54 protein-coding genes, 2 tRNA genes, 1 other RNA gene and 1 pseudogene (2 of these 58 running past the window's edge) are annotated in these 56,581 nt (G+C 65.2%); 41 read left to right on the forward strand and 17 right to left on the reverse strand.

The window, feature by feature from the left end; translation table 11 throughout:
* The 6 genes and pseudogenes from AB0L63_RS10715 to AB0L63_RS10740 form a co-directional block, all read left to right on the forward strand.
* Positions 1–646, forward strand: the 3' portion of a protein-coding gene (locus AB0L63_RS10715) for a KasA/KasB family beta-ketoacyl-ACP synthase (RefSeq protein ID WP_364497686.1). Its footprint begins 605 nt before the window's first position; 646 of the gene's 1,251 nt are visible here — the last part of the coding sequence; the start codon falls outside the window, past its left edge; the stop codon is at positions 644–646.
* 109 nt (positions 647–755) lie between these two features.
* A complete protein-coding gene (gene fadD32, locus AB0L63_RS10720; RefSeq protein ID WP_364498215.1) occupies positions 756–2,672 on the forward strand; it encodes a long-chain-fatty-acid--AMP ligase FadD32 in 1,917 nt (638 codons plus the stop codon).
* Positions 2,673–2,955: 283 nt separating this feature from the next.
* Positions 2,956–4,776, forward strand: coding sequence for an ABC transporter ATP-binding protein (locus AB0L63_RS10725; RefSeq protein ID WP_364497689.1), 1,821 nt, complete (start codon positions 2,956–2,958; stop codon positions 4,774–4,776).
* The gene (locus AB0L63_RS10730; RefSeq protein WP_364497691.1) at positions 4,773–6,167 is read left to right on the forward strand and encodes an ABC transporter ATP-binding protein; all 1,395 of its coding nucleotides are present in this window, start codon (positions 4,773–4,775) and stop codon (positions 6,165–6,167) included. The genes AB0L63_RS10725 and AB0L63_RS10730 overlap by 4 nt, the downstream gene beginning before the upstream one ends.
* A gap of 137 nt (positions 6,168–6,304) precedes the next feature.
* Positions 6,305–6,991, forward strand: a pseudogene (locus AB0L63_RS10735) (ATP-binding cassette domain-containing protein); the annotation flags it as partial.
* A gap of 35 nt (positions 6,992–7,026) precedes the next feature.
* Positions 7,027–7,632: a putative glycolipid-binding domain-containing protein gene (locus tag AB0L63_RS10740; RefSeq protein ID WP_364497694.1), complete on the forward strand. Its 606-nt coding sequence runs from the start codon at positions 7,027–7,029 to the stop codon at positions 7,630–7,632.
* 155 nt (positions 7,633–7,787) lie between these two features.
* Here the strand turns inward: AB0L63_RS10740 and AB0L63_RS10745 are convergent, their stop codons facing one another.
* Positions 7,788–8,738 (reverse strand): prephenate dehydrogenase, encoded by a 951-nt coding sequence (locus AB0L63_RS10745; RefSeq protein WP_364497696.1) that lies wholly within the window; start codon positions 8,736–8,738, stop codon positions 7,788–7,790.
* 58 nt (positions 8,739–8,796) lie between these two features.
* Here AB0L63_RS10745 and AB0L63_RS10750 point away from each other — a divergent pair, with 58 nt between their 5' ends.
* The 3 genes from AB0L63_RS10750 to AB0L63_RS10760 all read left to right on the forward strand — a co-directional run bounded on the left by AB0L63_RS10750 (position 8,797) and on the right by AB0L63_RS10760 (position 10,014).
* Positions 8,797–9,336 (forward strand): tRNA adenosine deaminase-associated protein, encoded by a 540-nt coding sequence (locus AB0L63_RS10750; protein ID WP_364497699.1) that lies wholly within the window; start codon positions 8,797–8,799, stop codon positions 9,334–9,336.
* A 28-nt stretch (positions 9,337–9,364) separates the two neighbouring features.
* Complete coding sequence (locus AB0L63_RS10755) at positions 9,365–9,799, forward strand: nucleoside deaminase (protein ID WP_364498218.1); 435 nt, start codon at positions 9,365–9,367, stop codon at positions 9,797–9,799.
* A gap of 124 nt (positions 9,800–9,923) precedes the next feature.
* Positions 9,924–10,014, forward strand: a tRNA-Ser gene (locus tag AB0L63_RS10760).
* 111 nt (positions 10,015–10,125) lie between these two features.
* Here AB0L63_RS10760 and AB0L63_RS10765 read toward each other — a convergent pair.
* Positions 10,126–10,686 (reverse strand): XRE family transcriptional regulator, encoded by a 561-nt coding sequence (locus tag AB0L63_RS10765; protein WP_364497702.1) that lies wholly within the window; start codon positions 10,684–10,686, stop codon positions 10,126–10,128.
* A gap of 408 nt (positions 10,687–11,094) precedes the next feature.
* Between AB0L63_RS10765 and AB0L63_RS10770 the strand changes: the two genes are divergently transcribed.
* A complete protein-coding gene (locus AB0L63_RS10770; RefSeq protein WP_364497704.1) occupies positions 11,095–11,454 on the forward strand; it encodes a hypothetical protein in 360 nt (119 codons plus the stop codon).
* 4 nt (positions 11,455–11,458) lie between these two features.
* Here AB0L63_RS10770 and AB0L63_RS10775 read toward each other — a convergent pair whose 3' ends face one another.
* Positions 11,459–11,707: an NUDIX hydrolase gene (locus AB0L63_RS10775; protein WP_364497707.1), complete on the reverse strand. Its 249-nt coding sequence runs from the start codon at positions 11,705–11,707 to the stop codon at positions 11,459–11,461.
* Positions 11,708–11,893: 186 nt separating this feature from the next.
* Between AB0L63_RS10775 and AB0L63_RS10780 the strand changes: the two genes are divergently transcribed.
* A complete protein-coding gene (locus tag AB0L63_RS10780; protein ID WP_364497710.1) occupies positions 11,894–12,115 on the forward strand; it encodes a hypothetical protein in 222 nt (73 codons plus the stop codon).
* On the forward strand, positions 12,082–12,561 hold the full coding sequence (locus AB0L63_RS10785) for a hypothetical protein (RefSeq protein WP_364497712.1): 480 nt from the start codon (positions 12,082–12,084) through the stop codon (positions 12,559–12,561). Before AB0L63_RS10780 ends, AB0L63_RS10785 begins: the two co-directional genes overlap by 34 nt.
* Before the next feature lie 215 nt (positions 12,562–12,776).
* Here the strand turns inward: AB0L63_RS10785 and AB0L63_RS10790 are convergent, their stop codons facing one another.
* A complete protein-coding gene (locus AB0L63_RS10790) occupies positions 12,777–13,979 on the reverse strand; it encodes a helix-turn-helix transcriptional regulator (protein ID WP_364497715.1) in 1,203 nt (400 codons plus the stop codon).
* 221 nt (positions 13,980–14,200) lie between these two features.
* On the opposite strand from AB0L63_RS10790, the gene AB0L63_RS10795 reads away from it, so the two are divergent.
* The 5 genes from AB0L63_RS10795 (at position 14,201) to AB0L63_RS10815 (ending at position 16,436) form a co-directional block, all read left to right on the forward strand.
* Complete coding sequence (locus tag AB0L63_RS10795; protein ID WP_364497704.1) at positions 14,201–14,560, forward strand: hypothetical protein; 360 nt, start codon at positions 14,201–14,203, stop codon at positions 14,558–14,560.
* Complete coding sequence (locus tag AB0L63_RS10800; RefSeq protein ID WP_364497718.1) at positions 14,557–14,826, forward strand: hypothetical protein; 270 nt, start codon at positions 14,557–14,559, stop codon at positions 14,824–14,826. Before AB0L63_RS10795 ends, AB0L63_RS10800 begins: the two co-directional genes overlap by 4 nt.
* A 17-nt stretch (positions 14,827–14,843) precedes the next feature.
* Entirely contained in the window at positions 14,844–15,221 is a 378-nt protein-coding gene (locus tag AB0L63_RS10805) for a hypothetical protein (RefSeq protein ID WP_364497721.1), read from the forward strand.
* A 335-nt stretch (positions 15,222–15,556) separates the two neighbouring features.
* Positions 15,557–15,910 (forward strand): DUF1330 domain-containing protein, encoded by a 354-nt coding sequence (locus AB0L63_RS10810; protein WP_364497724.1) that lies wholly within the window; start codon positions 15,557–15,559, stop codon positions 15,908–15,910.
* Positions 15,911–16,064: 154 nt separating this feature from the next.
* Positions 16,065–16,436: a nuclear transport factor 2 family protein gene (locus AB0L63_RS10815; protein WP_364497727.1), complete on the forward strand. Its 372-nt coding sequence runs from the start codon at positions 16,065–16,067 to the stop codon at positions 16,434–16,436.
* A gap of 331 nt (positions 16,437–16,767) precedes the next feature.
* Here AB0L63_RS10815 and AB0L63_RS10820 read toward each other — a convergent pair whose 3' ends face one another.
* Positions 16,768–16,914 carry a hypothetical protein gene (locus AB0L63_RS10820; protein ID WP_364497730.1) on the reverse strand — a complete coding sequence of 49 codons (147 nt, stop codon included), beginning with the start codon at positions 16,912–16,914 and terminating at the stop codon, positions 16,768–16,770.
* Positions 16,915–17,128: 214 nt separating this feature from the next.
* On the opposite strand from AB0L63_RS10820, the gene AB0L63_RS10825 reads away from it, so the two are divergent.
* Positions 17,129–17,374 (forward strand): hypothetical protein, encoded by a 246-nt coding sequence (locus AB0L63_RS10825; RefSeq protein WP_364498221.1) that lies wholly within the window; start codon positions 17,129–17,131, stop codon positions 17,372–17,374.
* 262 nt (positions 17,375–17,636) lie between these two features.
* On the opposite strand, the gene AB0L63_RS10830 is transcribed toward AB0L63_RS10825, so the two are convergent.
* Positions 17,637–19,934 (reverse strand): MMPL family transporter, encoded by a 2,298-nt coding sequence (locus tag AB0L63_RS10830; protein WP_364497733.1) that lies wholly within the window; start codon positions 19,932–19,934, stop codon positions 17,637–17,639.
* Positions 19,935–20,179: 245 nt separating this feature from the next.
* On the opposite strand from AB0L63_RS10830, the gene AB0L63_RS10835 reads away from it, so the two are divergent.
* The 5 genes from AB0L63_RS10835 (at position 20,180) to tgt (ending at position 26,429) form a co-directional block, all read left to right on the forward strand.
* On the forward strand, positions 20,180–20,773 hold the full coding sequence (locus tag AB0L63_RS10835; protein WP_364497736.1) for a TetR/AcrR family transcriptional regulator: 594 nt from the start codon (positions 20,180–20,182) through the stop codon (positions 20,771–20,773).
* Positions 20,774–20,811: 38 nt separating this feature from the next.
* Complete coding sequence (locus AB0L63_RS10840) at positions 20,812–21,306, forward strand: Rrf2 family transcriptional regulator (protein ID WP_364497739.1); 495 nt, start codon at positions 20,812–20,814, stop codon at positions 21,304–21,306.
* 104 nt (positions 21,307–21,410) lie between these two features.
* A complete protein-coding gene (locus AB0L63_RS10845) occupies positions 21,411–23,222 on the forward strand; it encodes an ABC transporter ATP-binding protein (protein WP_364497741.1) in 1,812 nt (603 codons plus the stop codon).
* Positions 23,219–25,132, forward strand: coding sequence for an ABC transporter ATP-binding protein (locus AB0L63_RS10850; protein WP_364497743.1), 1,914 nt, complete (start codon positions 23,219–23,221; stop codon positions 25,130–25,132). The genes AB0L63_RS10845 and AB0L63_RS10850 overlap by 4 nt, the downstream gene beginning before the upstream one ends.
* A 61-nt stretch (positions 25,133–25,193) precedes the next feature.
* Positions 25,194–26,429: a tRNA guanosine(34) transglycosylase Tgt gene (gene tgt / locus AB0L63_RS10855; RefSeq protein WP_364497745.1), complete on the forward strand. Its 1,236-nt coding sequence runs from the start codon at positions 25,194–25,196 to the stop codon at positions 26,427–26,429.
* Positions 26,430–26,830: 401 nt separating this feature from the next.
* Here tgt and AB0L63_RS10860 read toward each other — a convergent pair whose 3' ends face one another.
* Positions 26,831–27,613, reverse strand: a complete 783-nt coding sequence (locus AB0L63_RS10860; protein ID WP_364497748.1) for a queuosine precursor transporter — start codon at positions 27,611–27,613, stop codon at positions 26,831–26,833.
* 29 nt (positions 27,614–27,642) lie between these two features.
* Between AB0L63_RS10860 and AB0L63_RS10865 the strand changes: the two genes are divergently transcribed.
* Positions 27,643–28,149, forward strand: a complete 507-nt coding sequence (locus AB0L63_RS10865; protein ID WP_364497750.1) for a DUF4190 domain-containing protein — start codon at positions 27,643–27,645, stop codon at positions 28,147–28,149.
* 71 nt (positions 28,150–28,220) lie between these two features.
* On the opposite strand, the gene AB0L63_RS10870 is transcribed toward AB0L63_RS10865, so the two are convergent.
* Genes AB0L63_RS10870 through AB0L63_RS10880 form a run of 3 tightly spaced genes read right to left on the reverse strand, consistent with a single transcriptional unit; the run spans position 28,221 to position 30,517 of the window.
* Positions 28,221–29,009, reverse strand: a complete 789-nt coding sequence (locus tag AB0L63_RS10870) for an RDD family protein (RefSeq protein WP_364497752.1) — start codon at positions 29,007–29,009, stop codon at positions 28,221–28,223.
* 45 nt (positions 29,010–29,054) lie between these two features.
* Positions 29,055–29,978, reverse strand: a complete 924-nt coding sequence (gene gluQRS / locus AB0L63_RS10875; RefSeq protein WP_364497754.1) for a tRNA glutamyl-Q(34) synthetase GluQRS — start codon at positions 29,976–29,978, stop codon at positions 29,055–29,057.
* Positions 29,979–30,007: 29 nt separating this feature from the next.
* Positions 30,008–30,517, reverse strand: a complete 510-nt coding sequence (locus tag AB0L63_RS10880) for a DUF309 domain-containing protein (protein WP_364497757.1) — start codon at positions 30,515–30,517, stop codon at positions 30,008–30,010.
* Between the two features lie 443 nt (positions 30,518–30,960).
* Here AB0L63_RS10880 and AB0L63_RS10885 point away from each other — a divergent pair, with 443 nt between their 5' ends.
* The gene (locus AB0L63_RS10885) at positions 30,961–31,146 is read left to right on the forward strand and encodes a DUF397 domain-containing protein (RefSeq protein ID WP_364498224.1); all 186 of its coding nucleotides are present in this window, start codon (positions 30,961–30,963) and stop codon (positions 31,144–31,146) included.
* An 82-nt stretch (positions 31,147–31,228) separates the two neighbouring features.
* Here the strand turns inward: AB0L63_RS10885 and AB0L63_RS10890 are convergent, their stop codons facing one another.
* On the reverse strand, positions 31,229–32,854 hold the full coding sequence (locus AB0L63_RS10890) for a cytochrome bc complex cytochrome b subunit (RefSeq protein ID WP_364497760.1): 1,626 nt from the start codon (positions 32,852–32,854) through the stop codon (positions 31,229–31,231).
* Positions 32,855–33,020: 166 nt separating this feature from the next.
* Between AB0L63_RS10890 and AB0L63_RS10895 the strand changes: the two genes are divergently transcribed.
* Positions 33,021–34,745 (forward strand): WS/DGAT domain-containing protein, encoded by a 1,725-nt coding sequence (locus AB0L63_RS10895; protein ID WP_364497763.1) that lies wholly within the window; start codon positions 33,021–33,023, stop codon positions 34,743–34,745.
* Between the two features lie 122 nt (positions 34,746–34,867).
* Here AB0L63_RS10895 and AB0L63_RS10900 read toward each other — a convergent pair whose 3' ends face one another.
* A complete protein-coding gene (locus AB0L63_RS10900; protein WP_364497765.1) occupies positions 34,868–35,530 on the reverse strand; it encodes an NAD(P)H oxidoreductase in 663 nt (220 codons plus the stop codon).
* 113 nt (positions 35,531–35,643) lie between these two features.
* On the opposite strand from AB0L63_RS10900, the gene AB0L63_RS10905 reads away from it, so the two are divergent.
* Positions 35,644–36,597 (forward strand): AraC family transcriptional regulator, encoded by a 954-nt coding sequence (locus AB0L63_RS10905; RefSeq protein WP_364497768.1) that lies wholly within the window; start codon positions 35,644–35,646, stop codon positions 36,595–36,597.
* 364 nt (positions 36,598–36,961) lie between these two features.
* Here the strand turns inward: AB0L63_RS10905 and AB0L63_RS10910 are convergent, their stop codons facing one another.
* Positions 36,962–37,657: a helix-turn-helix domain-containing protein gene (locus AB0L63_RS10910; protein WP_364497771.1), complete on the reverse strand. Its 696-nt coding sequence runs from the start codon at positions 37,655–37,657 to the stop codon at positions 36,962–36,964.
* Between the two features lie 223 nt (positions 37,658–37,880).
* Between AB0L63_RS10910 and AB0L63_RS10915 the strand changes: the two genes are divergently transcribed.
* Both AB0L63_RS10915 and AB0L63_RS10920 read left to right on the forward strand, forming a co-directional pair.
* Positions 37,881–39,065 (forward strand): cytochrome P450, encoded by a 1,185-nt coding sequence (locus AB0L63_RS10915; RefSeq protein WP_364497774.1) that lies wholly within the window; start codon positions 37,881–37,883, stop codon positions 39,063–39,065.
* Between the two features lie 9 nt (positions 39,066–39,074).
* Positions 39,075–39,269, forward strand: a complete 195-nt coding sequence (locus AB0L63_RS10920) for a ferredoxin (RefSeq protein WP_364497776.1) — start codon at positions 39,075–39,077, stop codon at positions 39,267–39,269.
* Between the two features lie 80 nt (positions 39,270–39,349).
* Here AB0L63_RS10920 and AB0L63_RS10925 read toward each other — a convergent pair.
* Positions 39,350–39,434, reverse strand: a tRNA-Ser gene (locus AB0L63_RS10925).
* A gap of 139 nt (positions 39,435–39,573) precedes the next feature.
* On the opposite strand from AB0L63_RS10925, the gene ffs reads away from it, so the two are divergent.
* An RNA gene (gene ffs, locus AB0L63_RS10930) (signal recognition particle sRNA small type) lies at positions 39,574–39,668 on the forward strand.
* Positions 39,669–39,775: 107 nt separating this feature from the next.
* The gene (locus AB0L63_RS10935; protein ID WP_364497779.1) at positions 39,776–41,065 is read left to right on the forward strand and encodes an aminotransferase class I/II-fold pyridoxal phosphate-dependent enzyme; all 1,290 of its coding nucleotides are present in this window, start codon (positions 39,776–39,778) and stop codon (positions 41,063–41,065) included.
* Positions 41,066–41,125: 60 nt separating this feature from the next.
* Here the strand turns inward: AB0L63_RS10935 and AB0L63_RS10940 are convergent, their stop codons facing one another.
* Positions 41,126–41,932 carry a methyltransferase domain-containing protein gene (locus AB0L63_RS10940; RefSeq protein ID WP_364498227.1) on the reverse strand — a complete coding sequence of 269 codons (807 nt, stop codon included), beginning with the start codon at positions 41,930–41,932 and terminating at the stop codon, positions 41,126–41,128.
* Between the two features lie 239 nt (positions 41,933–42,171).
* Between AB0L63_RS10940 and AB0L63_RS10945 the strand changes: the two genes are divergently transcribed.
* From AB0L63_RS10945 to AB0L63_RS10975, 7 genes are all read left to right on the forward strand, one after another.
* Entirely contained in the window at positions 42,172–42,747 is a 576-nt protein-coding gene (locus AB0L63_RS10945) for an HhH-GPD-type base excision DNA repair protein (RefSeq protein WP_364497781.1), read from the forward strand.
* 112 nt (positions 42,748–42,859) lie between these two features.
* A complete protein-coding gene (locus AB0L63_RS10950) occupies positions 42,860–43,570 on the forward strand; it encodes a hypothetical protein (protein ID WP_364497783.1) in 711 nt (236 codons plus the stop codon).
* 122 nt (positions 43,571–43,692) lie between these two features.
* Positions 43,693–44,082, forward strand: a complete 390-nt coding sequence (locus AB0L63_RS10955; RefSeq protein ID WP_364498229.1) for a replication initiator — start codon at positions 43,693–43,695, stop codon at positions 44,080–44,082.
* A 182-nt stretch (positions 44,083–44,264) separates the two neighbouring features.
* Positions 44,265–44,654 carry a hypothetical protein gene (locus tag AB0L63_RS10960; RefSeq protein WP_364497786.1) on the forward strand — a complete coding sequence of 130 codons (390 nt, stop codon included), beginning with the start codon at positions 44,265–44,267 and terminating at the stop codon, positions 44,652–44,654.
* A gap of 563 nt (positions 44,655–45,217) precedes the next feature.
* The gene (locus AB0L63_RS10965; protein WP_364497788.1) at positions 45,218–46,510 is read left to right on the forward strand and encodes an ROK family protein; all 1,293 of its coding nucleotides are present in this window, start codon (positions 45,218–45,220) and stop codon (positions 46,508–46,510) included.
* A 245-nt stretch (positions 46,511–46,755) separates the two neighbouring features.
* Positions 46,756–47,247, forward strand: a complete 492-nt coding sequence (locus AB0L63_RS10970) for a helix-turn-helix domain-containing protein (RefSeq protein WP_364497790.1) — start codon at positions 46,756–46,758, stop codon at positions 47,245–47,247.
* 21 nt (positions 47,248–47,268) lie between these two features.
* Positions 47,269–47,622, forward strand: coding sequence for a hypothetical protein (locus tag AB0L63_RS10975; protein ID WP_364497793.1), 354 nt, complete (start codon positions 47,269–47,271; stop codon positions 47,620–47,622).
* 251 nt (positions 47,623–47,873) lie between these two features.
* On the opposite strand, the gene AB0L63_RS10980 is transcribed toward AB0L63_RS10975, so the two are convergent.
* On the reverse strand, positions 47,874–49,484 hold the full coding sequence (locus AB0L63_RS10980; RefSeq protein WP_364497795.1) for a DUF2207 domain-containing protein: 1,611 nt from the start codon (positions 49,482–49,484) through the stop codon (positions 47,874–47,876).
* Between the two features lie 68 nt (positions 49,485–49,552).
* Here AB0L63_RS10980 and AB0L63_RS10985 point away from each other — a divergent pair, with 68 nt between their 5' ends.
* The gene (locus AB0L63_RS10985) at positions 49,553–50,713 is read left to right on the forward strand and encodes a neutral zinc metallopeptidase (RefSeq protein ID WP_364497798.1); all 1,161 of its coding nucleotides are present in this window, start codon (positions 49,553–49,555) and stop codon (positions 50,711–50,713) included.
* 233 nt (positions 50,714–50,946) lie between these two features.
* Here AB0L63_RS10985 and AB0L63_RS10990 read toward each other — a convergent pair whose 3' ends face one another.
* Positions 50,947–51,771, reverse strand: a complete 825-nt coding sequence (locus AB0L63_RS10990) for a hypothetical protein (RefSeq protein ID WP_364497801.1) — start codon at positions 51,769–51,771, stop codon at positions 50,947–50,949.
* Between the two features lie 465 nt (positions 51,772–52,236).
* Between AB0L63_RS10990 and AB0L63_RS10995 the strand changes: the two genes are divergently transcribed.
* The gene (locus AB0L63_RS10995; RefSeq protein WP_364497804.1) at positions 52,237–55,368 is read left to right on the forward strand and encodes a DNA polymerase III subunit gamma and tau; all 3,132 of its coding nucleotides are present in this window, start codon (positions 52,237–52,239) and stop codon (positions 55,366–55,368) included.
* 255 nt (positions 55,369–55,623) lie between these two features.
* A protein-coding gene (locus AB0L63_RS11000; protein WP_364497807.1) for an acetyl-CoA C-acetyltransferase crosses the window boundary here: on the forward strand, positions 55,624–56,581 show its 5' portion. 257 nt of this gene lie beyond the right edge of the window; only the first 958 of its 1,215 coding nucleotides appear in the window; it begins with the start codon at positions 55,624–55,626; its stop codon lies beyond the right edge, outside the window.

Genomic DNA, 56,581 nt, shown 5'->3' on the forward strand with positions numbered 1-56,581 from the left:
CCAGGCGGTGCCGATCGCGGCGTTCACCATGATGCGCGCCATGAGTACTCGCAATGAGGACCCGAGGGCCGCCTCGCGCCCGTTCGACAAGGATCGTGACGGATTCGTCTTCGGTGAGGCCGGCGCGATGATGATCATCGAAACCGAGGAGCACGCCAAGGCGCGCGGTGCGACGATTCACGCGCGGCTGATGGGTGCCGGAATCACCTCCGACGCCTTCCATTTGGTCGCGCCGGATCTCGACGGCAAGGGCGCAGCGCGGGCGATGACCAGGGCCATCCAGAAGGCGGGGATCACCAAAAGCGATGTCGGCCACGTCAATGCGCACGCGACCGCGACCCCGGTCGGCGATACCGCCGAGGCACTGGCCATCAATGCCGCCGTGGGTGATCATGTTTCGGTCTATGCGCCGAAATCCGCACTGGGCCACTCGATCGGTGCGGTCGGCGCCCTCGAATCGGTGCTGACGGTGCTCTCGGTGCGCGACAGCATCGTTCCGCCGACGCTGAATCTGGACAATCAGGATCCGGAAATCGAGCTCGACGTGGTCAAGGGCCACGCCCGACCCGGACGAATCGACTATGCCGTGAACAACTCCTTCGGTTTCGGTGGACATAACGTCGCGATCGCCTTCGGGCGGTACTGAGCACGTCGCGAAGGCGCACCTGCTAGCCTTCCCGACGCTTCGTTATCGACCTGTGTTCGGTGTAACCGCATGGCCCGAGTGCCTGCGTTGGCAAAAGGATAAGGCGATGATCGACGAGACCTTCGACGACTATTTGGACGATCAGGGCAATATCAAAATCCGTGACGATAAGACCCTGATCGACTTCGTCGACAAGCACAGCGCGGAGAATGGCGACGACCTCGCCTACCGCTACATCGACTACTCGCGCGAGCGCGACGGCGTGTACATCGAATTGACCTGGCACGAATTCGGCGTGCGGCTGCGTGCCGTCGCGGCCCGGCTGCAGCAGGTGACCCGGCAGGGTGAGCGGGTGGCGGTGTTGGCCCCGCAGGGGCTGGACTACGTCGTCTCGATCTTCGCGGCGGTCTACGCGGGCAATATCGCGGTCCCGCTGTTCGATCCGGACGAGCAGGGCCACACCGATCGCCTGCACGCGGTGCTCAATGACTGCACGCCATCGGCGATTCTGACCGTCGGTTCGGCCGCGGCGGGGGTGCGGAACTTTTTCCGGCACCTCCCGGCGGCGCAGCGTCCGCGCATTATTGCCGTGGATGCGATTCCGGACAGCGTCGGCTCGACCTGGGTGCGACCGGACATCAATATCGACAGCGTCGCCTATCTGCAGTACACCTCGGGTTCCACGAGGATCCCGGCCGGTGTCGCGATTACCCACCGCGCGGTCGGCACCAACCTGTTGCAGATGATCGATGCCATTGGGATGCAAGAGAATTCGCGCGGCGTCACCTGGCTGCCGCTGTTCCACGACATGGGTCTGCTGTGCGTGATCCTGCCGACCGTCGGCGGCGGATTCATCACGATCATGTCGCCGAATGCGTTCGTGCGGCGGCCATATCGCTGGATCAAGGAATTGGCCGCTGCCTCGGATGGCGCCGGAACCTTCGCGGCCGCACCGAATTTCGCGTACGAGCATGCGGCGGACCGGGGTAAGCCGAAAGCCGGTGAGGAACTGGATCTTTCGAATGTGATCGGGTTGATCAACGGCAGCGAGCCGGTTTCGGTATCGTCGATGCAGAAATTCAACGAGGCGTTCGCGCCCTACGGTCTGTCCAGGACCGCGCTGAAGCCCTGCTATGGCATGGCGGAGGCGACGCTGTTCGTCTCCGCGACCAGGGCCGAGGACGAGGCGAAAGTCGTCTATGTCGATCGCAATGAGCTCAATGCGGGTCGGATGGTGGAAGTGCCGAAGGGCACGGAGAATTCGATCGCGCAGGTTTCCTGTGGTTATGTGGCGCTATCGCAGTGGGCGGTGATCGTTGATCCGGAAACCGGCATCGAACGCGGTGACGGCGAGGTCGGCGAAATCTGGCTACACGGCGACAATATGGGTATCGGCTATTGGGGCCGGCCGGATGAAACCGTCGCGACCTTCCACAACACAGTGACGCGGCGCGTGCCGGAGGGCAGTCACGCACAGGGCACCGATCCGGACGCGAAGTGGATGCGCACCGGTGATTTCGGCGTCTACCTGGACGGGGAGTTGTATATCACCGGCCGGGTAAAGGATCTGGTGATCGTCGACGGGCGCAACCACTATCCGCAGGATCTGGAATTCTCGGCGCAGGAATCCAGCACCGCGCTGCGGCCCGGATTCATCGCGGCATTCTCGGTGCCCGCGAATCAATTGCCCCAATCGGTATTCGAACAGGGCAGCCGTTCCGGACTCACCTTCGATGCCGATGACACCTCGGAGCAATTGGTCATCGTGGCCGAGCGTGGCACCGGTGCGGCGAAGCTGGATCCGGAGCCGATCACCGATATCGTGCGCGCCGCGATCGCACAGCGCCACGGTGTCGTGGTGCGCGATCTGCTGCTGGTTCCGGCGGGTTCGATTCCGCGCACGTCCAGCGGCAAGATCGCTCGACGCGCCTGCCGCGCCGCGTATTCGGAGGGCACCCTGCGCGGCGGCTATCAGCAGCAAGACTTTCCGGACGCGCCAGTGGAGCAGGCACATTCGACCGTCTGAGCTGGGGTTATCGTCGGTACAATGCACGCAGCGGCCATCGGCGCCCGGGATCTGGGCGCCGATGTCGTGTGTGGTCGGTGAGTCTGCGTCTTGGGCGCGGCTCGGGGGTGTTGCCGGGGGTTCTTGACCTCGAGGTTGCTCGAGGTTGTTGGCTGTGGACGTGGCGAAAAATCGGTTGGCCGATCCCGGGACCGATGCCACGCTGAAATGTCGGACCCCAATGCGAACATCACTGGGAACCGTTCGCGACACAGCCGAGCTACGCCGATCACGAGGGGGAGCTTTGTCACTCACGCTCGATACGCCGTCGGCCGACACGGAGGTCGAGAGACCGGAGCGGCCCGCCGCAGCGGCGCCGGTCCGCCTGCATTCGCTGCGTCGGTTCTGGCCGTATCTGCGGCCGCATCGGGCCGCGCTGCTCGGCGCGACAATGTTCGCGGTGCTCGCCACCCTGACGGCGATCATGAATCCGCTGGTCATCGCGCGGATTATCGACGGCCCGATCCAACGGCGCGATTTCGGCGGCGTCGTACTCCCGGTGCTGCTGGTGTTGTCGCTCGGTCTGCTGGAGGCATTGGGCGTATGGGGTCGGCGATGGCTGATCTCGAAGCCCGCGGCGCAGTTCGAGATCGGTATGCGCGCCAAGATCTTCCGCAAGTTGCAGACGCTCTCGATCGGGCGTCATGATGCCTGGGAATCCGGCCAGTTGCTCTCGCGCGCGGTCGACGATATGGGCACCATGAAACGGTTCGTCGCCTTCGCCGGGCCGCTCCTGATCATCCATTTCATCGTGATCCCGATCGGTTTGGTGGTGCTGTTCGCGCTGAGCTGGCAGATCGGGCTGACCTTCGCGGTCATCGCCATCCCACTGTCCTACGTCTGCCTGCGGTTCGAGCGGCGCTACGGCGTGGCGTCACGGCGCTCGCAGGATCAGGCCGGCGACCTGGCCACCACCGCCGAGGAGTCCGCGCAGGGTATCCGGGTGCTCAAGGCCTTCGGTCGCGGCGCGTTCTTCGGCGGGCGGTTCACCGCGCAGTCGCGGGAATTGCAGCAGACCGAACTGCTCAAGGTGCGGCTGGATGCCACGCTTTGGTCGGCAATGGTGTGCCTGCCGAAGCTGGCCATCGCCTTCGCGCTCGGCTACGGCGGTTACGCGGTCGCGCATGACACGATGACGCTCGGCACCTTGGTCGCATGCATCACGCTGGCGACCTTCTTGCAGTGGCCGATCATCTGGACCGGCTTCCTGCTCGCCGAGTGGAACGATGCGCGCACGGCGGCGGACCGGTTCTGGGAGATCATCGACACCCCGGTCGAAATCACCGATCCCGCGGATCCAGTGGCATTGCCGGAGCGGATCGTCGGTGAACTGGCCATGCACGGAGTGCGTTTCGCCTTTCCGGACGCGAAGGGTGAAGTACTGCGGGATATTTCGCTGAAGGTGCGACCAGGTGAGACGGTTGCGCTGGTCGGCGCGACCGGTAGCGGAAAGACGGCGCTGCTCAACCTGATTCCGCGGCTCTACGACGTGACCGACGGTGCCATCACCATCGACGGCATCGATATCGCATCGATGCGGGTGTCCGATCTGCGTTCGCTGGTCTCGGTGGCTTTCGAGGAGCCGGTGCTGTTCTCGGCGAGTGTGCGGGAAAACGTCGCGCTCGGCGATCCGGAGGCCACCGACGACGATGTGCGGCGCGCGTTGGATGTCGCTCAGGCCACCGATTTCGTGCACGAGCTGCCGTGGGGACTGGATACCCGAATCGGCGAGCAGGGGCTGAGCCTGTCCGGCGGTCAGCGCCAGCGGCTGGCCCTGGCCCGCGCGGTGCTCGCGCGCGAAAGTGCGGGGGAGCGGACTCGGATCATGGTGCTCGACGATCCGCTGTCCGCACTCGATGTGCAAACCGAGGAGCGCGTACAGGAGCGGCTGCGCACGGTGCTGACCGGAGCCACCACATTGCTGGTGGCGCACCGACCTTCGACCGCGGCCCTGGCCGACCGAGTGGTGCTGCTCGCCGAGGGGCGGATCGTCGCCGAGGGTGCCCACGATCAACTACTCGAAACCAGCAGTCGCTACCGCGAACTGATGGGGGGTGAATCATGACCATGACCGAAACCACCTTCCCCGCCGACGATTCGGCCGACCGCGACGAGGTTGCCGATTGGCGCGGCATCGCCAATGAGGACAAAGCGGTCACCGAGACCGGAAATCTGGTGCTCGCCGGTCGATCTCGGCGCTTGCTGCTGAGCCTCGTTCGGCCGTATCGCAAACTCGCGGTCTTCGCCATGCTGCTGATCGTGCTCGACAATGCCGCGATGGTGTCGGCGCCGCTGTTCGTCGCGCACGGACTCGACGTCGGCATCGTCGAGGGCATCGCGGGGAACTGGGCACCCTTGGCGCGCACCGTCGCCGGTTATCTGGGCGCCGTCGGCGTCGGCGTTTGCACCACCTTGGTCTTTCTGCGGATTTCCGGAAAGCTCAGCCAGAGTGTGCTTTTCGATCTGCGGGTTCGGCTGTTCGCGCATATGCAGCGGCTCAGCGTGGCATTCCATGAGCAGTACACCTCCGGCAAGGTAGTCGCGCGGCTGACCGGTGATATCGAGACGTTGCAGCAGTTGCTGGAGAGCGCGCTTAATCAGGCGCTGAGCGCGATCCTTTCGGTGCTCACCATCGCGGTGCTGTTGATCTACCTCGATCAGACCCTCGCCGCCATCGTGCTGCTCGGATTCGTGCCATTGGCGCTGGTCACCCGCTGGGCGCAGCGCAGGCAGCGGGCGGGTTACCGGCGCACCCGCGGCGCCATCGCGAAAGTGGTTGTGCAGTTCGTGGAGTCGATGGGCGGCATGCGCGCGGTACAGGCCTTCCGTCGCGAGACCCGCAACGAATCGGTACTGGCCGCCGAGGATGCCGAATACCTCCAAGCGACCATCGCCGCGATGCGCGGCATGGGCGACTATGCCGGTCTCACCCGGCTGCTCGGCAATCTGACCACGGTGATCGTCATCGTGGTCGGTGCCTGGCAGGTGATCGAGGGCAATCTCGCCGTAGGTGTCCTCGCGGCATACCTGTTGTACCTCAACGAGTTCTACGGCCCGCTGGACGAACTCGCCCAGGTATTCAACGCCTACCAGTCCGCGGCGGCGGCGCTGGAGAAGATCTCCGGCGTACTGGAGGAGGAGCCCTCGGTCCGGGAACCGGAGCAGCCGATCGCGCTGGCGAAGGCAACCGGTGCCGTGCGATTGGACAAAGTGTGGTTCGGCTACGGATCTCCAGCCCCGCCATCCTCCGAGTCGCCGGATGCGGTGCTTGTTGAGTCGGATTCCGGCTCTGTGGCGGTGGGCTTCGATGTGGTGTTGCCGAGCGGGGTTGGGGCCGCGGTGGATGGCATCGCGGTGGCCGATCTCGAACTGTCGGATTCCGCTGGTCGCTCGCACGCGAAGGTCGTTCGAAGAACCCTGGGGCTGGGCAGTCGATCGCGGTTGGGGCGACGCTGACGGGCGTGGCGGCTGGCGAGGTCGTTTCGGAGAGCCCCGGTGCGGCACTGCCGAGTTCGGCTGGGGCGACGCTGGGCGGCCCGGCCGCTGCCGAGATCGAAAGTGTTGTGCCGCAACCCGAGAAGCGTGGGCGAGCGCGGCCGGTGCTGCCGGAGTTCTCGCTGGAGATTCCGGCCGGGCAGGTGATCGCCCTGGTCGGTGCGACCGGTGCGGGCAAGTCCACGCTGGCCAAGTTGCTGACGCGGTTCTACGATCCATCGGGCGGCACGGTGACATTGGACGATATCGATCTGCGGCGGCTGTCCGATGCGGATCTGCGGCGCAATGTCGTGATGGTCACGCAGGAGTCGTATCTGTTCTCCGGGTCGGTGGCCGACAATATTCGGTTCGGTCGACCCGAGGCCAGCGATGCGGAGGTGTTCGCGGCGGCGCGGGCGGTCGGGCTCTACGACTTCGTCACCGCGCTGCCCGAGGGCTTCGACACCGATGTGCGCAAACGCGGTGGGCGATTGTCGGCGGGCCAGCGTCAGCTGGTCGCGTTCGCCAGGGTGTTCCTCGCGGATCCCGCGGTGATCGTGCTGGACGAGGCGACCTCGAGCCTGGACATTCCGAGCGAGCGGCTGATCCAACGGGCACTGGAGACGGTGCTGCGCGACCGCACCGCCGTGATCATCGCGCACCGGCTCTCCACGGTCGCCATCGCCGACCGCGTGCTGGTGCTGGAATCAGGTCGGATCGTCGAGGATGGCACGCCCAGCGAGCTCATCGCGGGCACCGGTCGGTACGCCAGCCTGCACGCGGCATGGCGTGAGTCGCTGGTGTGATGCTGGTTCGGCCCCGCGTCGCTTACGGTAGATATGTGACGAACCCAGACCTCGGCCCCGACAGCCAGCCGGCGACATCGCGGTGGCCGGCGATCCTCACGTGGCGCGCACACAACGCGTCGCGGATGGAGTCCGTCCGCGTGACCCTCAATGGCAATCGCATCCGCGCCGCCGGTCGCATGATCGGCGGCGACTGTGCGGACCATCCCGCATTCAGTGCGTCCTATGACCTGGTTACCGACGAGAACGGCGTCACCAAGCGGCTATCCCTGCGCAGCACCGCCGCCGCCGGGGAACGCCATGCCTCGATCGCCAGAGACGAGGAGAACTACTGGCTCGTCGACGCCGGCGGCGGGCACGTCCGCTCCACCTTCGCGGGCGCCCTCGATGTCGACGTAGTGCTCAGTCCGTTCTTCAACACCCTTCCCATCCGCCGCTTCGGCCTCCAGAACGCCGTCGACGACATCCAGGTCCCGGTCGTCTACGTCCGCCTCCCCGACCTCCTGGTCCAGGAGGCCAGCCTCACCTACAGCAGCGGTGCCACCGGCATCAGCGTGCTGTCCCCCGTCTCCAGCGCCACCGTAACCGTCGACGCCGACGGCTTCCTCCTCGACTACCCAGGTCTCGCCGAGCGCATTTGACCCGACGCCGCGCACATCGCGCGCCACGTACACCGTCTCGAGCCAGTGCGGTTGACCGTTATTTCTCAACGCTGCACAGCTTCATAACCTTCGCGTGTGCCGTGTCGGCCGCCATGGGATCGCCTCGTGCGTCGTTGGAGTACCGACCGCTGCGTTCAGTCCAGTTCGGTGATCACTCCGCCGCGTTGGCCTGCCTCGCGCAGCGCCTCGAGCCAGTTGTGGTCGCCGGGGTGGATATTGGTGATTTCCCAACGCTGCGTGGTTTCGTAGCGTTCGCGGGCGTCGTGTCCGGCTTCGACGAGGTCGACCAGAGTGCCTTCGGCGCGGAGGCTGTCGCGGGCCGCGCTCAGTACGGTGAGAGTGTCCGCCAGTACCTCCAGCAGGGCGGTGGCGTTCGGTTCGCAGATGGCGCGGACCAGGTCGGGGGCGGTGGCGGCGACCCGGGTGCCGTCGCGGAACGAACCGGCGGCCAGTCCGAGCGCCAGGTTGCCACCCGCCGCACCGGCCACAGCCAGCGCCTCGGCCAGGACATGCGGCAGATGCGAGATCCGGGCCACCGCCCGGTCGTGCTCGTCCGCGATTACCGGGGTGACCACCGCACCGCAGGCCAGTGCCAGCCGCACCACTCGACGCCATGGTTCGGGATGGGTACCCGCATCCACGCCGACCGCCCACACCGCATCCCGGAACAGGCCGGGATCGGTCGCCGCCCAACCGGATTCGGAAGTACCGGCCATCGGATGCCCGCCGACATAGCGGGCCGCGAGCCCGTGCCTACGCACCGCCTCGGCCACCGGCGCCTTGACGCTCACCACATCGGTGAGCGAGCAGCGCGGCGCGAAGGTGGCCACCTCGGCGAGGATGTGGTCCACCGCGGGCATCGGCACCGCGACCACGATCAGCGCATCGGTATCGGCGGCCCGGGTCAGTACGCCGAGCAGATCCCCCGTGACATCGAATCCGTCCGCCCGTGCGGCCCGCGCACCCGCCTCTGACCTGTTGTAACCCCAGGCGTCATAGCCCGCGCCGACGACGGCGCGCAGCACCGAACCGCCGATCAAGCCTGTCCCGAGGACACACACCGGTGTTTTCTGGTCAGGAGTCATCGGAACAGATTCGCATACGACTTCAACATTTCGGCTCGAGCCGACTACCGTTGCGCCCATGGCAGCACAGCGCTCGGGCACGAACAAGGCTGCGTCGGACGATTACGACGACGTGGAAGGGTTCGCAGTGGCGGTTGTCCGCGAAGACGGAAAATGGCGGTGCAGTCCGCTCAGCCAAGCCGCGCTCACCAATTTGTCCGCCGCGGAAACAGAAATCAAAGCATTGCGCAGTTCCGGTGCGGTGTTCGGATTGCTGGATATCGATGACGAGTTCTTCATCGTGCTCCGGCCCGCGCCGAGCGGCACCCGGATGTTGGTCTCAGATGCGACGGCGGCGATCGATTACGACATCGCGGCCGACGTACTCGAGGCCCTCAATGTCGAAATCCCCGACATCGATCCGGACGAACTCGACGATATCGAGCCATGGGAGGAGGGCGACCTCGGCGTTCTCGCCGACCTTGGCCTGCCCGAACCCGTGCTCAGCGTGATCCTCGCCGAGACCGATCTCTATCCGGATGAGCAGCTCGGCATGATCGCCCAGCGGCTCGGCTTCGCCAACGAACTTTCGGCGGTGCTGGACAAGCTGCCCCGCTGACGTGGGTCTGCGCACCGACGACACCGATATGGTTCGCGCCGCGATCGCCGCAGCGGCCGCTGCGGGCGATCGCGACGTACCTGTCGGTGCCGTCGTCTTCGATGCCGACGGTCGCGAGCTCGCGCGCGCGGCCAATGCCAGGGAGGCCCTCGGCGACCCGACCGCGCACGCGGAGATCCTCGCCCTGCGCCGCGCCGCCGCGGTCGTCGGCGACGGTTGGCGGCTGGAAGGCACCACGCTCGCGGTAACCCTGGAGCCGTGCACCATGTGTGCGGGCGCCTTGGTGCTCGCTCGCGTCGGCCGCTTGGTCTTCGGCGCCTGGGAACCGAAAACCGGTGCCGTCGGCTCCCTTTGGGACGTAGTCCGGGACCGCCGTCTCAATCACCGCCCACAGGTCCGCGGCGGCATTCTGGAGGCCGAATGCGCCGCCCTCCTCGACGACTTCTTCCGCACCCAACGCTGACCGTTCTCCCCGGGCGCTGTGCGCCCACTACCCAGGGCTGTCCCAGGCGCCCGGAAATCATCCCCGCCAACCGGCCTCTACAGGCGATTTAGCGATCCGACCCGGGTCCGGTATGGTTGTCGGCGGTGGCGTGTCCGAGCGGCCTAAGGAGCACGCCTCGAAAGCGTGTGAGGGGTAACCCCCCTCCGAGGGTTCAAATCCCTCCGCCACCGCCAGTGCCCCTCATCTGTTAGCGCAGGTGAGGGGCTTTTTTCTGCCCCGTAGAATGCTCGATCGGGTGCTGTGCCCACATTTTGCCCAGGTGATCGGCTATGGGGCTGGGGAATTCAGTCGACGGTCGGCGGCCGGGAGTAAGCGTCGAGCGTCGCCTTGGATGTCGAGCGATCTTGCAAGATCAGCTCCCAAGGGCCGGAATTGATGTCGAAGGACTTGCCGAACCCGATCCACTTGCCTGCCATCCTCGTGCCGGTCAGTTCGATCAGCAGTTGGATCGCGCCGTGGTACTTGGCACCACGGTAATAGCCGTCCGTCGCGGTGCGCTCGGTCCAGGTCCCTGTTGCGACGTTCCCGTCGATGGTCAGGTCCACCTCCAGCGCCGAGATTGCCGACTCGGGCAGACTGCGCACGGTTAGCGCGTCACCGTGTTGCAGCACCACGACGTAGTGAACCGCGGTGAAGGTAGCGTCGCGACCGGAGCTGTAGTACTCGTACCGGCTCAGCCAGACGCCGTTGTAGGTCCCGTTCACCGGTTGCGGTGTGCCGGTAGCGGATTCGTGCGGCACCTGGCCGATCGCGGAGTCGACCACATGCCCGTTCTCGTCGTCGCTGGATAGGGACCGGCCCGGCTCGACCGAACCGAATCCCAGGGATTCGATGGGCAACTTCATCACTCTCTCGAGGGCGCGTGCGTGTGATGGCCGTGGGTTGAGGGTAGTTCCCGCTTCCCACCTCTGCACGAGTCGTTTCGTCGCGCTCGCGCAACCGACTTCCCGCAGGGCGCGTGCCAAGTCGTCTTGGCTCATTCGCCGCGCGTTGCGGGCCGCGCGGAGTGCGAGGTTCGGTGTAGTCCCCATGACGACACGCTAGATCAATGACGCCGGAATGTCGTCTCGAATAGGTGTGGTTTGACATCTTTTGCGTCGTCGCTTCGCCATGCCTATCGAGCGGATGCTGAGGATGGCCTCGCCGTCGGGTTGAGCTCTCGGTCTCCGGCGGCGGGTGCCTGCCAACCGAAGGAGAAGGGGACCGACCATGGATCTGCCCGTGCGATTCGATCACATTGAGGCGGCACGCCCATGACCGCGGAACTCATCGCCACCCTTGTCACCATTGCGGCTGTACTGCTGCTCGGCTGGCTCTTGTTCGTCTTTCTGCCCTGGGTGCTAGACCGTGGCGGCGACGCCTACCCCGACGGCGCGATACCGGTCGCTGACATCCTCGAACGCGTTGCGGCACAAGGCTCGCTGAGCATCGACTCCTGGCAGCTCGAGCCGTCGCACCGCGCGCCCACCGCACCCTATAGCCCGGTGCAAGCGCACGCGGAGATGCAGCGGCACCGTGAATGCGCGACGGACCTGTGTGCCGCGAAGTACAGCGCGTTCTGGTGCCTCGTCGACGCTGGGGAGGCTGTGCCGGACGCGAGGGCTGTGCGGTGAGCGGCTACATCGAGTTCAGCGACGGCACGATGGGTCTCGTCGGAGACGATGGTTGGGTCGACGAATTCGACGCGGTCGAGGCACCCGCGGTGGAGATCGTTACGCATTCCTCTGGCGTCTCACCTGGCTCGATCCGCCCACCGGGCAACTCCCACTCTTCGCGTTCGTTCTTCAGCAGCAGCACCCGTCCGTCACGAACGACTACGCCCTTGATCGAGATCGAGTACATCTGCGGCACGTATCCCGAGGTCATGTCCGCGACGCTAGCACCGCGCCGGTAGAGCAGCCGGGCGCTTGGCGTTGACAGTTTGACCCGAGCCGATGCCCGTGACTTGACAGCATAGGCTCGGTGAGTAGTCATGAAACAGCCTCGGCGCGAGGTGCTTTGAAGCGATCATTGAAGGCGACCGAGTAGGCCGTGACAGGAGAGGGGCAAAAGATGGAAACCGGCACAGTGTGGCGCTGGAAACCGCGTAACGGTACCGGCGTGATCAAACTCGATGACGCCGACAGCACACTTGTTTGGTTCCACCTGTCGGACGCTCGCGGGGATCTCGATATAGCCACGATCGCGGAGGGGCTACCGGTCGATGTCGATGTCGAACCGATCCCGCAGGGGGAGTACACATGTCGCGCAAAGTCGGTGCACCGAAGAGACTGATACTTGCCGCCTTGGCCGCTGCCGCGAGCATTCTCGCCACAGGCGCGGCGAACGCCGTCCCCGGCTATGCCGACTTCCGGCCCGGTGCCCAGAGTTATCGGTATGACGGGGAGCATGGAACATTCACGGGGGACGCCGTCTATGCGAGCCAGCAACCAGACGGCGGTAACCGGCTCATCTGGTCGTTGGAGCTGTCGCCGTACGTGCAGGGACTCATCGTCGGTAACACGATGGCGTGTGGTGCCTACGTCAAGGGCAAGTCCGGATACTCGGATAACCACAGCGCCATCCCTGCAGACTATCGGTGGCATTCGGTGGTGCCGAATCTCCAACTCGACAAGCAATACGAACTCGTCATGAGCTGCGCGTTCACTGCACAGAACGGGTACACGACCGCGCCCGGTCACGCCGACTTTCAGATGGTATTCACCATCCATTCGAGCTGACTCCAAGAATGTCGGCGCGATCTGCCAAGGCCACCTGGCTGAACCGCTGCTGTTACGGCGGTGTTTGCCCGGAACGACGAAACCGCCCTGTGCACCGGAGCGGTTTCGGTGCGCGGTTTGCGTGTGGTCGCGCGCACGCGATCATACCGCCGCAATGTTTGCGTGAAGCCCTGTCTGCGTGAGCTGACACCGACGGAAGGTCGGATGCGTACGACCTAGGCGATGCCGCACCAAGCCGCGAAGCCTCGCAGGGTTTCCGTGCTCCGCGCCTCCGCACGGGCAAGTACGCGCACGGTCTCGTGGACCTGCGGGTGGTAACGCGTCTGCGTCGGCGCCACCTTCTTCGCCGTCTGCAACGCACCCATCGTCCGAGCCCGATCACCGTGCAGCAGGAACCCTCGAGCCAGATCGATGTACATGTGCCCTACGCGCGACTTCGGCGTGCTCGCTGGGATCACCAGGCCATCGGCCCGCTTGACCGCTTCGGTGCCGTCCATCATCTCCACAGCCAAGCTGACCGACCAGATGCCGACATTCGCCGTACCGAAGCTCAGCACTGGGTCGTGAAAATCGGGGTTACCGATCCGGTCGGCCGCCGCTTTTGCTTCGGCCAGGTGCGCGTCGGCGGTGTCGCGGTCACCCGCCCGCGCCGCAGCCAGACCAGACTGCAAATGCAGGCTACCCCAACCGATCAAGTCGGCGGGATCACCGGAACCGACGCGAGATTCCATATCGGCGCGGCAGTCATCCAGATACGTGAGTGCGGAATTCCAGTCACCAGCGGAGGTGAGAACAGACGCCCGATGGAACTGTGCGGCAGCCATCCACACTTTGTCGCCAGACATATGCGCTGCCCACCAGAGACGTTCGACGGCCATCGTCGCCAAGTCGGTATAGCCGAGCTTGTGAGCCAAACTCCTTGCGCTGCTGTACAGCTCGCACAGCAATACACATGCTTGCTCGCGTTGGTGCCCGCTCGACAGGTACATGGCGGCGCGAGTCTCGGTCAGCAACGACGGCAGTTCGGCTGACAGTTTGTGAAAGTTGGCCGAACGCCGGAACTTTCGGATCAGCTCGACGTCATCAGTGATCGCCGCGAGCGGACGCGGCTGGATTCCGGCAGGCTGCAGGTCGTAGGCAGCGACCTCGCTACGGATGATGGCGATTCCGGCCGAGACCTCACGCTCTTCGTTGGTAGTGCGCGGGTATGGCTGGCCCATCAACTCAGCCGCACTCATCCGTAGCGCTTTCGCGCACGCCGAGATGAACGCCGCGCTTGCTGGGGCGCGGCCTTGTTCCACGGCGCGCACCAACGACGTCGAGACATTCGCCTCCGCGGCTAACCGCGGCTGTGACCAACCGGCCAATCGCCGCATCTCGGCCACTCGCTGGCCGACACCGACATGCTGCTGACTCATGTAATCCACTCCCGTGTCCCCGGTGCAAGCATGACAAAAATCCTTGTCACTTCACAGCGTTCGACAGATTGATGCTGGTCATAGCACGCAGTGCCGGGGTGGGTTCTTGATATCCCGAAGTGATGGCCAGATTTTCGCTCTGACCGCCTGGCCGGTCAAGGCCGTCTCGGTGCTGCGTGCCCCACCTAACCGGACACACATCACATTGAGGCGGCACGCCCATGACCGCGGAACTCATCGCCACCCTTGTCACCATTGCGGCTGTACTGCTGCTCGGCTGGCTCTTGTTCGTCTTTCTGCCCTGGGTGCTAGACCGTGGCGGCGACGCCTACCCCGACGGCGCGATACCGGTCGCTGACATCCTCGAACGCGTTGCGGCACAAGGCTCGCTGAGCATCGACTCCTGGCAGCTCGAGCCGTCGCACCGCGCGCCCACCGCACCCTATAGCCCGGTGCAAGCGCACGCGGAGATGCAGCGGCACCGTGAATGCGCGACGGACCTGTGTGCCGCGAAGTACAGCGCGTTCTGGTGCCTCGTCGACGCTGGGGAGGCTGTGCCGGACGCGAGGGCTGTGCGGTGAGCGGCTACATCGAGTTCAGCGACGGCACGATGGGTCTCGTCGGAGACGATGGTTGGGTCGACGAATTCGACGCGGTCGAGGTACCCGTGGTGGAGACCGCCACGCCCGCGCTCAGCGTGGCGTTCATCGACATCGACGCCGCCTCTGTGGTCGATACCGAGTTGCCGGAGCGGACTGCGTTTGTTGGGCCGCCGCGCCCGATCGGCCTGCCTGTCGAATTGGTAGAGCGGGTCGCGGACGCGATGCGCGAGTGGGGTGAGCGGTGAGGCCCCCCGCGAGTCGGATGCCGAGGGCAGCCGCGTACCGGCCGGACTCGCGCGACGCTGGGCTCCGCCGCTACTTCGGCCTCACCCAGTTCGCGTTGCTGACCGGAGTGCCAGCTTCGAAGTTGTCCGCCTGGCGGCACAGCGCCTACGCGTGGGTGCCCACACCCGATATCGAAATCGGCGACTATAGCGGCTGGTCGTTGGCGTGCATCAGTGCTTGGAGCCCGGAGGGTGAGTCGTTCCTACGGCCGCCGACAGTGCGGTTCGCCGATACCGCCATGATCAGGGACCGCTATCACGGGATGCCCACCTCCACGCTGTGGGTGTGCATCGGCGACGGCACGATTCCCCGGCCGGTCGTATGGGTGGACAACCGGCCCGGTTGGCTGTTGTGACGTCTGCCCGTAAGAACGGCTGCCAGGTCGGGATGTGCGCGACCATCACTGCCGCCGTCATCATGCGCCGCAGGCGGTGGTGGTGGACGCAGTGAGACTTCCTGCCAGTCGAATGCCTGAGTGAGCGTCTGAGAACTCGCGTCGTGGGCGGTAGCTGTCGAATCGAATGAGACCACTCAGGCTGCGGATTCTGTGTCGATGTTCTTCTTCGCTAGTTCGCTGATCCAGGCGGCTTTGGGCATCTTGCTTTGCTTACCTCTGGGGTAATCGACGCGGTTCCTCCGGCGTGTCAAGATCGCTATCAGGCGAGACCGGTAGACCGAAAGGACATCATCATGCCCGCGTATGTGATTGCCCACCTGCAGGATGCTGCCCCACATCCGGAGATCGCCGAGTACATCGAGCGTCTTCCCGGCACTTTCGCGCCATACGGTGGCCGCTACCTCGTGCACATGGCACAGCACGAGGTGAAGGAGGGCAGCTGGCCCGGACACGTTGTCATGATCGGCTTTCCCGGGATCGCGGACGCGAGAGCATGGTGGGAATCGCCCGCATACCGGGACATTGCGCCACTGCGCTCACGCCACATCGACGGCGACATCATCATGGTCGAGGGTGTTCCCGATGGCTACGAACCGACTGCGGCCGTCGAAGCAATGCGGGAGAGCCTGGCCGGAAAACAGCCGTAGCCTTCCGGCAGGGATCAATACCTGGTTGGCAAAACCGTTGTGCGGCATCACCGCCACCTGGAGCCGGGCAGTCCGAGATCGCCCGGAACTGATTCCCCCGAGCGGAATGTTCAATGTTGTACGACAGCGATGACTTCACGCGAAAGGACTCGCCATGCACAGTTCTCCCGCCGATCTCATGCGACGCAACCTTCTCGACGTATTCAACGAACCCGACCCGGCCCGCCGGGCCGCGGCCATTGCCGAGACCTATCACGAAGATGTGGTGTGGCACGAACCGGACCGAATTGTGTACGGGCGCAAGGACCTCGAACGCCGCGCCGCAGAGGTGCGTGCCGAAAACCCGGACTGGATCTTCCGCCCGTTGGGCCCAGCGTCGGAGCTCGACGATGTCGGCCACCTAGGGTTCCAGTACGGGCCCGCCAACCAACCGTCGGTGGTCAACGGCATGGACATCGCTCGTACCAAAGACGGCGTCATTATCGAGCTCTACACCATCGTCACCGAGATCCGTCAACCCTCGTAGGTTGCTGCCGAGGTGGCCGGACGACACTCCGATGTACAAAGGCGCCTGTAATCGCCACTGCCGCAGCTGATTCAGTGTTGGGCGCACGGGCTTTCTCCTGCGGGCCCGGCGCCCCCAAGATCGCCGACTGCAATGTCCCGCAACCGAGTCCTTAGACCGGTACCGGCTCCAGAACCCGCTGTGGTTCAGCAGCTTTCGTCGAACCGCCGTCGGCAGCGCCCGCCGAGGCGATGATGGCGAGGCCGAGGGCGGCAGCACAGATTCATCCGGCGACGGCCGCACCGAGTTCGATGATGCCGGGCAATGCCGCGCGATCGACGCCCGGCGAGGGTCACCACAGCAGCAGCGCGACGGCGCCGGCGACGGCCAACCACACGCTCGCCGTGCTGACGCCGATAACGTCGAACAGGTACTTGGCCAAGCCCGCACCTGGTTGGATACTGACCATAGCGGCGAGGATGAGGGTGGGCGCTGGCACCGCGCGAGCCGTGCGTGGCTGAACATGCACAGCCCAAAAGATAGGTGTCCTAAGTAAATGACGATAGATCGGTCGGATTCGCAAAAACGGTGCTTACCTTGCCGATCGATGCCCGATATGTGCTGATCGGCACAAGCGCTCATCGGCCGGGAGAGTGTTCGTCTCGTGTTCGGGTATCCGCGGTGGTACGCGAGTGCGAAAGGAAGCGATGACGATGCGCGAGCGGGTGCCCGACCGGAGACCAGCGCCTTCCGCTGGGACCCGACTGCTAGGACTGCTCCTGCTGATCTGGCTGGCCATCGGCGTTATCGCCGCAGGTCAGCGCCATAACTTCGACAACGCCCCGATCAACTGTGCTGGTTTCGGCACCATTGCCGTGACGGTGCTGGCCGGTCCGCTCAACTACATGGGTGTGAACCCGAAGGTCAACGAATGTAATCTTCCGCAGCCCAGCCAGTAATGCCCTGGTTCCCACCGGAATTCGGTTCGTCGTCGGTGAATCCCAGTGGGAGCGTTCTGAATTCGAAGCTCGGCATTTCACGAACTGCCACACCGACCACATGCGTCGGCGCAATACCGAGCTGAAGAGTCGAACTTCTCCGAGTCTGCCGCGTACCGCCTGCAAGATCAAGACGCGGCCGTCACGAAAGCGCGGTCGTCCCGAAACGCACTCGGCCCCGCACCCGAATCTTCGGGTGCGGGGCCGAGCGGTTTGGTTCCGATCAGCTCACGCCGACCGGCACCCGCACCGTCTCCGCGGACCGCTGCTGCAGCTCACGCAGCTTCGCGCCCTCGATGTCGATATCCGGCAGGATCCGATCCAGCCACTTCGGAATCCACCAGGACCACTTGCCCATCAGTACCAGCAGCGACGGGATCAGGACCATCCGGACGATGAACGCATCGATCAATACGCCTGCCGCCAGGGCGAAGCCGAACGACTTCGCCGTGACATCGGTTTCCAGCAGGAAGGAACCGAACACCGAGATCATGATGACCGCGGCCGAGGTGACGACCCGGGCGCCGTGGTGATACCCGGCGACCATCGCATCCTTCGGCGACTTGCCGTTGACGAATTCCTCACGCATCCGGGTCACCAGGAACACCTGGTAGTCCATGGCCAGACCGAACACCAGGCCGATCAGCATGATCGGCAGGAAGCTGATCAGCGGATGCGGATCCTCGATCAGCCCGAGCTTGCCCTCCTGGAAGATCAGCACCGTCGCACCGAAGGTGGCCGCCATGGAGAGCAGGAAGCCGAGCGCCGCGGTCAACGGCACCAGGATCGAGCGGAATACCAGGATCAGCAGCAGGAATGCGGCGCCGGCCACGATCGCCAGGTACGGCACGATCTTGCTCAGCAGCACATGGTCGACATCGGCATAGATCGCCGTGGTGCCAGTGATGCCGTATTCGATGCCGTACTCGGACTGCATCTGCGCTTCGGCATCGCGGGCGTCACTGACCAGATCCTTGGTGGCCTGGTTGTTCGGCCCCGACTTCGGCACGCCGTCGAGCAGCGCGCCCGCCTTGTCCGCACCACTCCACTTGGGTTCGGTCACGTAATCCATGCCCGAGTAGGAGGCGAGCTTGGACCGCAGCGCGTTCACCGCGGCCTCGCGCCGGTCGGCGGGCACCTCGGCGAGGTCGACCGCGACATTCAGCACGCCGTTGCTGCCCTCGCCGAAACCTTCGGTGCGCAGCTCGTAGGCCTTGCGGATGGTGGAGGTCTTGGGCTGGCTGTCGTCGCCGGGCAGGCCGAGGTTCAGACCGGCGGCGGGTGCCGCGAGCAGACCGAGTACGACCACGCTGAGCAACAGCGTCACCGCGGGCGCCTTGCCGATCAACCGGCCGACGCGCATGCCGTTGGTGACCGACTTGTCATCCTCGGGATCGTGCTTGGCCACGATCGGCAGCTTCGGCTTGAACAGGAACCGGCCGAACGCACCGAGCAGCGCGGGCATCAGCGTGATGGCGGTGAGCACCGCGAACGCCGCGGCGATCGCACCACCCAGACCCATGAACGTCATGAACTGCACGCCGACGATGCTGAGCCCGCCGAGCGCGATGATGACGGTCAAACCAGCGAACACCACCGCGGAACCCGCCGTACCGAGTGCGGTACCGGCCGCCTCCTCCGGCGAATCCTGCACTGCCAGTTCGTGCTTGTAGCGCGACACGATGAACAACGCGTAGTCGATCGACAGGGCGATGCCGATCATGGACGCGAGGAAGGTCGTGAAGCTGGGCACCTCGATGATCGAGGTGCCGAGGAAGATCAGCGAGGTAGCCGCGCCGAGGCCGACGATCGCGGTGATGATCGGCACAAAAGCGGCGACAATGGCGCCGAAGGCGATGATCATCACAACCAGTGCGATGCCCATACCGATCTGCTCGGACTTACCGCTCGGGGCCGCGTTCTGCATCGCGATCGAGCCGCTCATCTCCACCTGCAGCCCGGCATTGCGGGCATCGTTGGCGACCTCGTAGGCCGCTTGGCGCTGCTCGTCGGTGACATCGGTGAACGACTTGATGGTGAACGGGACGCTGAAGAAGGCGACGGTGTCGGGAGCCGTCTTGCTGAGCACGTTCAACGGTGCGCCACTGCACTTGGACGGGTCTGGGTCGGCGATGCAGCCCGACTGTTCGGCGGCCTCGACCGGATTCAGCACCGGCTTGCTGTGGTCGACGATGTCGAGCGTGCCGAGCTTGTCGATGAAGGCCGCCAGCGCCGCCCGGTTCGCCGGATCGGTCAGCTTCTGACCTTCGGGTGCGGCAATGACATAGGTGCCGGTGACGGCGTCGAATTTGAAGGCGGCGGAGGCGCCGGGGAAGTGCTTGTCGAGGATGTCGTTGGCACGGGCGGAGGGCAGGGCCGGCATGCTGAAGTCATTGGTCATCGGCTCCTTCAGCTGCGCGCCGAGGCCGCCGAGCAGCAGGAACAGGACAAGCCAGACCGGAAGCACTATCCATTTCCTGCGGAAAGCGAACTTTCCCCATCTGTACAGATAAACGGACACGAAAGGGTTCTCCTAGCTGACCTTTTCGAGCGACCTGCAGGCAAGTCGCTAGCGGGTGGCTGAGTTACGTGCTGGTGCGCGGCGCGTAGACAAGCACTCGCGGGGATTGCCCTGCCGACCCCGCCTCCAATTGACGCTTCCTGCCTACCGTGCGGTAGGTAGACTACCCACGGGTTAAGCGGAGGTACAACCTCCCCTCTGGTGGCAACGTTAGCTCAGCGCATAAGTGATGAGAGGATCATCCGATGACAGTTCGTGACGCGGGAGACGCTGTTGTCGCAGCTGGCGGCACAAAAATGGCAATCCGCGATGCCGCGGTGAGGCTGTTCGCGGCCAAAGGATTCGAACAGACGAGCCTGCGCGAGGTCGCGGATGCGGTAGGAATCACAAAGGCTTCGCTCTACTATCACTACGCCTCGAAGCTCGATCTGCTGCTGGCGATCGTCGATCCGATCATCGATCACCTGCGCTCGGTGATCGAGGATATCGATGCGGTCCCGCACGATGCGGAGGGTGTGCGCGCTGTGCTGCGCGCCTATCTGCGCGGCATGATCCGCCATCGCGACGCCGGTGCGCTGTGTGTCCGCGACACCGTCGCGATCATCAATGTCATGGCCGACCGGTATCCCGACATGCTGGATTCGACTCGGGTGCTGCGCGAATGGCTCGCCGGACCCGGCGCCGACGCTGTCGCCGAGCTGCGCGCGAGTGCGGCGTTGGAGGTGCTCGGGGTCGCGCTGTTGTCCGACGAACTCGTGCCCGGCGTCGAGGATTCCGTGGTGGAGCGCACACTGCTGGACGCGGCCACTTGTGTGCTCACCGGCTGTCATACCGCGTAGATTCGTTCGAACACCGAAGAGGCCAGGGAGTAGCCGCCGTGCACATCACCGCGAGGGTCGATTACGCGGTGCGAACCCTATTGGAGATCGCCCGCGCACCACAGACCTACGGTGCGTCGGATCGGGTCGCCGTGCAGGTCGCGCCGGTAGTGAAGGCCGAGGCGATTGCGACCGCGCAGCACATACCGCCCAAGGTGCTGGAGACCGTACTCGCGGAATTGCGCAGAGCTGATCTGGTGACAAGTAGGCGCGGCCCGGATGGGGGCTATTGGCTGGCCCGCCCGGCCACGCAGATCTCCATCGCCGATGTGATCCGGGCGATCGAGGGCCCGCTGGCCTCGGTGCGCGGCGAGCGTCCGGAGGATGTGCGCTATTCGGGTGCGGCCGAACCATTGCAGCGGGTGTGGATCGCATTGCGGGTGAATATTCGTGCGGTGCTGGAGAATGTGTCCATCGACGATATCGCGCGGGATCGGCTGCCCGGATTCATCGGCGCGCTCACCGAGGATCCTGGTGCCTGGGCGCGGCGATAATTCGCATCGAGTCATGCGGGCCGAAAGCCTCGCGCGCCGATATCGCTGCTGGTCACGAATGCTCACGACGTACTGGGCGGAATGACGGTAGCCTCCTTTTCATTATGCTGATCAGACTGCTTCGCACTCATCTGGCCCCCTACCGGGCCCAATTGGCGGGCGTCGTCGGCCTACAACTCATCTCGGTCATCGCGATGCTGTACCTGCCGACCTTGAACGCCGATCTCATCGATAACGGGGTCACCAAGGGCGACATCGGCTACATCTGGACCACCGGACTGTGGATGCTCGCGGTCACCGGCGTGCAGATCATCGCCTCGGCCTGTTCGGTCTATCTCGGCGCGCAGGCGGCGATGGGTGCGGGTCGGGATCTGCGCGGTGCGGTACTGCACCGGGTCGGCACCTTCTCCGCGCGCGAGGTCGGTATGTTCGGCGCGCCCTCGCTTATCACCCGTAACACCAACGACATTCAGCAGGTTCAGCTGCTGATCGTGATGTCGGCGACCATCCTGGTGATGGCGCCGATCATGTGTATCGGCGGCATCTTCATGGCGCTGCGCGAGGATCTCGGACTGTCCTGGCTGCTGCTCATCGCGGTGCCCGCACTGGCCATCTCGATGGGCGTCATCGTGGCGAAGATGGTGCCCGGTTTCCGCGATATGCAGCACCGGATCGATGAGGTCAACCGAGTGCTGCGCGAGCAGATCACCGGTATCCGAGTGGTGCGTGCGTTCGTGCGCGAACGGCAGGAGACCTGGCGCTTCGGGCTGGCCAACACCGAACTCACCGAATCCGCGCTGCGGGTCGGGCGGCTGATGGCGCTGATGTTCCCGCTGGTGATGCTGATCAGCAATGCCACCGCGGTCGCGGTGATCTGGTTCGGCGGACATCTGATCAACGACGGCGAGATGCAGATAGGCTCGCTCACCGCGATGCTGTCCTACATCATGCAGATCCTGATGGCTGTCATGATGGCCTCGTTCCTGGCCATGATGGCGCCGCGCGCGGCCGTCTCGGCCGACCGGATCGGTGAGGTGCTCGAGACCGAGACCTCGGTGGTGCCGCCGCGGCTGCCGCAGCCGTTCAAGACCGATCCGGCGCAGGTCGATCTGCAATTCGCCGAATTCGCCTTTCCCGGTGCGGAGAAGCCGGTGCTGTCGGCGATCCGGTTCCAGGTCGAGCCGGGTACGACCACGGCGGTCGTCGGTTCCACCGGTGCGGGCAAGACAACGCTGGTCAATCTGATTCCCCGGCTCATCGACGTGACCGACGGCGCTGTCTACGTCGGCGGCACCGATGTCCGCCATATCGACCTGGAAGTGCTGCGCGCGCAGATCGGGCTGGTGCCGCAGAAGGCATATCTGTTCTCCGGAACCATCGCCAGCAATCTGCGCTACGGCAATCCGGACGCCACCGACGAGGAACTGTGGCGCTGTCTGGAGATCGCGCAGGCCGCCGACTTCGTGCGCGATATGCCGCAGGGGCTGGCGACGCCGGTCGCGCAGGGCGGCACCACTGTTTCGGGCGGACAGCGTCAGCGATTGGCCATTGCGCGGGCGCTGGTGAAGAAGCCGCGGGTCTACCTGTTCGACGATTCGTTCTCCGCACTCGATGTCGCCACCGATGCCCGACTGCGCGAGGCATTGCGGCCGGAGACCAGGGATGCCTCGGTAATCATTGTGGCGCAACGAGTTACCACCATCCGCGATGCCGATCAGATCGTGGTGCTCGAGGACGGCGTGGTGGTCGGGATCGGCACCCATGAGCAGTTGATGCGCGATTGCGCGGAATACCAGGAGATCGTCGCCTCGCAGCTCGGCGCCGATGAGGCCGCGGTCGTCTTCGCCAAGCGCAACGGATCGCCGCCCGATGTGAGCGGCGACGGGCACCGGACCCGGCGGGAGGAGATCCGATGAGACCCGGAGGGGTGAATCCCGGTGCGCCGGACGCGAAGGCGAGATCGTTCGGCCCGTCGCTGAAACGGCTATTGCGCAGGTTGGCGCCCGAGCGCGGATACGTCGGCGTGATCGTCGGGCTCGCGATCGTCTCGGTGGTGCTGAATACGCTCGGTCCCTACCTGCTCGGCAAGGCCACCAATGTGGTCTTCGACGGTGTGGTCGGCCGCCAGCTGCCCAGTGGCATCACCAAGGAAGAGGCGATCCAGCAGCTGCGGGCATCGGGTAACAACACCTTCGCCGACATGCTCGGCGCGATGGATGTCACCCCGGGTGTCGGTGTGGATTTCGGCGCGGTCGGCCAGGTGCTGATGCTGGTATTGCTGCTCTATATCGGCGCCGCGGTGTTCAGCTGGTTGCAGTCCTTCCTGCTCAATATCGTCATCAACCGCACGGTGAAGCGGCTGCGCAGCGAGGTCGAGGACAAGATCCATCGACTTCCGTTGCGCTACTTCGATTCCACTCCGCGCGGTGACCTGCTCAGCCGCGTCACCAATGACGTCGACAATGTGTCGCAGAGTCTGCAGCAGACCATGAGCCAGCTGATCCTCTCGCTGTTCTCGGTGATCGGCATCCTGATCATGATGTTCTGGATTTCGCCGCTACTCGCGGTGATCGCCCTGCTCACCGTGCCCGCCGCGATCGTGGTCACCACGCAGATCGCCAAGCGCTCCAAACCGCACTTCGTCAACCAGTGGAAGTACACCGGCATGGTGAACGCGCAGGTCGAGGAGGCCTTCACCGGGCACGAGGTGGTCAGCGCATTCGGCCGCAACCGGGAGGTCGGTCAGGAATTCGATAAGCGCAATAACGACCTCTACGAGTCGAGTTTCAAGGCGCAGTTCATCTCCGGGCTGATCATGCCCTCGATCATGTTCCTCGGGAATGTGAACTTCGTGCTGGTGGCGCTGGTCGGCGGTCTGCGGGTGGCGACCGGCAATCTGTCGCTCGGTGAGGTACAGGCCTTCATCCAGTACTCACGACAGTTCAGCCAGCCGCTGACCCAAATCGGTGCGATGGCCAACCTGCTGCAATCCGGTGTCGCCTCGGCCGAGCGGATCTTCGAGATCCTCGATGCCGAGGAACAGTCGCCGGACCCGGTCATGGAGAACACCCGTCCGGTCGATCGCGGCCGGGTCGAGTTCGAGGCGGTGTCGTTCCGCTACGAACCCGAGACGCCGGTCATCGAGCGGTTGTCGCTGGTTGCCGAGCCCGGACATGTGGTCGCCATTGTCGGTCCGACCGGTGCGGGCAAGACCACCCTGGTGAATCTGCTGCTGCGGTTCTACGAACTCGATGCGGGCACCATCACCATCGACGGTGTCGATATCACCGAGATCACCCGCGATCACCTGCGTTCCAGAATCGGCATGGTGCTGCAGGACACCTGGCTGTTCAAGGGCACCATTCGGGAGAACATCGCTTACGGCAATCCGAATGCCAGCGAGGCAGATATTCTCGAGGCCGCGCGCGCCGCCTATGTCGATCGCTTCGTCCACGCGCTGCCGCACGGTTACGACACGGTCATCGATGAGGAAGGTTCGGGCGTCAGCGCGGGCGAGAAGCAGCTGATCACCATTGCCCGCGCCTTCCTGGCCAAGCCGTCCATCCTGGTCCTTGACGAGGCGACCAGTTCGGTCGATACCCGCACGGAGGCGCTGGTCCAGCATGCGACCGCGGCGCTGCGGCGGGACCGCACCAGTTTCGTCATCGCCCACCGCCTTTCCACCATCCGCGACGCCGACCTGATCGTCGTCATGGAGGCGGGCCGCATCGTCGAACACGGCAACCACGAGCGCCTGCTCGACGAACGCGGCGCCTACTACCGCCTCTACAACGCCCAGTTCGCCGCGGCAGCCGCCGAGGCCTGACCGGAACATCGGCCGGGTGCCTGGTGCGTCCGGCCGATTGTGGTCCTGGGAGGATGTTCGCGTGTCTGATCCTGATAGCTTCTCGTTCACCGTCGGTACCCGTCTCCCGGGCCGACATGGTCGATCGGGCGTGATCAGCACAGCGCACGGTGATATCGCGACGCCGGCATTCATTCCGGTCGGTACCAAGGCGACGGTGAAAGCGGTGCTGCCCGAGACCATGCGGGAACTCGGTGCACAAGCGCTGCTGGCGAATGCCTACCACCTGTACCTGCAGCCCGGATCCGACATCGTGGACGAGGCGGGTGGGCTGAGCACATTCATGAACTGGCCCGGCCCGACCTTCACCGACAGCGGCGGCTTCCAGGTGATGTCGCTGGGTGTCGGCTTCAAGAAGGTGCTGGCCATGGAGGCGGTCGACGTCCGAAGCGATGACGTGATCGCCGCGGGCAAAGAGCGCTTGGCCACCGTCGACGATGACGGCGTCACCTTCCGCTCCCATCTCGACGGCTCGAAACACCGGTTCACACCGGAGGTTTCGATGGGTATCCAGCATCAGCTCGGCGCGGACATCATGTTCGCCTTCGACGAGTTGACCACACTGCTGAATACCCGTGCCTACCAGGAGAAGTCACTGCAGCGCACGCACGAATGGGCGCAGCGCTGCATCGACGAGCACGAACGGCTGACCGCCGCGCGCACGCATCGCCCATATCAGGCGCTGTTCGCGGTGATCCAGGGCGCGCAATACGAAGACCTGCGCCGCAAGGCCTGTCGGGAACTGGAATCGCTGCGCGGTAGTGCCGGAACGGGGTTCGACGGCTACGGCATCGGCGGTGCGCTGGAAAAGCACAACCTCGGCAGCATTGTCGGCTGGTGCTGCGACGAACTGCCCGAGGATAAGCCGCGGCATATGCTCGGCATCAGCGAACCGGAGGACATCTTCGTCGCGGTGGAGAACGGCGCGGACACCTTCGACTGTGTGAACCCGTCCCGGGTCGCGCGCAATGCGGCGATCTATGTCGCCGACGGCAGATTCAATATCAATAATGCCCGATTTCGCCGTGACTTCACCCCGATCGACGACACCTGCGACTGCTACACCTGCGCGAACTACACCCGGGCCTATATCCATCACCTGTTCAAGGCCAAGGAGATGCTGGCCTCGACCCTGTGCACAATTCACAATGAGCGCTTCACGATTCGGCTCGTCGACCGGATTCGCGAGAGCATCGATGGCGGCTATTTCGATGAGTACAGAGCCGAAACCCTTGGCCGCTGGAAAGGCTCTGTTTGATTGCCGCGCCTGCGGCGCGGCGGGTTCGCGGCCCCTGCTGTCTCGCGACTGACCCTCTCGAGCGACCTGCAAGCAGTCGCTAGCGGCGCCGTCGAGACTCGCGCCTTCGGCGCATGCGCTTCGACGACTCGGCTGTGTTCGATGGCCGCGCCTACGGCGCGGACGCGAGACGGGCCGCGAACTCCTCCCTCGTAAGACTCGCTCCGTGGTGGTTGGCGATGTGTGGATGGTTCAGCACTTGGGCATGCCGGGTGAGGCCGGCGCTGCGTCGCATGCGCTTCGACGACTGGACCGAGTCGATGGCCGTGCCTTCGCGCTGCGAGACCGGCCGCCGACTCCTCGCTTGTAAGGCTCGCTCTGTCGTGGTTTACGTGATGAGCTAGCCTGCGGCGTCACATGATTCAGCTCAGGATCGCGGTGGTTTCGCGTGGCGCGTAACTCGGCTCGTGCTTCTTCAGGAAGGCGATCACTCGGTAGGTGATCGGCAGCACGATGACCTCGGCGAGGGTCTTCCAGATGAATCCGACGATCACGTAGTTGATGAACTGTCCCCAGCTGTCGATGCCGATGGCGGTGGCCGCGATCGAGCAGAAGATCAGCGTGTCACCGAATTCGCCGACGATCGTGGAGCCGATCAGCCGGGCCCACAGGTGCTTTTCCTTGGTCTTCTCCTTGATCAGCACCAGCGAGGCCGAATTGAGCATCTCGCCGATGAAGTAGCCGGCTAGGCCCGCGGTGACCAGTTGTGGCGTGGTGCCGATGACGGACCGGAAGGCTTCCTGATTGTCGTAGAAGGTTGCGGCGGGCAGTTCGATGGCGATCTTGAAGCAGACGACCGTGAGCAGCAGAATGGCGAAGCCGTAGTAGATGGCCCGGCGGGCGGCCTTGAAGCCGTAGACCTCGCTGAGGACGTCGCCGATGATGTAGGCCAGGGGGAACAGGAACCACGCACCGTCGGTGGAGATCGGCAGGATCTCGATGGGGCCGACCTGCACCGAATGATCGGTGAAGAATTGGACGCCTTTGGTTGCGCAGATATTCGAGATGATCAGCGTCGCGGTGAACAGCGCGACGACGGGAGTGTAGTAGCCCCGCGCGGCGACGGCGAATGCCGCGTGGGCCGCCGCGGGGCCCCCAGATTCTGGGTGTTCTTCGATTGTTTTGGACTCACTCACGCGCTTCATCCAACCAGGTTGTGGAATAGGCTGTACCAATGACGAATCCCGGCGATTCCGACGAATGGTGGAAACAGTACGGCGGCGAAGGCGTGTCGCCGGACGCTGGCGCCCAGGGGTCGGTCCCGCAGTACCCCTCGGCACCACAGTATCCATCCGCGCCGCAGTACCCGCAGCCGCCGGCCGCGACGCCGCCACCGCAGCCGCAGTACCCGAGCTATCCGCAGCAGCCGGTCGCCGGCGCGCAGCAGCCGTACCCGCAGACTCCGGCCTATCCCAATGCGTATCAGCCGTACGGGTATCAGCAGCAGGCGCAGGGCACCAATGGACTCGCGATCGGTTCGCTGGTCGCCTCAGTGGTCGGGCTGTGCACCTGCATCGGTTCGATCGTCGGAATCGTGCTCGGTGTCATCGCGCTGAATCAGATCAAGGAGCGCGGACAGGAGGGCCGCGGCATGGCGCTGGCCGGTATCTGGGTGGGTGCGGGCGGCATCGCGCTCGCCATCGTCTATGTGATTCTCAATATCGCACTGTCGACGAGATAGGACTCGAAAGCATCAGGGGCGCTCCCGTTTTCGGGAGCGCCCCTGATGCGTACCTAGGGTCTGTGACCTGATCAGGCCTTGACGACCTGGGTGCCGCCGGCGAACTTGTCGTGCCAGCCCTGCTTGTTCGGGTCCTGCGAGGTGGTGATGATCATGTAGATGATCAGGCCGAGCTCGGCCAGGCCACCGATGCACGGAATGATGCCGAGGGCGACATAGAGGTTGCGCTTCAGCGAAACCTCCGGGGCGATCTTCGCCGCACCGCCCGGGGCGGCGACCTTGAGGCCCAGGATCTTCTTGCCGAGGGTGGTTCCCTGCGAGGTCTCCATGCCGACGAAGTACCCGAGCAATGCGATCGCGCCAACCAGACCGGTCACGATCTGGCCGCCGAGTCCGGAGCCCAGGATGAAGAAGATAATGACGTAGACCGGGATGCCGACGATCAGGTGATCGATGACACGGGCGCCGATGCGGGTTCCGATATCTCCGGGCTGTCCGCCGTATCCGTATCCCGGCTGCTCGCCATAGGGCTGCTGGGGGTAGGGCTGCTGCTGGCCGTAGGGATCCTGCGGCGACTGCCCGTATTGGGGCTGATCATATGGCTGCTGTCCGTACTGGGGCTGCTGGCCGTATTGCGGTGGCTGCTGTCCGTACTGGGGCTGCTGGCCATATTGCGGTGGCTGCTGCCCGTACTGAGGCTGCTGCCCGTACTCGGGCTGCTGCCCGTACTGCGGTGGCTGCTGTCCGTACTGAGGCGGCTGTCCCTGCGGGTACTGCTGTCCACCCGGGTATTGCTGGCCGCCGGGGTATTGCTGCCCGCCTTGCGGATATTGGTTGGGGTCGTACCCACCGCTTGTCATATATCTGTCCTCGTCAGTGATCAGTAGATCGGTCGATTGCGTACGTTACGGACATCGCGCGGGTTGCAACAACCCATTCTCATCGAGTATCCACGGCTCTCCGGTCAGATCGGCCGGGTTGAATTGGTCGAGTAGCTGGGCGGACGAAACCGGGGGATAGCCCAGTGAACAGGCCAGTGCGGCCGCGACCCGGTCGGGTGGGTTGCCGAGGGCGAGCTGGTCGGCGAGTGTCACCGCGCCGTCGCGTTTGGCCAGTCGCTTGCCCGCGGCATTGAGCACCAGCGGCATATGTGCGTAGTGCGGGACCGGAAGGTTCAGCAGCGTCGCGAGATATGCCTGGCGCGGCGTCGACGGCAGTAGATCGTCGCCGCGGACCACCTGATCGATGCCCTGCTCCGCATCGTCGACGACGACGGCCAGGTTGTACGCCGGAATTCCGTCACCGCGGCGCAGCACGACATCGTCGACGGGGCCGCGGTAACGCCCGTGCAATTCATCGGTGATCTCGAATTCGCGCACCTGCGCACGCAATCGCAGCGCGGCCGGACGTCCGTCGGCGCGATGTGCGGCCCGCTCGGCCGCGGTCAGGTCACGGCAGGTGCCCGGATAGTGGCCGAGCGGGCCGTGCGGTGCGGTCGCGGCCTGCTGGATTTCCCTTCGGGTGCAATAACATTCGTAGGTGCGTCCGGCGGCGGTGAGCCGATCGATGGCCGCCTGGTAGTGGGGCAGCCGGTCGCTCTGCCGGACGACCGGACCGTCCCAGTCCAGCCCGATCGCGGCGAGGTCCGCCAGTTGGCGCTGTTCGGCGCCGGGCCGGACGCGATCCAGATCGTCGATACGGAGCACGAATCGGCGTCCGGTCGACCGCGCGAACAACCAGGCCAGCACCGCGGTGCGCAGATTGCCGAGGTGCAGATCGCCGGACGGGCTCGGAGCATACCTGCCTGCTGGAGTTCTGGTTACTGGCACATTTGCCATGCTAGGGGCTCCGGCACGGCTCATCGGATCAGCAGACGCGGCTTGAGTCGGTCTTCGGGAATCGCGGTCCCGCTGTCGAGGGCGGCCAGCAGTGCCTCGGCGTGCGCGATCAGACCCCGGCGGTCGATTCCATATGGCATATCGCTGTTTCGGTTCGATTGGTCGGTGTCCGGCTCGGCCGCATAGGCGCGCAGCCGGGTCACCGCACGGGTGAGCAGGGTGTGTGCGCCCTTCGGATTCGCGCGCTGGATGTGGGTCAGTCCGACCGCATATTGTGCGAGACCCTGCCACAGCATCCTTTCGGCGAACGGCCCGTTCTTCCACGCGGCCTCCAATACCTCGTGTGCGTTGAATGCCAGGCCGTCATCGAGCAGTTGCTGGGCGTAGGAAAGAGTTTGCTGGGGTGGCAGATTCAGGTCATCCGGAATTCGCGGCACACCGACGCTGCCGACCGGCAACGGCCGCCCGAACCGGTCGCGTGGGCGGGTATTACGTGCGCGACCTGCCTCGTCGCGCGGGCGTTCGACCATGCTGCCCATCATCCACGGACGGAGTCGAAGGCGTCCACCCGAGTTCGGTCGATCTTGATAAATTGACGGATCACGGGGCAATCACATCGGCAAATGTTTGCTGCCCAGCAAACATAGGAATGAATGTCATCTTCCGGCAATGTTTCCGCAACTTTCAATCTTCGCAAGATTGGCAAATGCGATGACTGAGCGGGCAAGAGATCGGCAAATTATGGATGAACCTGCTAGTGTTTAGCGCGCGGGGGCGACCCCGTGAGGTGAATTCACCTCGTAGTGCAGTGCGATCACGACGCACCGTGAAAGTCGCGCGCTTTGGCAAGGCGCACCGCGGGATTCGGCGTTCCGCGCCGGATGCCGGTGCTAGTTAGAACGATGTCAAAAGAAAATCTCGTTCTCGACGCAGCAAAGGAGCTAGTGCCGTGGAAGTTGACTTGGCGGGTGCTGTGTGGCGTAAGAGCACATACAGCGGCCCCGATGGGAACTGCGTGGAAGTCGCTTTTCTCGTCGACGGCAATGTGGCGGTCCGCGACACCAAAGACAACGGCAAAGGTCCGTTGTTGGCGTTCTCGCCAGGCGAATGGGATGCATTCCTAAGCGGAATGTCACGGGGGGAGTTCGGACGCGCCTGAACAACAGGTACGTCCGAACCAACAGCACGGGCCCCGGGTCGGCACGGACTCGGGGCCTTCGCAGGTGTTCAGCGGCCCTTTCTCAATGCTGCTGGCCGTCGGTCCGCTCCTGAACCGCGCGTAGTACGGCGAGTTGTTTGCGCTCTTCCTCGTGCTCGGCCGCCCGATTGGCGCGGGACTCCTGCCATGGATCGGGGCGGAAGAATCCGCCGGTGCCCGGCTTGCCCGCCGAACCCAGCTTGTTCATCTTCTTCGGCACCGCCGCGCCCTGGTAGGTCAGTGGAATCGGGTGACCGTGCTCGTCGACCGGACCGAGCGGCTGGTGGATTTCGATGTACTCGCCATCCGGCAACCGCCTGATGATGCCCGTTTCGATGCCGTGCTCGAGCACCGCGCGGTCGCTGCGCTGCAAGCCGAGGCAGATGCGGTAAGCGGCATAGTAAGCCACCGCAGGCAGGGTCAGAATGCCGATCCGGCCGACCCATGTGGTCGCATTCAGCGAGACGTCGAACTTGTAGGCGATGATGTCGTTCACGCAGGACAGCGTCAGTATCACGTAGAAGGTGATCGCCATCGCGCCGATCGCGGTGCGGACCGGCACGTCACGCGGGCGCTGTAGCAGATTGTGGTGCGCGGTGTCCTTGGTCAGGCGCCGTTCGATCCACGGATAGGCGATCAGCACGGTGAAGACCAGGCCCATGGTCAGCGCACCCCAGAACGATCCGGGCACGGTATGGCGGCCCAGATACAGCTCCCAGGGCGGGATCAGGCGCATCAAGCCGTCGGTCCACATCATGTAGAAGTCCGGCTGGGTGCCCGCCGATACCTTGGCCGGGTTGTAGGGGCCGAAGGCCCAGATCGGGTTGATCTGCAGCAGGCCGCCCATTATCGCGACGACAGCGAGCGTGAACGCGAAGAACGCGCCCTGATCCAGCGAGAATACCGGCACGATGCGAGTGCCGATCACATTGCGTTCGGTGCGGCCCGGACCCGGGAACTGGGTGTGCTTCTGGTACCAGACCAACGCGATATGCGCGGCGATCAGCGCGAGCATGATGCCGGGGAAGAGCAGCACGTGCGTGATGAACAGACGCGGCAGGATGATCTCGCCCGGATAGTCGCCGCCGAACATCAACCAGTGCATCCAGGTGCCGATGAGCGGAATGCCGAGCGTGATGGACGAGAAGGCCGCCCGCAGGCCGGTGCCCGAGAGCAGGTCGTCGGGCAGCGAGTAGCCGAAGTATCCCTCGAATATGGCCAGGATCAGCAGCAGTGAGCCGAGCACCCAGTTCGCCTCGCGCGGCTTGCGGAAGGCGCCGGTGAAGAAGATCCGGAAAAGGTGCACGATGATCGAGGCCGCGAAAAGCAGTGCGGCCCAATGGTGGACCTGGCGCACGAAGAGACCGCCGCGGACCTCGAAGGAGATGTTCAGCGCCGTCTCGTAGGCGCGAGTCATGGTCAAGCCGCGCAGTGGTTGGTAGGCGCCGTTGTAGGTAACTTCGGCCATCGAGGGGTCGAAGTACAGCGTCAGATAGATACCGGACAGCACCAGGATGATGAAGGTGTAGAGCGCGATTTCGCCGAGTAGGAACGACCAGTGGGTCGGAAAAACCTTGTTGATCGACCGCTTGACGAATGCCGCGGCCCGATATCGCTCGTCGAAGGAGTCGGCCTGTTCGGCTGCCCCGCGACCTATGTCAATAGCCATGGCCGACACCTCGCTTTGGGTGAGAGGTGGTACATGTTCTACTACAGACGGTAGCAGGGGATCGGCCAGGAATCGATAGCTTTCCGGATCGCAATGTGGAACAAGATCATTCACTTTTTCCGGTGCTGCCCGCTCCCGCCGGTAACCGGTGCCATATCGTCGAGCCGTGAGTACGGTGGCCGCCCAGGACGCGACGATGTACTGGCTCTCCAGCCGTACCCGAAATGACCTCTTCATGCTGTATTGCTTCGACGATTCCGGGTATTCCGGTGCGGAACTGCGCGAGTTCGTCGTGCGGCGCAGTGCCGACATTGCCGATCTATCGGTGCGGCTGCGCGCGCTGCCCGGCGATCTGGACTATCCGGCATGGGTTCGATGCGAATTCCGTGCCGAGCAATTTGTGGAACATTTCCTTCCGGAACCGAATTGGCCGGGTGTGTGTACGGTGCTCGGCAAACTGCTCGGCACCGGAGTGGATGCCGCGGTGCGTCCGTGGCGATTGCATGTGTTCCGCGGGGTCGACGGTGCTCCCGGGGGTTCGGGACCCGCGACGGTGGTTGTGCTGCAGATGTCGCACGCGTTGGCGGATGGGCGGCGGGGTGCGGAGATTGCCAGGGCGCTGTTTACCGAGGTCGGTGGGGGTGCGGCGGTCGCGTCGGGCGAGTTGATTGCGCGGGGCGGGGTGGCTGTGCGGGAGGGACCGGTTGCGGCCGAGGGGGCCGTTGCGCAGGACGGATCGACTGCGCTGGATGAGCATGTGGTGGCGTCCGAGCAGGTCGACGGGGCTGCGCCGGTTGGCCTCGCCGCGCCGATTGTTGATGCCGCCCCGGTTCTTGCGTTGCGGGATTCAGTTGCTCTGGCCGAGGAGTTCGCTGTGTCCCGGCAAGTCGCCGGAACTGCGCCGATTGCCGGTGCCGCCTTTGGTCCCACGCCGGTCGCTGCGTTGCGGGATTCGGTTGCTCGGGCGTTGGGTGAGCAAGCTGTCGGCCTCTGTCGACGCCTCGGTGCGGCAGTGGTCGAAGCGGCGCCGGTGGATCCCATACACGTGCATTCGGGGCTGGCGCTGCTTCGGATGCCGATTCAGTTCGCGCGCACGGTGATTCGCGGGTACGAGGCATTCCGGGCGCAGCAGGAGTTGGCCGAATCGACCAGGGCGGGAAGGGTTCCGGGGCCGGGGCCCGGTTTCACACCGAGTCTGGTGAACCGGACCGATTCGACAGCTCGGCCTGCTCATCAGGTGCGGATGATCGTTTGCGATGCCGAACGGATGCGTATCCCGGGCCACACCGTGACCGTGGTCGCGCTGACAGCCGTGTCGATCGCGCTGGATCGCTACCTCACGGTGCGTGGTGCGCGAATGGACCGTCTTGGCGCGCAGGTGCCGATGGCGTTGTCCGACAATCGGGTAGCGGCTCGCAATAACTACCGCAGCCTCGGCGTCGATCTGTTCATCGACGAACCGGATCTACCGGTCCGCGCGAACAAGATCGCCGCCGCACTCGCAGACCGCCGTACCCGCGCGCGCCACCCGCTGCTCACCGCGCAGGACCGCGTCACCGCCGTCACTCCCGCCCCACTGCTGCGCCGTGATATCGAGCGTTACCCGCTCGACACCGTCCCCGATTCGATCGCCGGACACACCGTGGTCTCCAGTGTGTACCGCGGCGCCGCCGACCTGACCTTCGGCGGCGCACCCGTCCGCTTCACCGGCGGCTTCCCTGCGATCGGCTCGGTCATGCGCCTGACGCACGGCGTTCACGGCCTCGGCGACACCGTCACCATCTCGGTCCACGCCGACACCGCCGCCCTACCGGACATCGATACCTACGCGAACCTGCTGCGCGATGCGTTGAACGAGGTATTCGACTGCGCCGCCGGAGAACTGAGATAGCTGCTGAATCTCAGCTGGGTGATTCGCCGTGGCCCGATTCAGTACTTCTACCCATTGCGTGGTGCGGGGGATACTCGCTTGAACGGTGGGTGCGCGGCAAGTGTCGCCGCGCACCCTCGCCTTCACACCCGGACGAGATCTGTGGTCAGGAACTCGTCCACGATCGCGGTCGCCTTGGCCTCGAAGGCGGCGTAATGCGCCGTGCGCGCGTCACCGGTGATCGCCTCGCCGAGAGCGAATGTGCCGTCGGCCGCAACGGTTTGGGGCTGCTCCTCCGCATCGGGCAGCAGGCCGACGCGGGAGTCGGCGAAACCGCTGTAGTAGGCCAGGCCCGCGCTGAGCTGGCCTTCGAGTGCGGCCTGCATATCGAGGATGACCGGGTCGGACTCGGTGGCGCCGGCCAGTGCCAGCCACAGGATGCGCTTGCCCGCCAGCCGGGGCTTGCTGCGGCCGTAGGCGAAACCGTAATTCCACACCCGGTCGATCCAGCCCTTGAGTACGGCGGGCACGCTCAGCCAGTACACCGGGAAGGCCACGACGACCAGGTCGGCGGCGAGCAGGCGGGCCATATGCGCTTGCGCCCCTTCGGAATAGCGCTTGTCGCGATTGCCCCACTCGGGCTGGTCGGCCTCGGTCATCCGGGGATCGAAGTCCTCGGCGTGCAGGTCGAGTAGGTCGACGGTGTAACCCGTGGCGGTGAGGCGGTCGCCGGCCAGCCGGGCGATGTGCGCGGTGAGCGAATCGCGGCGGTGGTGGGCGACGACAACGAGAGCGGACTTGGTCACAGTAGCTCCTAGCGGTGGGTGGTTTTCGCTGTGCTTTCGAGTCAACCGTGATCGATGTGGACGATCTATAGCCGAGAGTCTCGGATGGATAGGAATTCGTCTACAGTCGAACCATGGATCCGTTGAGCACGCTGCTCGGAGGAATTCGTGCCGAGGGTTCGGTGGTGGCCCACGCGGTGCTGACCGCGCCGTGGACGATCGGCTTCGCCGACCGGGCCCCGCTGATCATGGTGACCGTGCTGCGCGGGGGTGGCGTGCTGCGGCTGCCCGACGGCAGTGCGCGCAGACTGACCGCCGGTGACACCGCGGTGGTGCAGGGTGCCGAACCCTTCGTGCTCGCCCACGAAACCACCACCACCGCCGCCGGTCCACCCACCGAGTACGAGCTCTCCTGTTTCGTGCCCGACGGTCTCAGTGCCGCCGGAACCGGTTGCGCGGCCGTCGAACCCGAGCCAGCTGCGGCCGAAGCCAGTGCGGCCGAGGAGACTTCACTGGTCGTCGGCGCCTACTGCGCGAGCGGGCGGCGTCACGAACGGCTGCTGCGCGCGCTGCCGCTGGCGCTCGTGGTCGGTGGTGAAGCCGAGGTCTGTGACTGGCTCGAGACCGCGGCCGCGGACGCGCACCGGCACCGGGCCGGCGCCCAAGCGCTGATGGACCGGCTCCTGGACTGGGCCCTGGTCTGCACACTGCGCACCTGGCTCGCCGAGCAGGGGGACTGCGCGCCCGCCTGGTATCGCGGCTTGGCCGACCCGGTCGTTGGGCCGGCGCTGACCGCCATCCATACCGAGCCCTACCGTCGCTGGACCGTGGCCTCGCTCGCCGCCGAGTCCGCGGTGTCGCGGGCACTGCTGGCCCGCCGCTTCACCGAGGTCATGGGCGAACCGCCGCTGACTTACCTCACCGAATGGCGGTTGTCCGAGGCGGAGGAACTACTCGCAGACCCCGGCCGCAGCGTCGCCCAGATCGCCACCACCGTCGGCTATGCAGATGCCTTCGGTTTCAGTGCCGCCTTCAAGCGCTCCCGCGGCGTGAGCCCCACGGTGTTCCGGCAGCGGACGCCGGTCTGACTCGGCCGGATCACGGTTCGGTCGGTGCGGCCGGGTCGAACAGGGCCGCGAGGTGGGTAGGGAACGGGCGCTGGCCTGCGGCCAGCGTGCCGACGGCGACCACCGGCCCGAGGGAGATCCGGTGCATCGTACGCGGCTCGTCGAGAGCCCCGATTCGTCCGGAGACCTGGTGTTCGCCATGAGCTGTTTCTGATCGCGAGACGGTCTTCACGGGCGCGGTCCGGACCGGACCTCCATGCTCCGCGTTGTCACCGGGACGTCAGATCCTCGGGGCGAGCGACGGCTTAGGGCGAGAAGTCCGGATAGTCGGACTCGCACCGCGCTAGGTGGTTCGGTGAGATGAGAGATCCTGGCTTCGCGGTGGTTAGTCGGCCTGGTTGCGCAGTTCTCGCCAGCGCTCGGTCGAGCGCACCATATCCAGGCCGACGTGGACGAGGAATTGGCTCATCTCGGTAAGTCGATTCCCGGCCGCGGTGGAGACTCCGAGCGCTGCGGCATCGCCGCGCGCCTCCTCGGCAAGCGCGAGGTTCTGGCGGGCGCTGGCCAACGTCGCGCGAACCCAGACATCATCGTCGATGATGTACCGGTCGCGGCGGCGCGGGCTGTCGCGTTCGCGGGCGATGAGTTCCTGAGCTTCGAGGTAACGGACGGCGTCCGAGATCGTTGCTGGGCTGACGCGAAGCAGCGCGGCCAGTTCAGTGGCAACCAGGCTGCCGCTGTCCGTGGTGTACAGGCATGCCAGAACGCTCGCCGCGGTGCGCGGCATACCGGTCTCGGCAAACAGCGTGGCCAACCTTCCGACGAGCGCGTGCGACGTTGTGTCCGCCGAACCGGAGGCCGTACCCGGACGGGATGGCCTGCGCCTGCGGGCCCGGTGCACGGTGGCACGGTGGGCGAGATCGGGCCGGTATCGGCCGGGTCCTCCGTTACGTTTCACCTCGCGACTGATGGTGGAGGTCGGCCGGTTCAGGGTCCGGGCGATCTCGGCGTATCCGAGTCCCTGGCTCAGTCCGCCTGCGATGTCCCTACGGTCCTGCTCGGTGAGCCTACCTCCCGGCATGTGCCTTCTCCTTCGCTTATCCGATACGCGGCCAGTATGCGTTCGACCGCATCTCATTGCAACGCAGGGTGGAAATAGGGTGCAATCAGCCGCATTGTCATTGCAACTTCGAATGCGAATTTAGCTGGCAGTATGTGCTTTATCCAGCCTGAATACATTGAGATAAGAGTGAACGCAACGTAGCGTTCTGCTCATCATGGATGAATATCAAGGAGAGACCGCGATGCCTGATAACCCGCTGACCGCGCTGTTGGCCGCCCGACCTCTCGGATGCCCTTTCGATCCGCCCACCGCACTGGCCGCGCTGCGCGACGAGCGCCCGCTGACCCGGATGGTCTTCCCTGACGGCCATCGGGGCTGGCTGGCCACCGGGCACGCTGTGGTTCGTGCCGTGCTCGCCGATCCGCGGTTCAGCTCTCGCTACGAGCTGATGCACCACGCGCTGGCCGATATCGGTCCGCTGTCGGCGGCGCCGCTCGGCGACCCCACCGGCCTCGACGCGCCCGAGCACACGCGTTACCGCAAGCTACTCGCGGGCAAGTTCACCGTGCGCCGGATGCGGCAGCTCACCGAACGGATCGAGGAGATCACTGCCGCGCACCTGGACGAAATGGCGCGCACGGGCGGGCCGGTCGACCTGTTCGAGGCGTTCGCGCATCCGGTCCCGGCCCAAGTGATCTGCGAACTGCTCGGCGTGCCCTTCAGTGAGCGCGAAAACTTCCAGCGGCAGGCGATGGTCGTCAACAGCGCCGGCTACTCCCAGCAGGAGCAGTTCGACGCCTTCGCCACCATCGAGGACTATGTGCGCAAGCTGGTGGTCGCCAAGCGCGCAGCGCCGACCGACGATCTGCTCAGCGACCTGACCACTACCGACCTCACCGAAGCCGAACTGGCCGGTGTCGGCGGTTTCCTGCTCGGTGCGGGCCTGGACACCACGGCGAACATGCTTGGCCTCGGCACCTTCGCGTTGCTCACCCACCCGGACCAGCTCGCGGCATTACGCGCCGAACCGGACCTGGCCGACCAGGCAGTCGAGGAACTGATGCGCTACCTGACCATCGTGCACACCGGCGCCCGTGCGGCACTGGCGGATATCGAGCTCGCGGGGCAGACGATCAAGGCGGGCGAGACGGTCGCGCTGTCGCTACAGGCAGCCGATCGAGACCCGGCCAGGTTCGACGATCCGGATACCCTGGATATTCGCCGTAATGCGGTCGGGCACCTGGGATTCGGGCACGGCCCGCATCAATGCTTGGGGCAGCAACTCGCCCGCGTCGAGATGCGTGTGGCCCTGCCCGCGTTGGTGACTCGTTTTCCGGCGCTGCGCCTCGCGGTGCCAGCGGACGAGGTGCCGCTGCGCCACGGTGCTGATGTTTACGGCGTCCACCTGCTTCCGGTCGTTTGGTGAGAGGACCTGATGGATATCATCGTGGATCGGCAGTTGTGCATTGGTGCGGGCATGTGTGTGCTCATCGCGCCGGAAATATTCGATCAGGACGATGACGGTAAATCGCTGGTGCTCGACCCGTCGCCGCCGCACCTCGGGGCAGTCCGCGAAGCGGAACAAGTGTGCCCTGCCGCCGCAATTCGGGTCTCCGGCACGATCGGCTAGGCCGCGCGCCCTGCAGGATCGGCTCGGTGACCACAGGCCGGAGGCGGTTGAAAAACCGCCTCCGGCCTGCTGGTTCTCTGCGGAGGATAGGGGATTTGAACCCCTGAGGGCGTTAACCCAACCCGCGTTCCAGGCGAGCGCCATAGGCCACTAGGCGAATCCTCCGTGCAGCAGCATACCGGGTGCCCCCGGCCGGTCACCAAATTGGGCCGGTCTCGGTGGTGAAGTCCCAGTTCGGTCCCGTTTCTACCCGGTACGGTCCACCCAGTGGTGATCGTTGTCGGAGTTGCCCGCTACACTTGCCAATGGATCCCGCGCGGCGCGCATCCTGTGAACTCCCCCAGGGCCGGAAGGCAGCAAGGGTCAACGGGCTCTGCCGGGTGCGCGGGGTCCCCTATATTCACTCCCAATTCGGAGCAACCGCCGGGTAACGTGAACACGGTCCGACCGTTATGCATCGGCTCGGACGACAATCACCCCCTCGCTGCTTCGAAAGGCTGCTCAGGATGCCCCGGCAAACGCAGATCGGTTTGATGAGCCCCCCGGAGCTCGTGTCCGAACACGAGACCCAGACCGCGAACTACGCGACGCTCAAGACCGAGAAGCTCACGCTGGATCTGACCAGGGGTAAACCTTCACCGGAACAACTCGACCTCTCCGCGGAACTGCTCACACTGCCCGGTCCCGGCGATTTCAAGGACGGCGCCGGTACCGACTGCCGCAACTACGGTGGGCAGCACGGTCTCCCGGAATTGCGCGCGATCTTCGGTGAGCTGCTCGGCATTCCGGTCGAGAACCTGATCGCGGGCAATAACGCCAGCCTCGAGCTGATGCACGATGTGATCAGCTACGCATTGCTATACGGCACACCGGATTCCGAGCGCCGCTGGGTGGACGAGCCCACGCTGAAGTTCCTCTGCCCGAGCCCCGGCTACGACCGGCACTTCGCGATCACCGAGGCACTCGGCTTCGAAATGATCCCGATTCCGATCGGTCACGACGGACCGGATGTGCATGCCATCGCCGCACTGGTGGCCGATGATCCGCAGATCAAGGGTCTGTGGGCGGTGCCGAACTACGCCAACCCGACCGGAGCCATCTTTTCCGAAGAGGTTGTCCAGGAGTTGGTTTCGATGCCGACCGCGGCACCGGACTTCCGGCTGTTCTGGGACAACGCCTACGCGGTGCATCCGCTGACCGATATCGCCGCACCCGTCCTCGATGTGCTCGGTATGGCCGCGGCGGCCGGAAATCCGAACCGCCCCATCGTTTTCGCCTCCACCTCGAAGATCACCTTCGCCGGTGCGGGAGTGAGCTTCCTCGGTGCGTCCCTGCCGAACCTGAACTGGTACCTCGGGCATGCGTCGAAGAAGAGCATCGGCCCGGACAAGATCAACCAGCTGCGCCACCTGCGGTTCTTCAAGGACGCTGACGGTGTGCGTGCCCACATGCAGAAGCATCGCGCCATCCTCGAACCGAAATTCGCGCTGGTACTGAGGATTCTGGAGGATCGGCTCGGCGCGTCCAAGGTGGCGTCCTGGACCGAGCCGAAGGGCGGTTACTTCATCAGCCTCGATGTCTTGGAGGGCACCGCGGCTCGGGTGATCGCGCTGGCCAAGGATGCGGGCATCGCGCTCACCGCGGCCGGTTCGGCCTTTCCGTACCGAAATGACCCGGAGAACAAGAACATCCGCATCGCTCCCAGCTTCCCGCAGCTGCCGGAACTGGAAAAGGCGATGGATGGTCTGGCCACTTGCGTATTGCTCGCGGCCACCGAGAAGTTGCTCCAGAAATAGCTCGAAATACAACGGGCGCATACCGAATCGGTATGCGCCCGTTGTGTTTTCGCTCGAATATCAGCGGGGTTTATGGGCCAGCACCGCGAACATGGTCACCGATAGGTGGACGTCACCGCTTTCGGCGCCCCGTTCCAGATCCGCGATCAGCTGGTCGCGCTGTGCCTCGGTGATGGAACCGCGCGCGACCGCCATGGCCGAGATGCGGTTCACCAGCGCGCCCGCGCCGACCGTTCGGTCCTGTACCAGGGCGTGTGAACCGACCTCGTCGATCACCAGGCCCGCCTTGGTCAGCAGTCCGGGCAGCCTGCGGCCGGAGAAGGGGTTGGTGGTTGCGGCGATGAGGGTGTCGATGACTTCGCGCACCACTTGTCGGTCGCCGGGATGCACGATTGCCGTGCCCCAGTCGCTGTCCATCACCACGACGCGGCCGCCGGGCTCGAGCACCCGGGCGATCTCGTTGGCCGCGCGATTCGGTGCGGTCAGATGCTGAAACACCCGCTCGCAGAGCGCGGCGTCGAAGGTGTTCGCGCCGAATGGCAGCCCGTAGGCGTCGCCGGAATGGAATTTGGCCGTCGAACCTGCCTGTTCGGCGCGGCGTTCGGCGGAGGCGAGCAGATGCGGATCGGGTTCGACGCCGATCGCGGTGCCGGTCGGGCCGACCGCATCCGCGAAGGCCATGACCTCCGAGCCGGTACCCGATCCGATATCGATCGCACTCTCGCCGGGCTGTAGTGCCAATGCTTGATGTGCCCACGTGCGTAGTCGGCGGATGCCCGGCAGTGCTGCCTGCAGATCCCGCACGTCGACCAACTGATCCTGGCCCGCGCTATCGAAGCGATCCGGGCGTAACCCCTGCATATTCATGGGCACGATTCCGTCTCTTGGTATTGCCGTCGTCTGAGGCATGGCGCTGAGCCTACTTCGGTGCCGACCGCATCGCACGGCAGGTCTGTGAGGTCGGTCACGATTCGGTCATGCCGTCGATCCGGGTGCATGTGGCCGACTTTTCGAGTGACCTGCGAGCAGTCGCCAGCGGCGCCAAGTGAGATGATCGACAGCGTCCGGTACCAGCGAAAGGAAGTCCCGTGGCCAAAGCGAAGTCCGTGACTGTCAAGCTGTGCCTCGCCCAGGAGCCGGCGGCCGACCAACTCCTTTCCGAGGATTCCTTCGCATTGCTGACGGGCATGCTGCTCGATCAGCAGTTTCCGCTCGAACATGCCTTCCGCGGGCCGAAGAAGATCGCCGACCGCATGGACGGCTTCGATATCCAGCGGATCGCCGCCGCCGATGCCGAGGCATTCGAAGAACTGTGCGCGACCCCGCCCGCCATTCATCGCTATGGCCGATCCATGGCTCGCCGCACCCAGGAACTCGCGCGCTATGTGGTCGAGCATTACGACGGCAAGACCGAACGCATCTGGACCCAAGGCGATCCGGACGGCAAAGAGGTGCTGCGCAGGCTGAAGAATCTGCCCGGCTACGGCGATCAGAAGGCCAGGATCTTCCTCGCGCTGCTCGGCAAGCAGCTCGGCGTGCAGCCGAAAGGGTGGGAAGCGGCGGCCGGCGCCTACTCCGAACCGGGCTCTCGGCGCTCGGCCGCCGATATTGTCGATGGCGAATCCCTTTTGGAGGTAAGGGCTTTCAAGAAGCAGATGAAGGCCGCCGCCAAGAAGTCCTGAGGTCGCTGCGGGTTTGCCTATTCGAATCTGACTGCATTTTTCCCTCGTGCCCGATTGGGTTCTCGTTGATGCTTCCTCTCGAGAGCAATACCGAGATGAGGGACTGCAGGACATGAGGATGAGGAAGCTCGCCGTCGTCGCGGCGCTGGTGACCATGGCGACCGGAGTAGCCGTGGGCACCTCCGGCGCCGCCCCTGTCGCGACCGAAAGCGACAATGACGCAATCAATTTCACCGCCGACGCGGTCAACGATTCATCGATCATCAAGACCGATGCGGGTTCGCTGGCGGTCGAGGGGGATATCTTCGAGATCAAGGCAGCCGACGGCACCGTACTCGCGGGGACCCCGCTGCGGTTCCGGATCGATGACTTCGAATTCCCCATCGCCGCACAGATTTCCGATCGCACCGCGATCTTGACCCCGCAGATCGATCGCGAACACGCGGTCTACCAGCCGGTCGCGCTGCCGTATGAGGACAAGGCGCCGTGGAAGACCGAATACGACCGTGAGGTCGCGGCCTGGACCCGCTTGACGAGCACCATCTCGGCAGCGGCCACCATCGGCACGCTGGTCGGCGGTCTCGCCGGCGGTGCGGCGGGCTGCGTGCTCGGCGGTATCGCCGGTGTCACGGTCGCCTCGGCCACCATCATCGGCCTGTTCGGCCCGTTCATCCCGGCCGCCGCGATCGGCTGCCTCGGCGGCATCATCGCCGTCGGCGCACTCGGCACCCTGGCCGGTCAGATCCTCGTGACCGCACCGGCCGCGATCGGTGCGGCGATCCAGTACTTCACCACGGTCAATGCGCCTTTCCGGGGGAATTGATCTGACCTGCGAAGATAGGTGAGATCGTGCCGAGATTCCCACTCGGTGTGCCCGGCGCGATGCCGCTGCTGGTACGGGACAGGTGAATTCCATGACAGACACGGTCGATGACGGCCAACCAGATGCGAGCAAGGACGACGAGCAACCCGCCTGGGCGGGGGCCGTCGTTCGATGAGGTGCCGGTGGAAACCGCGAAACGGTTCGGGGTGTGTATCCGGCCGATGGTCCTCGAACGCACCGACACGGTAACTGGTGCGGTGTCGCATGTTCCGGTGCCGTGTGGCAACACGATGGAAGCGGTGTGCTCAGCGTGCGCGCTTAAAGCGAAGGTGTTGCGGCTGGCCCAGTGTCGGGAAGGCCGGCATTTGGACCACGAACCCGAAATGCCGGGTGCGCGAGCAACTTTCGATCAGACCGTGGCTGATGTATTACCGGGCCGATCCGATGGTGACCTTGACCGAAGCCGAATCGAAAGGCTGAACGGCGGACGCGGAGGTGTTACTTCTCCATGATCAACCAGCTGTTCGTCCCGGCCAAATAGGTCGTACGGCATCCGTGGCCGCACCGTCGCAACGGAAACCGCCCCCGCCCAGTTACCTCTCGACTGGGCGGGCCTTCTTGTGTCCGGGAAGCCGGGTCCGACGCGGGCTGGCATGCTCAGGCTCTTCAGACTCTGGAAGCAGAAGGGATAGTGATGAACTTCGAGATCAAGCATGTTCTGCGGATCGCCCTACTCTCCGCAAGCGCAGGAGCCACGCTGCTGATCGGAGCGGGTACTGCCGCTGCCGATGATTGGCCGTCGGACGGCGGCGGCGCATTGGGCGTTTATGAGACCAAGAACTTCGCGGTCCAATCCGATCCCGATTACTGGAATCCGCTGTCCGACCGGAACCGGTTGACCTCGCCGTTCGGGACCAGCACCCGGATCGTTTGCACCAGCTTCCATGGGGTACAGCAGGATTGCTGGCAAGCGGACCTCGACGGCAATCCGCACAAACTCAACATCGTCCCACTCGACGTGCCGTACGCCGGGTCCAGCGGAACCGGCCACTTCGGTCCCAAGCATTACGTCTACCCGGGCTGATCCCGCCACCACGGACCCCGCCCAGTACCTCTTGACTGGGCGGGGCCTTCTTGCGTGATCAGCCCTTTTATATGCACGCAATGACGTGCGTTGGCACCACGCCGCTGATCGCCACGGCCACCGCGCTGCTGGCCGTCCTCAGTTGGTCGTGGACGTGGCGTAACCGAATAGCCCGGGATCGAGCGAGCCGGTCACCTGATGGGGCGCCGACGTGGCGGCCCCATTCGGCATTTTCGGACAAATCGTGCTCTGGGCCACATTTCGCCCGGAACCCGGTGTGCGCCAAGGATTTCAGAACGAACCACACATCCGAGGAGTTCCCGGTCCGCCGACAGGGGTTGGTACGTGGCGATTTCGGTGTTAACTTTGATCCCATGTCTTCGAGCCGTCCGACCGCACTGCGGGTCACCTACGTGACCGCCGCACTCGGGCTGCGACTGCCATTGACTCGCGAACTGTGTTGTTCCTGCTGCAGCTGAGCCGCTCTTTCGGCTCGTGCGCTGCCCCGCCGCCGCACGTGTAGGCACGTCCCGTGGTACGGGACTTCAGCAAGGAATCTGCATATGTCCCTCCCCACCCTTGATCGATCCGCTTCCAGGGTTGTCACCGGTCGTGTCCGGGTCCAGCGTCCGGTCATCGCGCCGGAGTTGCGCATCACCGACAATCCGGCGGCGGCCGTACTGCGCGCCGCGACCGGCGGTCCGGTATCCCGTGACAATGCCGCGCGTACAACGGGTTTGAGCATCGCGACGGTCAACCGTCAGGTGTCGGCGTTATTGGCTGCCGGACTGCTGCGCGAGCGCCCCGATCTGACCGCATCGGGTGCGGTCGGCCGTCCGCGGGTGCCGTTCGAAATCGACCATGATTCCTATCTGACCCTCGGCATCCACATCGGTGCCGCGGTCACCAAGATCGTCGCGGCCGATCTGCGCGGGCGCATCCTCGGTGGGCTGGCGATCGCGACGCCGCAGACCGGTCAGGACTTCGCGATCACGACCGTCGCGCGCAGCGCCAAGGCCTTCCTGCAGCGCTGGCATCGGCGTAGACCGCTGTGGGCCGGTGTGGCCATCGGTGGGCGGGTCGATCCCGCGACCGGTATCGTCGATCATCCCAAGTTGGCTTGGCAAGGCGCGCAGGTCGGTTCGGTGCTCGGCGAGGTGCTCGAGCTGCCGATTTCGGTCGCGCCGCACGTCGAGGCCATGGCCGCGTCGGAGCTGCTGTTGCCGACCGGCGAGCCGCGTGATGCCGAGCGCAGTGGTGTGCGGGCCAGTGGTGCGGGCAGTAGCCTGTACTTCTACGTTCGCGAAACCGCCGGTATCGCCGTCACTTTGGACGGTCGGGTGCATACGCGCAGCAGCGGTCCTGGTTCGATCGCGCACTTCCCGACCGGCTCCGATGTCGAATGCGCCTGCGGGCGGCGCGGCTGCCTCGAGGTGACCGTCAGTGATCGGTCGCTGCACGCCAGAGCCGTTGGGCGCGGGATCATTCCGGCGCACAAGGGCACCGGCGGCACCACCATCGCCGACCTGTACCGCGCCGCCGAAGCGGGCGCGGCCGATGCTGAGGAGCTGCTCGCCGAGCGTGCCACCATCCTCGGGCACACCGTCGCGATGGTCCGCGACATGCTCAATCCGGACCGGGTGATCCTCGGCGGCCAAGCCTTCACCGGCTACCGACCCGCGGTCAGCCACGTCGCCCGCGCCTTCACCCAGTCCTCCCAGCTCCCGGCGACCGATATCCGCATCAGCGGATTCGGCGGCAAGGTCCAGGAATTCGCCGCGGTGGTCACCTCCCTCAGCATCATCTACGCCGACCCCCTCTCCGCAATCCGCCGCCGCACCGCGCTGACCGACTAGGTGTACTGACTCGAAGTCTGTGATGGGGTGGCAGCGCTGTGTGCGGTTCCACCCCTGGTGTCAGATACACGGCCGTGCTGCCGATCGTCGCGGCCCCTGTGGGCGCCGGTCCTCGCACACGTCGGTCATTCGATAGTCCTTACCCTCCGCCGGTCGGCTTCCTTCTGGGGAACCTGCGGAGCAGGTGCCCTATTCGGGAATGATCATTCTTGACTGATCATTCCCATATATCGTACGGTGAAGCCATGCCACGACCGAGAGCATTCGATGAGGAGACGGTCGTCGAATCGGCAGCGCGACTGTTCGCTCGCCGCGGTTTCGATGCCGTGTCGATTGACGACCTTGTCGGTGATCTGGGCATCCACCGCAACAGTTTGTACCGCACGTTCGGCAGCAAACGAGGGCTTTACCTTCGGGCATTGCGGGCCGCGCGGCGGCAGATTCTGCAGGTGATGTCCGCCGCCGATCCTCTGCAGAACCTCTGCAGGGCAGTGACTTCCGAAGAGATCGGCGCCCTCGATCTGTTGCTGATGGCGGCTATCGAGCAGGGCCGCGCCGATCCGGAGATCGCGGCAGAGGTGGCAGGCGCTTTCGCCGAACTCGACGGCTACACCGCAGTGCTGGGCAATGGAACGCTGTCGACAGCGACGTTGCTGGGACTTCGGTTACGGGTCTGTGTCGGCGAGGAGATGGCCCACCTACCGCCGAATCGACCGGGCAGACAGACCGATCAGTGAAGATGAAAGAAGGAGAATGACGTGGCCGAGGTCGCTATCGCGGATACCGATCTGGTGATCCGACTCGAAGGCTGGGACAGACTCTGGGCCTTGAAGAGCCGCTTGGTGATCCCTTTGACGAATGTCCGCGGCGCCACCGCAGATCCGGGAATCACCAAGGAACGCAGGGGTATTCGAACGTCCGGCACCTATATGCCGGGTGTGATCACCGCCGGAACCTTTCACGTCGATGGCGAGCGCTTGTTCTGGGACGTCCGTGACCCCGCCAAAGCCGTGGTCATCGAGTTGGCCGACGAACGCTACGCACGACTGATCATCCAGGTCGACAACCCCTCAGAGGTGGTCGCCCTGATCGAACGCGCTTGCTCCCACTGACGACGCGCCGAGTGGCGCCATGACCTCCTGCCACCATGTTTCGGCTTCGGCCACGTACCCGTGGGCGAACAGTTGCTGTCCGAGAGCGACCATGGCCTCGAGGTCTCCGTTCGCCGCCGTCCGACGCAACCGGATCTGCGGCTCGTCCTCCTCGGCTTTGTCACCGAGCGCGAAAGTGCCGAGCGGTTGATACTCCTCACCCGTGCGCTGGGACCTCGACCAGCCAACGAGCGGCCCGGCATCGTGACGCGCTATGTGAAGAGTCCTTCGAGGGCGGTGATGAAGTAGGGGAAGTGGCCAGCGAAGCGTTGCAGGTTGCGGTCGCGTTCGAAGGTGCCGAACCAATACAGGCCGGGTTGGGAGTCGGCGGCGGGGTTCAGGTCGCGGAAGGCGCGGATCCAGTTGTCGGCGCGGCCGACGATCACCATGAACGGCAGCGCTCTGGAGAAGACCAATTCCTGGTCGGCGGGCGGGATCTGGTCGCGGGTGGTGACGTCGAGACCGTGCTGCAAGGCGCGGATCTGGCGGACGAGTTCGCGGCCCTGGGCCGTGCGGACCGGTAGGAAGCGTGGCAGCAGTACGGTCGCGACGCCGGCGAGCAGGATCGCGACACCGACCAGTGCGCTGCCCGAGGTGAGCGCCAGGGCAACGGTCGCGGCGATACCGCCGACGATCAGTGCCCCACCCAACAGGACCGGCAGGCCGATGCGGGCCCGATCCATGAAGGCACCACGCTCGACCGCATCGGCCTGCATCGCGCTGCGCACCGGCTGCGACTGCACGCGGCCCGGCGCGCGCAACTGCCCGACGGTCACCGAATCGGTGCCGTCCGGCAGCAGTGCGCGGTAGACCGCCTTCTCGTAATCGCGCAGTTGGTCATCGGGCGCGTTCACCCGATCGATGCGCCAATCGCTATTGCTGACCGGCGTGATCCAGATGTACCGGCGCACCGCGAGGTCGATCACCGTCGCGGCGATATCGCTCGGATCGACATGCTCATCGAGCAATACGCCCGCCTCGCCGGGCAGAATGCCGTCCGGGGAGGTGAACTGGACCTGCCTACCGTCGCGCACCAGCGGGTCGATCGTCTCCGAACTGGTTGCGGCGGAGGCGTTTTCCTGCCTGGTCTTGAACACGTAGGCCGCCATTGCGGCCAGTGCGAGCAGCAGCACACCAAATGCGACGAGCACCGGAGTCGTGAAAGAGAAGGCACCCGCCGCGCTGTTGTCGCGAATATCGGCATTGGCGGGCACCGTGCCGGGCGGCAGCTGCAGGGTCAGGTCGATATTGTCGCCCTTGCGCAGGTCGGTCTGGCGCCAGTAGAGCACCCCGTCCGCCTCGATCTGCAGATCGGAGCACCGCCGCAGATTACCGGGCGGACCGAGTTTGCAGTCCACCACGCCCATTTCGTAGCTCGGGCTGATCAGGGATGCGTCGATCGATGCGACATCGGCATTGATAGTGCCGAGCCAGCGGAAGACCTGGGTGCCGGGTGCGTCGCTGACCGTGTTGTGGATCGCGTAGGTGAAGGTCGATTCACCCGGCTTGGCATCGATGGTGAACAGATCGTTCGCGACCGTGGCCGTGCCGGTGCCCTTGGTATCGATATCGGTGACTTTGAAGACGCGTTCGACGTCTTCGCCGACCTTGAGGCGCAGTGGCAGTGTCATTTTGAAGCTGCCGTCGGCGGGGACGACCACGTTCTCGGTGACCTCGAGCACGCCCTCGCGGCTCAGTTTCAGATCCGCGACGATATTGACGCCATCGGTTGCGGGCTCGGCGTGGGCAACCGGTGCGGCGGCCAGCATTCCCGCGGCGGCGAGAAGCAGCGCGCTCGCGGCGCCCCCCCGTAAAGTCAGCATGACTGCCTACTCTAGACAAGTTGCTAAGCTGCGTCAGCGGCTGTAGGCGATCATGAGATGAGGGGGACGTGACCCAACCACCATACGGCCACGGGCCGGTTCCGCTTGGTGGACAATCGGTTCCGCCGCGCCCCGGCCTTGGTTCGCCATATGGGCAGGCCGGATATCGTCCAGCGCCGGGGCAGCCCGGATATGGCCAGCAGCCGGGTTATCCGCCCGGTTACGGCCAGCAGTCCGGTCATGCTCCGCCGCCCGGTTACGGCCAACAGCCTGGTTATCCGGCGCCCGGATACCGACAGCGTGTGCCGATGCCGCCGCCGACTCCCTACGGTCCTTCTGGACACCGGCGGCCGCGGAAACGCAAAAGCGGCGGCGGATGGATCGCGCTGCTGTTGATCGTCGTCTTCGTGGTCGCGGGTGGCCTGGTACGTGGCGCGATTTGGCACGGCAGGGGCAGCAATACCGCGTCGGGCCCCGGCCCGAGCATGACGTACACCGCGGATTCGAATGGTGGCGTATCGGAGACCGGAACGAATCCACTGCTGACCGATCCGAACACCACCTTGATCCCGGCGAAATGCTCTTACTCGCCGTGGAGCACGCGGGTGGACACCGCGCGCAAGTTCTTCGAGACCGCCGCGAGCTGCCTGGAGGCGGCGTGGAAACCCGTACTGGCGGAGAAGAATCTGCCGTTCCAATCGCCGACACTGAATGTCAGCGCGAGCACGGACGGCATAACCACCCCGTGCACCGGTTCCACCAGTAATTTCGCCGCGTTCTACTGTCCGGCGAACAAAACGATCTACATGCCACTCAGCCAACTGCAGACCGATCTGTTCAAGGACAACTGGATCGTCTACCTGTCGGTCTTCGCGCACGAGTACGGCCACCACGTCCAGGCCATGTCCGGAATCCTGCGCAAGGCCAATAGCGATCGCGTCGAAGCGGGCGTGCGCAGTGAAAAGGGGCTGGAGCTATCGCGTCGAATCGAGTTGCAGGCCAACTGTTTCGACGGCATGTACGTCGGCTCCTCGGCCAATGGCGGCTCATTGACCACGGCGCAGATCACCGTTGCCCGCCGCGACGCACACGGCCGCGGTGACCAGCGCGGCGATATGCGCGATCACGGGACCGCGGACAACGGCGGCACCTGGTTCGAGATCGGCGTGGACGAAGGCCGTGCGGCACAGTGCAATACGTTCACCGCATCCGCCAGCTCAGTGTCGTGAGTAGATGACGCGGCCGCCTCACGGCCGTGGTTCGCCGCTCGCGGGACCAGCCGGCATCGGGGTATCAACCCGCGCCCCCTAACTTCGATCAGTGATCGTCACCCTGCGGCTGCCCGCAATGCCCGTGCCGAAGCGCCGCGGCGCATGTCCGTGCACCCCTTCGGCATACGCGGTCTCCGCCACCGAATGGTCACAGCGCCCTGAGCGCTGCTGAGCGTAACGGCCAAGACAGTTCAGCGCCGCGCCTTCTTGGCCAAGGTGCGCAGGCCGCGTCGTCCGGGCACCGGCAGGTCGTCCTGCTCGGCCATCCATTCGGCGGTGGTGAGCCACCGGCGCTGGATGCGGGCGTCGGCGGTGTCGTGGAACAGCCGGCGGCCGCGGTCGTCGCGCAGGTCGTGGGCGAGCGTGGACCAGCGCGGCGGGCGGTCGTGTTCGGCCTGATAGTCGCGCAGGTACATCGCGACGATCGTGCCGATCGTATTGACCGGTCGCAGCGAGACCCGGTTGCCGTACTTGGCCGAGTAGAAACGCCTTGCGGCACAAAGGGACCCGGGATTGGCATTAGAGGCTATCCAGCCGGCGCGCTGGGCGCGTTCGATCAGCCAGAGGTGTTTCACCGCGGTCGGGGCGATATCGCCGACCCGCTCCCGGATCAGTGTCATCACCGGTTTGGACTGCAGCACGTCGCGTCGGGTAGGGCCGGTGCCGTGTGCGATCCAGTGGTCCTCGGCCAGTCGGGCCAGTATGCGGCCGAAATCATCGATGCTGCGCTGGGCCCGGCGACCGAGGCGTTCGATGCGTTCGGCTTCCCGGCGCATCTCGTTCTGCGCCGTGAGGGTGCGGATGGCCGCCATGGTCGGCACCTGGCCGCGCTCCAGTAGCTCGAGGATGGCAGCGGAGGTGGACGGATCGGCGGCCGCGGCCACCGGTAGCGAATCGCGCTTGATCGCGAAGTCCTGGGGGCTGATCGCTCGGCTGAGCAGGTCGACGGCGGCATGGTCGTCGGCGAAATCTGTGCTCGAAAGCCAGGCGGCGGCGATGTGGTCACACGACGGCACGGTGGAAATATCCTCCGGTGAAAGTGGTGTGAGTCGGCGGAAAGCCCGTAAATTGTGGAACTCAGGTTGTGCCCCGGTCGGGATGAGGGACCGGCCGGGGCCACCAACCTGATGAAGGTTTGGCTACCGAAGTTGCCGATAACCACGGTAGCCAGGCGATTGCGTCGATGTCATGCTGGTTGATCGATTCGTTATCTCCGCAAATAGATCTCGAACCGGGGCGTGAGTTCAGCTAATCGCCGCCAATCGCACTGGACGGGCGCCAAAATTCAGTCTTCGTCCGTTCTAGATCTTCGATTACTCCAACTTTGCCGCCTTCGGCGCTGATCAGTGGGGGCTAACAAAGATTTGAGCATCATGTGATCTACATCACATCTCCGGCGCGAAATGTCCGGCAGCACGCCGCGCCCGGCCTGTTGGTCGAGGGGTATGTGCTTTGTCGGTGGGCGCCGGTAACCTCTGGCCGTGGCTCTGTACCGGAAGTACCGACCGGCAACGTTCGCTGAAGTGGTGGGTCAGGAGCACGTCACCGACCCGCTGAGTATCGCGCTCGACACCGGTCGCATCAGTCATGCCTATCTGTTCTCCGGTCCCCGGGGCTGTGGCAAGACTTCCTCGGCGCGCATCCTCGCGCGCTCGTTGAACTGTGTGCAGGGTCCGACCTCGACACCGTGCGGCGTCTGCCCGTCCTGTGTGGCGCTCGGTCCGGGTGGGCCGGGCAATCTCGATGTGATCGAACTGGACGCCGCGAGTCACGGCGGTGTCGATGACACCCGCGAACTGCGCGATCGAGCCTTCTACGCGCCCGCGGAGTCGCGGTATCGGGTGTTCATCGTCGACGAGGCGCATATGGTGACCACGGCCGGGTTCAATGCGCTGCTCAAGATCGTCGAGGAGCCGCCGGCCCACCTGATCTTCATCTTCGCCACCACCGAGCCGGACAAGGTGCTGCCCACCATCCGCTCCCGCACCCACCACTACCCGTTCCGGCTGCTGCCGCCCGCGACCATGCGCGGACTGCTCGGCAAGATCTGCGAGCAGGAGCAGGTGCCGGTCGAGGAGGCGGTGTACCCGTTGGTGATTCGCGCGGGCGGCGGATCGCCGCGCGACAGCCTCAGTGTGCTCGACCAACTGCTCGCGGGCGCCGGTCCCGAGGGCATCACCTACGCGCGGGCGGTTTCGCTGCTCGGCGTCACCGATGTCGCGCTGATCGACGATGCGATCGACGCGCTCGCCGCCAGCGATGGTGCCGCCCTCTTCGGCACCATCGACCGCGTCATGGAGGCAGGCCACGATCCGCGCCGCTTCGCCGTTGACCTGCTGGAGCGCTTGCGCGATCTGATCTTGCTGCAAGCCGTCCCCGACGCCGCCGACCGCGGCCTGGTCTCCGGCCCCGGCGATGTCCTGGAGCGCCTGCGCGAACAGGCCGAACGCACCGGCCCGGCTACCCTGGCCCGGCACGCCGAACTCCTGCACGAGGGCCTCGGCGACATGCGCGGCGCCACCGCCCCGCGCCTCCTGCTCGAAATCGTCTGCGCCCGGATGCTCCTCCCATCGGTGTCCGACGCCGAATCCGCAACCCTGCAACGTCTGGAGCGCCTCGAACGCGGCATAGCCACCGGAGCGATCACCGCAACCGCCCCGGCCCAGCCCACCGACCCGGCGCCCGCCCCGGCCCAGCCAGCGGCCACTCAGTCGGCCCCGTCCCGCGCCTCCAACGAACCGCCACGCCGCCGAGGCGCGGAACTCCTCGCCGCTGCCCGCCGCGAAAAAGATGCCACTCGCGCGGGCGCGAGCCAAGCGAGTGGCCCGGCGCAGGCTGGTGGCCTTGGGCCGAGCCTGCCTGCGGAGCGTGCGGCGGCTGCGCAGCAGTCGACTGTCGAGCGTGGTACTGAGGCGGCGGGACCGGTGGGTGGGCAGGACGTTGCCGATCGCGAGAACGCGACTGTCGGGCACGGCACCGATAGCCAAAACTTGGCTGGAGGGCAGGATTCGGCGGTCGGACAGAGCGCTGCGTCAGCACAGAACTCGGCAGCGGAGGCTGTGGCCGAGCGCCAACAGTCTGCTGCAGGGCAGAGCACGGCCGTGGGGCAAGGCGGTGCGGAGACGGGATTCGCTTTCGTGCCGGGCGATTCGCCCGCGGAGCGCGGTGACGCACAGACGGGTGCGGCTCCGCACCGTACGGCCGTCGACCGGGGTTCGAGCACCGGACAGGCCGGCGCGACAGCGTCAGCCGGAGTTGATACCGAGGCCGGGACGGGCGGTGCAGCTGACGATGCGGTGTCCGAGGGACAAGCACGATTCGCTGCTTCGCCGGTCGATGCCGGCCGGGGTGCGGCTGCCGCCTCGTCCTCGGCCGTCGAGTCTGCGGACCGAGCCGCCGAGCCCGGTCGGGCTGGGGTCGAGTTTGCTGGTGGCGCGGGTTCGCTGGCTGCTGGTGGATTGCTGGAACCCGAAGGGATGCAGGCGGTCTCCGATACAACTGCATCGCCGGAGCGCGACTCCGCCGGTGCGGCGGCGTCGAATTCGCAAGCTGCGCCGTCGATTTCGGCCCAGCAGTCCGAGCGAGGTGCGCAGAGACGGGTGGCGTCCGGGGCAGGCTCATCGGCGCGGGCGAGCGAGCCGATGAGTGCCGCAGCGCAGGAAGATGCTGCCGTGCGTGGTGTCGCGGATCGCGCCGGAGCTGGTGCGGCCGCGCAAGTGGATGAGTCGACGACCGAGGCGGGCTTGGGTGCTGCTGGCGTGGGGCCTGCTGCCGTGCGGCAGGGTGGTGCGACAGAGCCGGGCGTCTCGCAAGGTGCGGCGGCGGCGCAAGGTGTCGTGCAGCAGGGTGGTTCGCAAGGTGCGGCGGGCGAGCTGAGCGGTGCGGACGCCGGACAGCGGCAGGGCGGGGATGCGGATCTGTTGCGGGCGGTCGAGGGGGCCTGGGGGGAGATTCGGGCGAAGGTTCGAGAGTTCGGGCCAACCGTGCAGGCGTTGTTGTCGGGAGCGTCGGTGTCGCGGATCGAGGGGGAGGTGATCGTATTCGCGCATCAGCATGCGCCATTGGCGCAGCGGCTGTCGGATCCACGGAATGTGGAGGCGGTGCGGTCTGCGGTGCGCGCTGTGCTCGGCAGCGATCATCCGGTGCGTTGGGAGGCGGGTGGTGCCGCGCCTCGGTCCGCGGCTGCCGCGCCGAAGTCGAACCGGGGGCGTGGTCAGGCCGGGCAGCAGGCCGCTAATGCGCCGGGACGTGACTCAGGCAATCCGGGACGTGGTTCGGATGCGCCACCGCGGTTCTCGCGGCCGAGCCAGGCCAGGGCGGCGGCCGCCGATCCGGCGGGTGCTGGTCAGCGGTCCGCGCCGAGTGGTGACGCCCGGTCGTTCCGCGGCGACGACGATATTCCGCCGCCCGATTACCCGGATCTACCGGATGATCCGGGACCGATGGATTACGCGCCGATAGATGGCGTCCCGCCGCCCTCCACACCGGAGGAGGAGCAGGAAATGCTGGCCGAATCGCAGACCCCGGTGGCGCCCGGGGATCGGCGCGATCCGGATGAGGTCGCCGTGGAGTTGCTCAAAAGTGAGCTGGGTGCCACACGGCTGGACAGTTGACAACCATCGTTCACAGGACGTTAAGTTAACCGGAGTTCGCGCTCGACGGTAGTATGAACGGGTGGCCGCGAGCTGCGGTGTGGCGACGTTCTATGGTATGCGCAGGCATGTGTGTCCATAGAGGCTCGTCATAACTGCTGCTTGTCGACTTTTGTACAGCGTCAGGACGGTCGATCTCCGGGTCGACCGGCGAGGTCACTCGCATGGACGGACGAATGTTCGGCCGCCGCACCCTTAAGGAAGGAAAACTCCGATATGACCACAGAGGCCTACATTTACGAGGCCATCCGCACCCCGCGCGGACGCGGCAAGAAGAACGGTTCGCTGCACTCGGTCAAGCCGATCGACCTGACTGTTGGTCTGATCCAGGAGCTGCGCGGCCGTTTCCCGAACCTCGACGAGGACCGGATCTCCGACCTGATCCTGGGCGTCGTCGCACCGGTGGGTGACCAGGGCGCCGATATCGCCCGCACCGCCGTGACCGTGTCCGGCCTGCCCGACACCGTCGGCGGCTTCCAGCTCAACCGCTTCTGCGCCTCCGGCCTCGAGGCCGTCAACCTCGCCGCACAGAAGGTTCGCTCCGGCTTCGACGATCTGGTCATCGCCGGCGGTGTGGAGTCCATGTCCCGTGTGCCGATGGGCTCCGACGGTGGCGCCTGGGCTCTGGACCCGGCCACCAACTACGACACCTACTTTGTCCCGCAGGGTATTTCGGCCGACCTGATCGCCACCATCGAGGGCTTCAGCCGCGATGACGTCGACGCCTACGCGGTGCGCTCGCAGGAACTCGCCGACAAGGCGTGGACCGGCGGCTACTTCGCCAAGTCCGTCGTCCCGGTCAAGGACCAGAACGGCATCATCGTGCTCGACCACGACGAGCACCGCCGTCCCGGCACCACCGCGGAGGACCTCGCCAAGCTGAACCCGTCCTTCGCCGCGGTCGGTGAGATGGGCGGCTTCGACGCGGTCGCGCTGCAGAAGTACTACTTCGTCGAGAAGATCAACCACATCCACCACGGTGGTAACAGCTCGGGCATCGTCGACGGCGCCGCGCTGGTGCTGGTCGGTTCGGAAGAGGCGGGCAAGGCCTCGGGCCTGACCCCGCGTGCGCGCATTGTCGCGACCGCTACCAGCGGCGCCGACTCCACCATCATGCTGACCGGTCCGACTCCGGCCGCCAAGAAGGCGCTGGCCACGGCGGGCCTGACCCTCG

Source organism: Nocardia sp. NPDC051990, assembly GCF_040680755.1.
Taxonomy (GTDB): domain Bacteria; phylum Actinomycetota; class Actinomycetes; order Mycobacteriales; family Mycobacteriaceae; genus Nocardia.

Coding starts and splice junctions, on each gene's coding strand:
- AB0L63_RS10730 (WP_364497691.1), top strand. CDS start 4,773: ATGACCATGACCGAAACCACCTTCCCCGCCGACGATTCGGCCGACCGC.
- AB0L63_RS10745 (WP_364497696.1), bottom strand. CDS start 8,738: ATGACTCCTGACCAGAAAACACCGGTGTGTGTCCTCGGGACAGGCTTG.
- AB0L63_RS10750 (WP_364497699.1), top strand. CDS start 8,797: ATGGCAGCACAGCGCTCGGGCACGAACAAGGCTGCGTCGGACGATTAC.
- AB0L63_RS10755 (WP_364498218.1), top strand. CDS start 9,365: ATGGTTCGCGCCGCGATCGCCGCAGCGGCCGCTGCGGGCGATCGCGAC.
- AB0L63_RS10765 (WP_364497702.1), bottom strand. CDS start 10,686: ATGAAGTTGCCCATCGAATCCCTGGGATTCGGTTCGGTCGAGCCGGGC.
- AB0L63_RS10770 (WP_364497704.1), top strand. CDS start 11,095: ATGACCGCGGAACTCATCGCCACCCTTGTCACCATTGCGGCTGTACTG.
- AB0L63_RS10775 (WP_364497707.1), bottom strand. CDS start 11,707: ATGACCTCGGGATACGTGCCGCAGATGTACTCGATCTCGATCAAGGGC.
- AB0L63_RS10780 (WP_364497710.1), top strand. CDS start 11,894: ATGGAAACCGGCACAGTGTGGCGCTGGAAACCGCGTAACGGTACCGGC.
- AB0L63_RS10785 (WP_364497712.1), top strand. CDS start 12,082: ATGTCGCGCAAAGTCGGTGCACCGAAGAGACTGATACTTGCCGCCTTG.
- AB0L63_RS10790 (WP_364497715.1), bottom strand. CDS start 13,979: ATGAGTCAGCAGCATGTCGGTGTCGGCCAGCGAGTGGCCGAGATGCGG.
- AB0L63_RS10795 (WP_364497704.1), top strand. CDS start 14,201: ATGACCGCGGAACTCATCGCCACCCTTGTCACCATTGCGGCTGTACTG.
- AB0L63_RS10805 (WP_364497721.1), top strand. CDS start 14,844: ATGCCGAGGGCAGCCGCGTACCGGCCGGACTCGCGCGACGCTGGGCTC.
- AB0L63_RS10810 (WP_364497724.1), top strand. CDS start 15,557: ATGCCCGCGTATGTGATTGCCCACCTGCAGGATGCTGCCCCACATCCG.
- AB0L63_RS10815 (WP_364497727.1), top strand. CDS start 16,065: ATGCACAGTTCTCCCGCCGATCTCATGCGACGCAACCTTCTCGACGTA.
- AB0L63_RS10825 (WP_364498221.1), top strand. CDS start 17,129: ATGCGCGAGCGGGTGCCCGACCGGAGACCAGCGCCTTCCGCTGGGACC.
- AB0L63_RS10835 (WP_364497736.1), top strand. CDS start 20,180: ATGACAGTTCGTGACGCGGGAGACGCTGTTGTCGCAGCTGGCGGCACA.
- AB0L63_RS10845 (WP_364497741.1), top strand. CDS start 21,411: ATGCTGATCAGACTGCTTCGCACTCATCTGGCCCCCTACCGGGCCCAA.
- AB0L63_RS10850 (WP_364497743.1), top strand. CDS start 23,219: ATGAGACCCGGAGGGGTGAATCCCGGTGCGCCGGACGCGAAGGCGAGA.
- AB0L63_RS10860 (WP_364497748.1), bottom strand. CDS start 27,613: ATGAAGCGCGTGAGTGAGTCCAAAACAATCGAAGAACACCCAGAATCT.
- AB0L63_RS10865 (WP_364497750.1), top strand. CDS start 27,643: ATGACGAATCCCGGCGATTCCGACGAATGGTGGAAACAGTACGGCGGC.
- AB0L63_RS10870 (WP_364497752.1), bottom strand. CDS start 29,009: ATGACAAGCGGTGGGTACGACCCCAACCAATATCCGCAAGGCGGGCAG.
- AB0L63_RS10880 (WP_364497757.1), bottom strand. CDS start 30,517: ATGGTCGAACGCCCGCGCGACGAGGCAGGTCGCGCACGTAATACCCGC.
- AB0L63_RS10890 (WP_364497760.1), bottom strand. CDS start 32,854: ATGGCTATTGACATAGGTCGCGGGGCAGCCGAACAGGCCGACTCCTTC.
- AB0L63_RS10905 (WP_364497768.1), top strand. CDS start 35,644: ATGGATCCGTTGAGCACGCTGCTCGGAGGAATTCGTGCCGAGGGTTCG.
- AB0L63_RS10910 (WP_364497771.1), bottom strand. CDS start 37,657: ATGCCGGGAGGTAGGCTCACCGAGCAGGACCGTAGGGACATCGCAGGC.
- AB0L63_RS10915 (WP_364497774.1), top strand. CDS start 37,881: ATGCCTGATAACCCGCTGACCGCGCTGTTGGCCGCCCGACCTCTCGGA.
- AB0L63_RS10920 (WP_364497776.1), top strand. CDS start 39,075: ATGGATATCATCGTGGATCGGCAGTTGTGCATTGGTGCGGGCATGTGT.
- AB0L63_RS10935 (WP_364497779.1), top strand. CDS start 39,776: ATGCCCCGGCAAACGCAGATCGGTTTGATGAGCCCCCCGGAGCTCGTG.
- AB0L63_RS10940 (WP_364498227.1), bottom strand. CDS start 41,932: ATGAATATGCAGGGGTTACGCCCGGATCGCTTCGATAGCGCGGGCCAG.
- AB0L63_RS10950 (WP_364497783.1), top strand. CDS start 42,860: ATGAGGATGAGGAAGCTCGCCGTCGTCGCGGCGCTGGTGACCATGGCG.
- AB0L63_RS10955 (WP_364498229.1), top strand. CDS start 43,693: ATGCGAGCAAGGACGACGAGCAACCCGCCTGGGCGGGGGCCGTCGTTC.
- AB0L63_RS10960 (WP_364497786.1), top strand. CDS start 44,265: ATGAACTTCGAGATCAAGCATGTTCTGCGGATCGCCCTACTCTCCGCA.
- AB0L63_RS10965 (WP_364497788.1), top strand. CDS start 45,218: ATGTCCCTCCCCACCCTTGATCGATCCGCTTCCAGGGTTGTCACCGGT.
- AB0L63_RS10970 (WP_364497790.1), top strand. CDS start 46,756: ATGCCACGACCGAGAGCATTCGATGAGGAGACGGTCGTCGAATCGGCA.
- AB0L63_RS10980 (WP_364497795.1), bottom strand. CDS start 49,484: ATGCTGACTTTACGGGGGGGCGCCGCGAGCGCGCTGCTTCTCGCCGCC.